The 46,373-nt window shown below is 60.1% G+C and carries 39 protein-coding genes (1 of these 39 only partly in view); 21 read left to right on the top strand and 18 right to left on the bottom strand.

The genetic code is table 11. The features are described 5' to 3' along the window. A protein-coding gene (pssA, locus tag AC0KVQ_RS04335) for a CDP-diacylglycerol--serine O-phosphatidyltransferase (RefSeq protein ID WP_473419900.1) crosses the window boundary here: on the top strand, positions 1-1,190 show its 3' portion. 238 nt of this gene lie to the left of the window's left edge; the window shows 1,190 of its 1,428 coding nt (coding positions 239-1,428); the start codon falls outside the window, past its left edge; it ends in the stop codon at positions 1,188-1,190. Positions 1,191-1,382: 192 nt separating this feature from the next. Here pssA and AC0KVQ_RS04340 read toward each other — a convergent pair whose 3' ends face one another. Together AC0KVQ_RS04340 and pta are read right to left on the bottom strand one after the other, a co-directional pair. Further along, on the bottom strand, positions 1,383-2,534 hold the full coding sequence (locus tag AC0KVQ_RS04340) for an MFS transporter (protein WP_473419901.1): 1,152 nt from the start codon (positions 2,532-2,534) through the stop codon (positions 1,383-1,385). Between the two features lie 421 nt (positions 2,535-2,955). After that, a complete protein-coding gene (gene pta / locus AC0KVQ_RS04345; RefSeq protein WP_473419902.1) occupies positions 2,956-5,007 on the bottom strand; it encodes a phosphate acetyltransferase in 2,052 nt (683 codons plus the stop codon). A gap of 488 nt (positions 5,008-5,495) precedes the next feature. Here pta and AC0KVQ_RS04350 point away from each other — a divergent pair, with 488 nt between their 5' ends. From AC0KVQ_RS04350 to AC0KVQ_RS04360, 3 genes are all read left to right on the top strand, one after another. Continuing rightward, positions 5,496-6,386: a DMT family transporter gene (locus AC0KVQ_RS04350; RefSeq protein WP_473419903.1), complete on the top strand. Its 891-nt coding sequence runs from the start codon at positions 5,496-5,498 to the stop codon at positions 6,384-6,386. Between the two features lie 12 nt (positions 6,387-6,398). Continuing rightward, positions 6,399-7,187 (top strand): HesA/MoeB/ThiF family protein, encoded by a 789-nt coding sequence (locus AC0KVQ_RS04355; RefSeq protein ID WP_473419904.1) that lies wholly within the window; start codon positions 6,399-6,401, stop codon positions 7,185-7,187. 94 nt (positions 7,188-7,281) lie between these two features. Further along, a complete protein-coding gene (locus tag AC0KVQ_RS04360; protein WP_473419905.1) occupies positions 7,282-8,193 on the top strand; it encodes a dihydrodipicolinate synthase family protein in 912 nt (303 codons plus the stop codon). A 394-nt stretch (positions 8,194-8,587) separates the two neighbouring features. On the opposite strand, the gene AC0KVQ_RS04365 is transcribed toward AC0KVQ_RS04360, so the two are convergent. Then, positions 8,588-10,741: a TonB-dependent siderophore receptor gene (locus AC0KVQ_RS04365; protein WP_473419906.1), complete on the bottom strand. Its 2,154-nt coding sequence runs from the start codon at positions 10,739-10,741 to the stop codon at positions 8,588-8,590. A 291-nt stretch (positions 10,742-11,032) separates the two neighbouring features. Between AC0KVQ_RS04365 and AC0KVQ_RS04370 the strand changes: the two genes are divergently transcribed. From AC0KVQ_RS04370 to AC0KVQ_RS04405, 8 genes are all read left to right on the top strand, one after another. Further along, complete coding sequence (locus AC0KVQ_RS04370) at positions 11,033-12,238, top strand: PepSY-associated TM helix domain-containing protein (protein ID WP_473419907.1); 1,206 nt, start codon at positions 11,033-11,035, stop codon at positions 12,236-12,238. Next, positions 12,235-12,774 (top strand): hypothetical protein, encoded by a 540-nt coding sequence (locus AC0KVQ_RS04375; RefSeq protein ID WP_473419908.1) that lies wholly within the window; start codon positions 12,235-12,237, stop codon positions 12,772-12,774. The genes AC0KVQ_RS04370 and AC0KVQ_RS04375 overlap by 4 nt, the downstream gene beginning before the upstream one ends. Continuing rightward, positions 12,771-13,076 carry a hypothetical protein gene (locus tag AC0KVQ_RS04380; RefSeq protein ID WP_473419909.1) on the top strand — a complete coding sequence of 102 codons (306 nt, stop codon included), beginning with the start codon at positions 12,771-12,773 and terminating at the stop codon, positions 13,074-13,076. Before AC0KVQ_RS04375 ends, AC0KVQ_RS04380 begins: the two co-directional genes overlap by 4 nt. Then, entirely contained in the window at positions 13,076-13,663 is a 588-nt protein-coding gene (locus AC0KVQ_RS04385; RefSeq protein WP_473419910.1) for a DUF6162 family protein, read from the top strand. Before AC0KVQ_RS04380 ends, AC0KVQ_RS04385 begins: the two co-directional genes overlap by 1 nt. 206 nt (positions 13,664-13,869) lie before the next feature. Further along, positions 13,870-14,811, top strand: coding sequence for a metal ABC transporter solute-binding protein, Zn/Mn family (locus AC0KVQ_RS04390; protein ID WP_473419911.1), 942 nt, complete (start codon positions 13,870-13,872; stop codon positions 14,809-14,811). After that, positions 14,808-15,587: a metal ABC transporter ATP-binding protein gene (locus tag AC0KVQ_RS04395; RefSeq protein WP_473419912.1), complete on the top strand. Its 780-nt coding sequence runs from the start codon at positions 14,808-14,810 to the stop codon at positions 15,585-15,587. Before AC0KVQ_RS04390 ends, AC0KVQ_RS04395 begins: the two co-directional genes overlap by 4 nt. Then, positions 15,584-16,489 (top strand): metal ABC transporter permease, encoded by a 906-nt coding sequence (locus tag AC0KVQ_RS04400; RefSeq protein WP_473419913.1) that lies wholly within the window; start codon positions 15,584-15,586, stop codon positions 16,487-16,489. Before AC0KVQ_RS04395 ends, AC0KVQ_RS04400 begins: the two co-directional genes overlap by 4 nt. After that, positions 16,486-17,319: a metal ABC transporter substrate-binding protein gene (locus tag AC0KVQ_RS04405; protein WP_473419914.1), complete on the top strand. Its 834-nt coding sequence runs from the start codon at positions 16,486-16,488 to the stop codon at positions 17,317-17,319. Before AC0KVQ_RS04400 ends, AC0KVQ_RS04405 begins: the two co-directional genes overlap by 4 nt. Positions 17,320-17,376: 57 nt before the next feature. On the opposite strand, the gene AC0KVQ_RS04410 is transcribed toward AC0KVQ_RS04405, so the two are convergent. The 10 genes from AC0KVQ_RS04410 to gatC form a co-directional block, all read right to left on the bottom strand. Beyond that, complete coding sequence (locus AC0KVQ_RS04410) at positions 17,377-17,871, bottom strand: GNAT family N-acetyltransferase (protein WP_473419915.1); 495 nt, start codon at positions 17,869-17,871, stop codon at positions 17,377-17,379. 2 nt (positions 17,872-17,873) lie between these two features. Further along, entirely contained in the window at positions 17,874-18,509 is a 636-nt protein-coding gene (locus AC0KVQ_RS04415) for a glutathione S-transferase family protein (protein ID WP_473419916.1), read from the bottom strand. 693 nt (positions 18,510-19,202) lie between these two features. Continuing rightward, positions 19,203-21,398, bottom strand: coding sequence for a TonB-dependent receptor (locus AC0KVQ_RS04420; protein WP_473419917.1), 2,196 nt, complete (start codon positions 21,396-21,398; stop codon positions 19,203-19,205). Between the two features lie 84 nt (positions 21,399-21,482). Then, positions 21,483-21,908, bottom strand: coding sequence for an ExbD/TolR family protein (locus tag AC0KVQ_RS04425; protein ID WP_473419918.1), 426 nt, complete (start codon positions 21,906-21,908; stop codon positions 21,483-21,485). A gap of 1 nt (position 21,909) precedes the next feature. Continuing rightward, positions 21,910-22,707, bottom strand: a complete 798-nt coding sequence (locus AC0KVQ_RS04430) for a MotA/TolQ/ExbB proton channel family protein (RefSeq protein ID WP_473419919.1) — start codon at positions 22,705-22,707, stop codon at positions 21,910-21,912. 1 nt (position 22,708) lies between these two features. Further along, a complete protein-coding gene (locus AC0KVQ_RS04435) occupies positions 22,709-23,413 on the bottom strand; it encodes an energy transducer TonB (RefSeq protein WP_473419920.1) in 705 nt (234 codons plus the stop codon). Positions 23,414-23,805: 392 nt separating this feature from the next. Beyond that, positions 23,806-25,248 (bottom strand): Asp-tRNA(Asn)/Glu-tRNA(Gln) amidotransferase subunit GatB, encoded by a 1,443-nt coding sequence (gatB, locus tag AC0KVQ_RS04440; RefSeq protein WP_473419921.1) that lies wholly within the window; start codon positions 25,246-25,248, stop codon positions 23,806-23,808. Between the two features lie 151 nt (positions 25,249-25,399). After that, positions 25,400-26,017 (bottom strand): homoserine/homoserine lactone efflux protein, encoded by a 618-nt coding sequence (rhtB, locus tag AC0KVQ_RS04445; RefSeq protein WP_473419922.1) that lies wholly within the window; start codon positions 26,015-26,017, stop codon positions 25,400-25,402. A 3-nt stretch (positions 26,018-26,020) separates the two neighbouring features. Then, the gene (gene gatA, locus AC0KVQ_RS04450; protein ID WP_473419923.1) at positions 26,021-27,472 is read right to left on the bottom strand and encodes an Asp-tRNA(Asn)/Glu-tRNA(Gln) amidotransferase subunit GatA; all 1,452 of its coding nucleotides are present in this window, start codon (positions 27,470-27,472) and stop codon (positions 26,021-26,023) included. Positions 27,473-27,516: 44 nt separating this feature from the next. Beyond that, positions 27,517-27,804 (bottom strand): Asp-tRNA(Asn)/Glu-tRNA(Gln) amidotransferase subunit GatC, encoded by a 288-nt coding sequence (gatC, locus tag AC0KVQ_RS04455; protein WP_473419924.1) that lies wholly within the window; start codon positions 27,802-27,804, stop codon positions 27,517-27,519. A gap of 160 nt (positions 27,805-27,964) precedes the next feature. Between gatC and AC0KVQ_RS04460 the strand changes: the two genes are divergently transcribed. From AC0KVQ_RS04460 to AC0KVQ_RS04485, 6 genes are all read left to right on the top strand, one after another. Then, on the top strand, positions 27,965-29,008 hold the full coding sequence (locus AC0KVQ_RS04460) for a rod shape-determining protein (protein WP_473419925.1): 1,044 nt from the start codon (positions 27,965-27,967) through the stop codon (positions 29,006-29,008). Positions 29,009-29,083: 75 nt separating this feature from the next. Next, complete coding sequence (mreC, locus tag AC0KVQ_RS04465; protein ID WP_473419926.1) at positions 29,084-29,974, top strand: rod shape-determining protein MreC; 891 nt, start codon at positions 29,084-29,086, stop codon at positions 29,972-29,974. After that, positions 29,974-30,480, top strand: coding sequence for a rod shape-determining protein MreD (gene mreD / locus AC0KVQ_RS04470; protein WP_473419927.1), 507 nt, complete (start codon positions 29,974-29,976; stop codon positions 30,478-30,480). Before mreC ends, mreD begins: the two co-directional genes overlap by 1 nt. Next, entirely contained in the window at positions 30,477-32,444 is a 1,968-nt protein-coding gene (mrdA, locus tag AC0KVQ_RS04475) for a penicillin-binding protein 2 (protein WP_473419928.1), read from the top strand. Before mreD ends, mrdA begins: the two co-directional genes overlap by 4 nt. Then, entirely contained in the window at positions 32,425-33,546 is a 1,122-nt protein-coding gene (gene rodA / locus AC0KVQ_RS04480) for a rod shape-determining protein RodA (RefSeq protein ID WP_473419929.1), read from the top strand. The genes mrdA and rodA overlap by 20 nt, the downstream gene beginning before the upstream one ends. Positions 33,547-33,550: 4 nt before the next feature. Then, entirely contained in the window at positions 33,551-34,567 is a 1,017-nt protein-coding gene (locus AC0KVQ_RS04485) for a septal ring lytic transglycosylase RlpA family protein (protein ID WP_473419930.1), read from the top strand. A 21-nt stretch (positions 34,568-34,588) separates the two neighbouring features. Here AC0KVQ_RS04485 and lplT read toward each other — a convergent pair whose 3' ends face one another. Together lplT and aas are read right to left on the bottom strand one after the other, a co-directional pair. Further along, entirely contained in the window at positions 34,589-35,812 is a 1,224-nt protein-coding gene (lplT, locus tag AC0KVQ_RS04490) for a lysophospholipid transporter LplT (protein WP_473419931.1), read from the bottom strand. Between the two features lies 1 nt (position 35,813). After that, on the bottom strand, positions 35,814-37,976 hold the full coding sequence (aas, locus tag AC0KVQ_RS04495; protein ID WP_473419932.1) for a bifunctional acyl-ACP--phospholipid O-acyltransferase/long-chain-fatty-acid--ACP ligase: 2,163 nt from the start codon (positions 37,974-37,976) through the stop codon (positions 35,814-35,816). A 180-nt stretch (positions 37,977-38,156) separates the two neighbouring features. On the opposite strand from aas, the gene AC0KVQ_RS04500 reads away from it, so the two are divergent. After that, on the top strand, positions 38,157-38,708 hold the full coding sequence (locus AC0KVQ_RS04500) for a TRAP transporter small permease subunit (protein ID WP_473419933.1): 552 nt from the start codon (positions 38,157-38,159) through the stop codon (positions 38,706-38,708). Further along, positions 38,705-40,102, top strand: a complete 1,398-nt coding sequence (locus AC0KVQ_RS04505; protein ID WP_473419934.1) for a TRAP transporter large permease — start codon at positions 38,705-38,707, stop codon at positions 40,100-40,102. Before AC0KVQ_RS04500 ends, AC0KVQ_RS04505 begins: the two co-directional genes overlap by 4 nt. 234 nt (positions 40,103-40,336) lie before the next feature. Here the strand turns inward: AC0KVQ_RS04505 and AC0KVQ_RS04510 are convergent, their stop codons facing one another. After that, on the bottom strand, positions 40,337-41,419 hold the full coding sequence (locus tag AC0KVQ_RS04510) for a TRAP transporter substrate-binding protein (RefSeq protein WP_473419935.1): 1,083 nt from the start codon (positions 41,417-41,419) through the stop codon (positions 40,337-40,339). Between the two features lie 218 nt (positions 41,420-41,637). Between AC0KVQ_RS04510 and AC0KVQ_RS04515 the strand changes: the two genes are divergently transcribed. Next, entirely contained in the window at positions 41,638-44,460 is a 2,823-nt protein-coding gene (locus AC0KVQ_RS04515; protein WP_473419936.1) for an EAL domain-containing protein, read from the top strand. Positions 44,461-44,486: 26 nt separating this feature from the next. Here AC0KVQ_RS04515 and AC0KVQ_RS04520 read toward each other — a convergent pair whose 3' ends face one another. Both AC0KVQ_RS04520 and AC0KVQ_RS04525 read right to left on the bottom strand, forming a co-directional pair. Beyond that, entirely contained in the window at positions 44,487-45,641 is a 1,155-nt protein-coding gene (locus AC0KVQ_RS04520) for a PQQ-dependent sugar dehydrogenase (RefSeq protein ID WP_473419937.1), read from the bottom strand. Positions 45,642-45,761: 120 nt separating this feature from the next. Continuing rightward, on the bottom strand, positions 45,762-46,220 hold the full coding sequence (locus AC0KVQ_RS04525) for a DMT family transporter (RefSeq protein WP_473419938.1): 459 nt from the start codon (positions 46,218-46,220) through the stop codon (positions 45,762-45,764). Positions 46,221-46,373: the final 153 nt, after the last annotated feature.

Here is a 46,373-nt window from a genome sequence, read left to right on the forward strand (position 1 = left end):
ACTTGCAGGACGACACTGCAGGTCGTGAAGTCATGGATGCGCTCTATGCAGCCAAGGTCCGTTGCCCGGAGCTTGATATTGCCGTGTTCGTCGATTGGCATCGCGCCCAGCGCGGACTGATCGGCAAAGTACGTAGTGCCGGCAATGCCGCCATGTATTGCGAATACGCGGAAAAGTACGGCGATGGCGTGCAGATCTACGGCGTGCCAGTGAAAAGCCGTGAAATTTTCGGTGTGCTGCATCTGAAGGGCTTCGTGATCGATGATACCGTGATCTACAGCGGCGCCAGCCTGAACGATGTTTACCTGGCGCGCCATGGCCGCTACCGGCTGGATCGCTATCATTTCATCCACAGCGCCCCACTGGCCGACTGCCTGAGCGAATTCATGCTGCAGCAATTGCGCACGCATGCCGGCGTCAACCTGCTGCAATCGCCGGCCCGGCCCGCCACGCAGGATATCCAGCCGGAAATCCGCCAGTTGCGCCAGCAATTGCAGGAGGCGCAGTACCGTGTGCCGGAACAACTGATCGCCCCGCAAGCCATCGGGGTGACGCCTATCCTCGGTTTCGGGCGCAGCGACAATCTGCTCAATGACACGATCCTGGCCTTGTTGCAGAGCACCCGCCGGCAGCTGACCATTCTTACGCCTTATTTCAACCTGCCGCGCCAGGTTCGTTCGGTGTTGCGGCAATTGTTGCGCAATGGCTGCGAGATCACGCTGATTGTCGGCGACAAGACCGCCAACGATTTCTATATTCCGCCGGATGAGCCGTTCAAGACCATCGGCCTGTTGCCGTATCTGTATGAAAACAACTTGCGCCGCCTCGCCCGGACGCACGCGCGTGAAATTGATCAGGGACAGCTCAATATCCTGCTGTGGCGCCATGGCAGCAACAGCTTCCACCTCAAGGGGCTGTGGATCGATGACGACAAAGCGCTGCTGACTGGCAGCAACATCAACCCGCGCGCCTGGTCGCTTGATCTGGAAAATGGCTTGCTGCTGCATGATCCGCAGCGCCTGCTGTGCGCCCAGCACGAAGCCGAGCTGGATGCCATTCGCCAGCATACCAAGCGTCTGGCCCACTACTCCGAACTGGAAACTCCGGGCGATTACCCGCCTGCCGTGCAGAAGATGCTCAGGCGCATCAAGCGGGTACAGTTGGATCGCCTGCTCAATCGTCTGCTCTAAGAACTAGTTCACGATCTGTAGCGAGAAGCCGTCAGCGGGGTGAAGAGCAGCGCAAAAACCGGAATGTACAGGGAGTACATGAGGACGCCTCGCAGAAAGCACCTTTTCGGTGTTTTGAGTAGCGCATGAGCCCCGATCACGGCTTCGCAGCAAGATCGTAAACAAGTTCTGAGAACAGGTTCTGAACACCTGTCAGGCGGGTGGAATCTCGCGTAGTGCCCGCTGCGCCAGGCAGCCGATCAGGGCGATGTTCAGCGCCACCAGCACCAGTGCCCATCTGAGTGAACTGGCCTGGGCCAGACTGCCAATCAGGACCGGGCCGAGCAACAATCCGATGTAGGCCAGCCGCGCCACCTTGGCAATCCCGACAGCCGGTGCCACCCCCGGAATGCGTGCGGCTGCGACAAACAGCACCGGAATCAGGTTGGCGGCCCCCAGTCCGACCAGCGTGAATCCGATCAGGGCCGTGCCGGGCCAGATCAGTGCCAGCAACAGTCCGGACAGCGAAAGTGCGGCGCTGCCGCGCAACAGCGTGACGCCGCCATGGCGGGCGCGCAGCCAGTCGCCACCGAAGCGCCCGGCAGCCATGCCGCCGGAAAAGGCCGCATAGGCCAGACTGCTGCTGGCCGCATCCATCTGCGCGGTATCGCGCGCATAGATCACGCTCCAGTCATACATGGCGCCCTCGGCGATCAGCCCCAGCAAGGCCAGCCAGCCCAGCATGCGCACCAGCCGGGATGCGGAAACGTGCGCGTCGGCCTCCTGCTCGTGGCTGGCGGCATGATCCGGCAGCAAATAAAAGAAAGCCGCAACGCCACTCATCATGACTAACGCCGCCAACAGCAGGACGTGTTCCAGCGCACTCAGCCCGGCCGCCAGCAGGGCTGCGCCGAAAGATGCCCCCAGCATGCCGCCCAGACTGAACATGCCATGCAACGACGACATGATCGGTTTGCCAAGTGCTGTTTCGACGGTCACGGCCTGTGCGTTCATGGCGACATCAAACGCGGCATTGGTCACGCCAAACAGCAGCAAGATGCCGAGCAAAAACGGGAAGGTCGGTACCAGTAGAATCAGCGCCAATGTCAGTCCCAGACCGATTGCGCCATACAGGGCGGCGCGATGGCTGCCACTGCGCTGGATCCAGCGTCCCAAGGTCGGCATGGCGACGATGGCGCCGCCTGCTACCGCGAACATGGCCAGCGACAGCCAGCCTTCGCTCAGGGAAAACTGGCGTTGCAGGGTAGGGATATGGATGCCCCAGGTGGCATAGGTGGCGCCACTGAGAAAAAACAGCAGCATGGTAGCCAGACGGGCGCGACGGGGAGCAGATTCGATGGGCATCGGGCGATGATCTCACTGGATTGCGGCGGATGCCATATCCACTGTTGGGTTGTGCACGCACCCATGGAGTGGTGGGTGGGTAAAACGACAGCATGGTGCTGCTCGCCTGGTTTGGCCGGGAATTCACCCCGGCGGGTGAGTTACTTTCTTTGCTTCTGCAAAGAAAGTAACCAAAGAAAGCAGCCCCCGGGCGGTCGGCGCTCCGCGCTACCCTGCGTCGGTCGCGAGTCCGGGTCTCGCTCCACTCCTCGGCGCCCTTGAAGGGGGTAGAGGTGTACTTGCATGCCGAATTGAGTGATGGTTCCTGCCTGATTATGCATGAATGTGTATTGCGTGCCGCAGCCACAGGTTTGGATTTGAGGTGAACACAAAAAACAAGGGCCGCCCTGGCGGGCGGCCCTTGCTGGACAGGTACTGTCGCTTACTTGCCGGCGGTCATGGCATCGGCCTGGATCGCGGTCAGCGCGATGGTGAAGACGATATCGTCAACCAGTGCGCCGCGCGACAAGTCGTTTACCGGCTTCCTGAGACCCTGCAGCATCGGGCCAACGGAAACCACGTTGGCGCTGCGCTGTACGGCCTTGTAGGTGGTATTGCCGGTGTTCAGATCCGGGAATACGAACACGGTAGCCTGGCCTGCCACGTTGGAGCCCGGTGCCTTGGAACGGGCAACGTCCATCACCGAAGCAGCGTCGTACTGCAGCGGGCCGTCGAGTGCCAGTTCCGGAGCCTTTTCCTTGGCGATGCGGGTGGCTTCGACCACTTTTTCCACATCGGCGCCGGTGCCGGATTTGCCGGTCGAGTAGCTGATCATGGCGACCTTCGGCTCGACGCCGAATGCCTTGGCGGAATCGGCCGATTGCAGCGCGATTTCGGCCAGTTCGGTGGCGTTCGGATCGGGGTTGATCGCGCAGTCGCCGTAGACCAGAACCTGGTCCGGCATCAGCATGAAGAATACCGACGACACGATCGAGCTGCCCGGTGCAGTCTTGATCAGTTGCAGGGCAGGGCGCACGGTGCTGGCGGTGGTGTGCACGGCGCCGGAAACCAGGCCATCCACATCATCGACGGCCAGCATCATGGTGCCGAGCACCACGGTATCCTGCAGCTGGTCGCGTGCCTGGCCCGGGGTCAGACCCTTGCTCTTGCGCAGTTCAACCATCGGGGCAACGTACTGTTCGCGGATATCGTCCGGATCAACGATTTCCAGGCTGGCCGGCAGCTTCACGCCTTGGGCGGCAGCCACGGCTTCGATCGCGTCGCGCTTGCCCAGCAGTACGCAGCGGGCAATCTTCTTTTCTTCGCAGATCACGGCGGCCTTGATGGTACGCGGCTCGTCGCCTTCCGGCAGGACGATGCGCTTGTTGGCGGCGCGCGCTTTCTGGATCAGCTGGAAGCGGAAGGCTGGCGGGCTCATGCGCTTGGTCGGCGGCACCTTCACGGCGGTCATGATGGTGTCGGTATTGAGCTGTTCGGCCACGCTATCGAGTACCGAATTCATGCGCGCATCATCGTCGGCGGCAACGGCGGACGGCAGGCGGCTGATCTTGGTGGCGGTGGCAAAGGTATCACCCTTGGTGCGCATGATCGGCAGATCGCTCTTGAATGCGCGCGGGGCGAATTCCACCAGCTTGTCGCTGATGAAGCTGTCGTGCGTCAGCAGCAGGCCTGCCAGTTGCACATCGTTGCTGGCTGCCAGTGCGGTAGCCAGGATCACATCGTCGCGATCGCCGGCGGTGATGATCAGCGAGCCCGGCTTGAGGCGATCGATCATTTCTGTGGCGGAACGGGCTGCTACGACCACGTCGCTGACGCGGCGCTTGGCGATATCACCTTGTACCAGGATTTCGGCCTTGAGGTGGCGGGCGATATCGAGCGTGCGCGGAGCCAGCAGCGAAGGATTGAAGGCAATCACGCCCCATAGCGGGGTAGTGCCGAGTTCCTTCTGTGCAGCAGCGGCATCGAAGTTGGCTTGTGCCTTGTTGAAGATCACACCGGCCACGCTGCGGCCCGAGCTCTTGTACTGGCTGGCCATCAGGTTGGCTTCGGCAGCGGCACCTTCGTCGGTGGCATTGGCCACCAGAATGACTTCGGCCTGCAGCGAGCGGGCAATATCATTGTTGAGGTTGCTGGCAAACGACTGACCCGGTTCGCTGTGCAGACCTTCGATGATCAGAACATCCTTGTCCTGGGCGGCGCTCATGCACAGGCTGACCACGTCTTCCAGCAGTTCGTCGTTCTGGTTGGCCGAAACACGCTGCACTACTTGTTCGATGGGCAGGGGGTTCGGGCTGTCGATCTTGCAGATCACGCGGGCGAAGTGCGGCGAGCGTTCGATATGGGTTTCATCCTGCGGCACGGGCTTGACGAAGCCGACGCGCAGACCCTGACGCTGCAGGGCAACAACGACACCCAGCGCAACGGAGGTCAGGCCTACGTTCTGGCGGGTGGGAGCAAGAAAGAAAGTTTGCATGGTTCGATCTATCCGGGTTGTGGCGGCCAACGGGCGCCAGGTTGGTTTTCCCAAGGTACGGGCTCAGGGTTTTCCTGTAGTGCCCGATCGCCTGTTACAGACCGCGCGATGATAATGGGTTGTCACCAACCATGCCTGACGGTTTGAGCATGGTTTGATTTAACTCCGATATGGCGTGGGTCCGGGGCGGTAATTTTTCCTATCCGCCCGTATCGGTGGGCGCGATGCCGCGATTTTAGCAGGTGGATAACAGCTTTAAAGCGGGAATTGTTGCGCTGCAAGATTGGTGGCATCTCACATGGACAATCGCGAGAAAACCTGAGTTGCCGGGCTGGCCGCAGGCGTTGGAATCATGGCGGATGTTTGCTGCACCCCTCGGTGGAGGAGCGGTAGCGTACGGACCATGAGCTGACTATGAACAGGCACGGAAAAAAGTGTATTGTCTTGGGCTGAGCGCCAAGCGCCGCTCGTCTGACCGAGAAATCACCGTGCAAAAGAAACAGCTCTATGGCCACCTGCTGGCCTTTTCCGCCATTTTCATCTGGGGTACCACGCTGGCTTCGACCAAGGTACTGCTGCGCCATTTCTCCCCGGAAGAAATCATCGTCTACCGTTTTGCACTCGCCTATGGCTTGCTGCTGCTGCTGTGCCGCGACAAGATCGGCTGGGCGGGCTGGCGGGATGAATTGCTGTTCTGCGGGCTGGGCGTAACCGGGGTCACGCTGTATTTCTGGACCGAAAACGCTGCCTTGAAATATACCCTGTCAGCCAATGTCGGCATGATCGTGTCGGCCATCCCGATCCTGACGGCGATGCTGGCGCATTACACCACGCACGACGAGAAATTCCGACCGAACCTGCTGCTGGGATTCGTGGTGGCCATGGCCGGTATCGGGTTGATCATCTACAACGGCCAGCGCCTGCAATTGAATCCGCTTGGCGATATTCTGGCACTGGGCTCCGCGCTGTTCTTCACGCTCTATAACATCCTGATCCGCAAGGCACCCAGTGGCTATGGCCGGATCGTGATGGTGCGCAAGACCTTTTTCTGGGGCTGGATCGCGTCCTTCCCGATCTGGCTGTTGACCGGGGGCGAGCTGGCGCCACTGGCCGATTTCAGTTTTGATGCCGTGGCCAATCTGGTTTACCTGGCCACTTTTGCCTCGGTGCTGGGCTACGGCATGTGGAACAAGGCGATCGAGATCATCGGTGCCGTGCGTACTTCCAATTACATCTACCTGATGCCGCTGTTTACCATGATTGCCGCCGTGCTGGTGCTCGATGAGCGCATCACGCCGCTGATGCTGGCCGGCGGTGCGCTGATCCTGCTCGGCGTGTATGTGAACGAGCATCGCAGCTTCCGTCCTGTTTCCGCGTAACGAGGCCAATCCATGGATTTCTGCTCTACCCGTGCCGCAAGCCTTGAGCTGAATGACGAGCGTCTGCTGCGCTACAGCCGCCATATCCTGCTCGACGAGATTGGCGTGGAAGGCCAGCAAAAACTGCTGGATGCGCATGTACTGGTGATCGGCGCCGGCGGACTGGGTTCACCGGTTTCGCTCTATCTGGCCGCCAGCGGCATTGGCACGCTGACGATTGTTGATGACGATACGGTCGATTTCACCAACCTGCAGCGCCAGATCGTGCATACCGCCGCACGTGTCGGCCAGAACAAGGCCGAATCGGCTGCCGAAACGCTGCATGGCCTCAATCCGGATACGCGCGTGATTCCTGTCACCCGGCGCGCGCAGGGCGACGAACTGGAAGCGCTGGTGGCTGCGGCCGACGTGGTGGTGGATTGCTGCGACAACTTTGCCACGCGCCATGCCGTGAACCGCGCCTGCGTGAAGTTCGGCAAGCCGCTGGTTTCCGGTGCGGCGACGCGTTTTGATGGCCAGCTCACCGTGTTCGATCCGCGCCAGCCCGGTAATCCGTGTTACCACTGCCTGTTTGGTGAAGACGGCGAAGCGGGCGACGGGCCTTGCGCCACCTTTGGCGTGTTCGCGCCGCTGGTTGGCATCATCGGCAGCATGCAGGCTTCTGAGGTGCTCAAGCTGATCATCGGGCTGGGCGAATCGCCGGTAGGCCGCCTGTTATTGCTGGATGCGCGCACGCTGCGCTGGCGCGAGATGCGCTATGGCCAGGACTCGGCCTGTGTTGTTTGCGGTCAGGCCAGCTGACATTTGTGCTTGTCGCTGCCCGTGCAAAGCAGTAGGCTTTTGAAAAATATATTTTCCGGCTCAGCCGGTATTTTTCTCCAGAAGAGGATGCAGCATGGCACAACCCAAATTCCGCGGCATTGTCCCGCCCGTTCCTACCATTTTCGATGCCAACGGCCAGTTCGACCGTGCCGGTCAGGGCAAGATGATCGATTTCCTGATCGCCAACGGTGCCGACGTGCTGCTGTTCAACGGCAGCGCCGGCGAATTCAGCCAGATGTCCGAAGCCGTGCGCCTGGAAGTGGCCGAGTTCTGCGTGAAATACGTGAACAAGCGCATCCCGGCGATCGTCGGCAGCGCCGCGCCCGGCACTGGTGAAACCATCCGTTTCACCCAGCATGCCAAGGATATCGGCGCCGACGGCGTGATCATCATCAACCCGTACTACTGCGCCCTGAGCGAAGAAGCGATCTACCAGCACTACAAGGCAGTGACCGCTGCGGTGGATATCCCCATCATCCTCTACAACTTCCCGCGCTTTACCGGCATTGATCTTTCTGTCGACCTGATCAAGCGTCTTGCGCTGGATTTCCCCAACATCGTCGGCGTGAAGGATACCGTCGATACCGTGCGCCACACGCGCGACCTGATCGCCGCTATCAAACCGCTGCGCCCGGATTTCGCCATCTTCGCCGGCTTCGACGAATACATGCTCGAAACCCTGATCATGGGGGGCGACGGATGTTTCCCCTCCGGCATGAACTTCGCCCCGCACCTGGCCACCGGCCTGATGAAAGCAGTGGCGCAGGGCGACAACGCCAGCATCGTCGAACTGCAACGCCAGATCTGCCTGATCCCGCCGATGTTCGGCCTGGAAACGCCGTTCTACAGCGTACTGAAAGAAGCCGTGCAACTGGCTGGCGTCGGCATCGAAAGCACCCACGCCCTGCCACCGGCCTTGCCGCTGAGTGATGACAAGAAAGCCAAGGTGCGCGAGACTTTGAAGCAGATTGGCGTGATCAAGTAATTCTGCTTTTCGCATGACAAGGCCCTCGTCGATGACGAGGGCCTCATTGTTTGATGCGCCCCGGATTTCGCTTCGCCGCATCCAGGCGATGTACTGGCACGCCAAATCCATTGCTCAATGATCTGCAAGAACACCCTGACCCCCTTTCAGGCTGCCGAGGAGTGGAGCGAGACCCGGGCTCGCGACCGACGCAGGGTAGCGCGGAGCGCCGCCCGCCCGGGGGCTGCTTTCTTTGGTTCCTTTCTTTGCAGAAGCAAAGAAAGGAACTCACCCGCCGGGGTGAACTCCCGGCAAACCCAAATACCGCGCCGTCAGGCGCTAAGCTATCCCGATAGCCAATGATCATCGATGTCGGAATGAATTCCGACCTACGGCAAGGATGGCGACTGGGTAATCAATACTTCCAGTTCAACGAAACCGTGAAGTTACGCGGCGCCCCATAGTAAGCCTGCGTCCAGTACAGGCTGTTCAGGTACTTCTCATTGGTCACGTTGTTAACATTCAGCGACGTACTCAGGTGCTTGTTGATGTCATAGCGCGCCATCAGGTTGAGCAGGGCATAGGCATCCTGGCGGATCACCACATTGTTTTCCCTGGTGCTCATATCGCTCTTCCAGATCACGCTGGCGCCAAGCTTCAGTTGCTCCATGCCCGGCACGCGCCAGGTGGTGGATGCCTGGATCAGGCGTCGCGGCACGTAGGTGCGCGCGTTGTTGCCATCCTTGTCCTTGATCGACAGCACGGTATAACCCACGCTGGCCTGCAGGTTGGGCGTGATCTCGCCGCTGGCTTCCAGTTCGATCCCGCGCGAAGTGGTGTCGATGCCCTGGTAGACCGCCGTGGTGCCGACATAGCCATCCGATTCGGCCAGGTTGTCCTGGTAGATCTTGAAGGCGGAAATGTTCGTGTTCAGTTTCTTGTCGAGCCATTCGTTCTTCAGGCCCACTTCATAGCTCTTGCCGGTGACCGGGTCCAGGCGTTGCAGGCTGCGGTTGAGCTTGCTCTGTGGATCGAAGATCTCGGCGTAGCTGGCATAGGCCGTGGCGTTGGGGGTGAAGCTGTAGGTGATGCCGGCATACGGGGTGATCTTGCTGTCCGAGCGCACACTGCTCACGCCGTAGCTGCTGCCGGTGGTATCGAGTTTGGTGGCGGCCGCGCCCAGCAGCAGTTTCACGTCGTCGGTCAGGCTGTAGTGCGTGGCGGCATACAGGCTCTTGCGCGTATCGGTGAACTGGGCGCCGCTGACGCTGGCGTCGAAGCTCGGTTCGGCATAGCTGCCGTCCCAGCTTGCCAGATCGCGGAGTGCCGTGCCGATACCCTGGCCATAGTGCGAAATGCTGTCGAGGTTGGAACGCGCGAACTGCGCGCCCACTGCAAGCTGGTGCTTGCGCCCGAACAGGGTGTATTTGCCGTTGAGCGAAGCATCGACCGTGTTCTGGATGTTCTTGTCATCGAACAAGGATGGGTAGCTGTAGAGCCCCAGCCCGGTGGTGGCATCGGGCGTGCCGTAGACGTAGAACAGCTTGTCGTGGCTTTCCTGTTCGCGATGGGTGTAGGTGGCCTTGGCCTGCCAATCCTCATTGAACTGGTGGCTGAGCTCGGCAAACAGTTGCGTGTCGGTGTTGTTCCATTTGGCCCAGTCGGCAGCGGTGCTGGTCGAAACATCGTAGTCGGTCTGGTTGCCGTTGCTGTCATACAACGGTAGCGCGCCCCACATGCCACCGTCGGTTTTCTTTTGCTGGCGACTGACGCCGATCGCGGCGGTGGTGTTGTCGGTCAGGTCGGCCTCGACAATGCCGTAGAGCGAAGTCTTGTCATACGAGAGGCGATCCAGATAGGAATCGCCCTTCTCGCCGGCGGCCACAAAGCGGCCGCGCACGCTTCCCGCTTCGTTGAGCGGGCCGGAGACATCAGCCTCCAGCCGTTTCTTGTTCCACGATCCCACACTTAAGCCCGCCGATGCCTGGAAATCGGTGGTCGGGCGCTTGCGCACGAAGTTGACGGTGGCCGAAGGGTTGCCGGTAGCCGAAATCAATCCGTTGGCGCCCTTGATCACCTCGACCCGGTCATACGGAGAAATATCGATATCGCCGTACTGGTTGCCGTAGATAAACGGCACGCCCACGCCATCGATCTGGAAATTGGTGATATCAAAGCCGCGCGCGGAATAGTAGGTGCGGTCGGTTTCCACGCGCTCGACGTTGATGCCGGTGACGGTATCGAGCAGATCGTTGACGCTATTGAGCTGGAAATCCTCGATCTTGGCGCGGGTGACGACCGAGACTGCCTGCGGCGTTTCCTTGAGCGGAATATCAAGCTTGGTGGCTGCCGTGCTGCGTTTGACGGCGTAGGAGCGGCTTTGCTCGGACGGCGGCTCCACGGCGGCTTCGGCCGTGACTTGCACGGTGGCCAGCGTGACTTCGTTCTGGGCAGGTGCAACCGTTTGCGCCCAGGCATTGCAGGAAACCAGCAGGGCAATGGCCAGGGTCAACGGCGAGGGCTTGAAGTGCCGGAAAGTATCGGGTTGATGCATTTTTGCTTGAGACATCAAAGAGTTCCTTGTGGATTGTTGATCGCCAACCGCGTGCAGGATGACGAACAGGGCATCTATTTGCTTTATCATGTTAATGATAACTGTTATCATTTGCAAAGTTTAAGGCAGGATTCTACTGGTTCCATGTACTGGGTCAGTGTGAGTTCGAGGTGATTTTTGGCATTAAATGGCGGTTTTTCTGATATTCACCTGCATTGCTGTGCAATGGTGGTGATTTTGATAATTATTATTGTTTGATATGGATCAAACTTTTTGGCTCATGATAATCATGCAAGGGAGAAACAAGTGAAGGGCAAACCTTCCCGCGCCAAATTCTGGTTTTTGCTGCACAGCTGGCTGGCGATGCCGATCTGGGCGTTTGTGTTCTTTGTGTGCCTGACCGGCACGCTGGCTACGGTCAGTCAGGAAATCAACTGGCTGGTTGATCCGGCCTTTCGGGCCAACAAGCCATCTGCTGAGGCACAAGCGATCGGCTTCGATGGTGCGCTGGCGGCCCTGCACAAGTCTGATCCTGCTGCCGATGTGCAATGGATGATGCAGACCGAGGATTACTTTGCGATCCAGGCGCGCGTGACCTACCCGGATGCTTCCTCGGCCACGCTGTACGTCAATCCTTATAGCGGCGCGATCCAGGGCAAGGCGCCGGAGATGTCGCTGCGTGGCTTCTTGCGGGCACTGCATGGCTGGTTGCTGATTCCGTTCAAGGGCGGAACCAGCATCGGCTGGTATCTGGTTTCCGCCTTGTCGATCCCGCTGCTGGGTTCCCTGATTACCGGGCTGATCGTCTACAAGAAATTCTGGCGCGGTTTCTTCAAGTTCCGCATCCGCTTCTCGCAGGGGGCGCGCGTGGCATGGGGCGATTTCCATCGCCTGGCGGGCGTTTGGTCGCTCTGGTTCATTGGCGTGATCGCCATCACCGCACTCTGGCTCTTGATCCAGGCCGTGATGTGGACCGCGCGGGTGTCGATTTCCACGGCCGGACCGCCGGTGATGGTGGCGCGCGAAGAAGTGCCGATCGTACAGCCGGGCCAGCCGGTTCCGCGCATTGCCCTGAGTGAGGCCATGCAGGTCAGCCGCGAACACATGCCGGCCGGTTTCACGCCCAAGTATGTGGGCATTCCTTCCAATGCCTACAGCCATGTGCGGGTGTGGGGACGCAGCGGTAGCTGGCCGCTGTTGTACGAGTGGACCAGCGTGAATCCGTATACCGGCAATGTGGAAGACAGCCGCAAGTTGTCTGATCGCTCGAAGCTGGAGCTGGTGACCGAATCGATGCGGCCCTTGCATGCCGGCGATTTCGGCGGCTTGTGGGTGAAACTGATCTGGGCTTTCTTCGGCTTGCTGCTGAGCATGATGGTGCTCTCGGGCATGCTGATCTGGACCAAGCGCACCGCGCAGGCCACGGCAGCCCTGCGCAAGAAACGTGCACAACTCGCCGGAACCCCAGATGAACTGGCGGATGAACTGGCTGTGCAGGAGGGCGGGCAATGAGTGCACACGCGATGGTAAATGCAGGACCCTGGCGGCAGCGCTGGCTGCGCTGGCGCTTTCACCTGTGCGTGCTGGTGCTGCTGGTGCCGGTATTTTTCTTTACGTCTTCCATGAACGAAGAGCGACTGGATAGCGGTTTGCGCGGGCTGGGCATGCGTGAATTGCCCGAGCAATCCGTTGGTCCGTGGCGTGTGCGTCTGGCTGAAAAAACGCTGATGGCGCCCACCGCTGATGGTGAAGCCGGCCATACCAAACCGTTCGTGGCGGCGTTCTGCCAGGCGTGTATTCCCGAGATTCGTGCGGCCTACCTGCGTATCGGCAAGCCGCGCAATGTACGTTCGGCCGGCGCGCTGTTCTACGGCAGTCTGTACCGCTCGGAGGTCTATCTGGTGGTGCCGCCCACGCTCAGATCGGCTGATCAGATCTGGCTGACGGCGGAAGGCTGGGATGGCAGCGTGCATCAGACCTCATGGCCGATCGAAACGGCTTCGCCGACGCTTTACACCTGGCTCAAGCAACAAGGAAAAATCGAGTGACCAAAAAAATTCTGATGATGGTGCTGCTGGCCTGCGCCACCCAAGCCTATGCCCACAACCCGGTCTGCCGTTGCAGCAAGGCCGGTTCTGACAGCATTCGGTGCGTGGGCGGTTTTTCCGATGGCAGCGCGGCGCCGGGCGTGAAACTCGATGTGATCGGGTATGACGAAAAGATATTGCTGGCCAGCAAGCTGGGCGCGGATTCCTCGCTCACCTTCAAAAAGCCGAAGGGCGAGTTCTACATCCTGTTCGATGCCGGTCCTGGGCATGTGGTCGAGATCGATCACACGGCGGTGCAGTAATGCAGCAAACCATCAAACCCGCTGGCGCCGGACACGAAACCCTGCTGGTGCTGGCCTTGTGTGCGGCCATCGTGATCGGTGCCGGTGGCGTGATCGCATTGCGCCAACCGCCCGTGCAGCATGCCGTGGCCGATACCCATGTGCTGGATGCCCGGCGTGATCTGAATGCGGCCGAGCAGGGCGTGTTTGCCGATCTGCGCGTGGCATTCGACGAGATCGCCATGCAGGCTGAGGGTGAAAAGTGGCCGACCGTGGCGGCATTGGCCGAGAGTGGCCTGCCGCCGTTCGTGGCTGATGTCTCGGCTCTGCGGCGCGGCGGGCATGGCTGGCAGCAAATCCGCTCGGGTGAAATCACGGCCTATGCCGGCATGAGCGCTGACAGCAAGGTGGCGGGGTCTTTGCTGCTGCGCCTGCCTGTGGCCGATGGCCATCCGCATGGTGGCGAAGCCAGCGAGCCGGATATCTGGCTGGCGCGTGCCAATACCTTGCCGATTTCGCTGGATGACGCGGCACTGACCGCAGCCGGCTGGCAACGCGTTGCCGTGCAGTTCGATGCCGGCGTTACCCGCCAGACAACGCATCCCTGACCTTCTGGTGCATTGCTGTAGGTCGGAATTTTCCCTCTCCCCAACCCTCGCCCGCTTGCGGGAGATGGAGAAAAACGGTGGCCTGGCCAAGAGTCACCCCTCGCCCGCTTGCGGGGGCTGGGGGGAGGGAGATGCGCCGTGGTGTGCCTGCGCCGGGCTGGAAAGATGAAATTTAATCGGGTCGTATCCATAGCGAGAATATGAGCATGAAATTTTTTGATCGTTTTACCCGTCCGTTGGCACACAGACTGGCCCTGCTGGGTGCCGCCATCCTGCTGGCCGCCCCGCTGGTGCAGGCCAAGCCGCTGCGCATCGGCGTGACGCTGCATCCGTATTACAGCTACGTGGCCAATATCGTCGGCAAAGCTGCCGAAGTGGTGCCGGTGATTCCGGCCGGTTTCAATCCGCATGCCTACGAACCACGCGCCGAGGACATCAAGCGCATCGGCACGCTGGATGTGTTGGTGATGAACGGGGTCGGCCATGATGACTTTGCCGATCGCATGGTGGCCGCGAGCGAAAAGCCCAGGCTGCCCGTCATCGAAGCCAATGCCAATGTGCCGCTGCTTGCCGCGACCGGCACGGCGGCGCGTGGTGGTGGGCAGGGGCCATCGGGCAAGGTGGTGAATCCGCATACCTTCCTGTCGATCACCACGGCGATTGCGCAGGTGAACACCATCGCGCGCGAGCTGGGCAAGCTGGATCCGGCCAATGCGACGACCTACACCGCCAATGCGCGCACTTACGTGCAGCGCCTGCGCAAGCTGCGCGCCGATGCGCTGGCCAAACTGGCGGCGGCACCGGGCGCGGATTTTCGCGTGGCCACCATTCACGGTGCCTATGATTACCTGCTGCGCGAATTCGGCCTGGAAGTCACCGCCGTGGTCGAGCCCGCGCATGGCATCGAACCCAGCCCGAGCCAGCTCAAGGCCACCATCGACCAGTTGAAGAAGCTCGATGTGCAGGTATTGTTCTCGGAGATGAATTTCCCCTCGACCTATGTCGATACCATCCGGCGCGAAACCGGCGTGCGCCTGTATTCGCTCTCGCACATTTCCTACGGTGAATACAGCGCCGGCAAGTTCGAGGAAGACATGCGCCACAACCTCGATACCGTGGTACGCGCCATTCAGGAAGCCAAGCCATGAGCCTGCCGCGCGGACCACAACTGCAATTCGACAAGGTAAGCCTCACGCTCGGGCGCACCGATATCCTGCGCGAAGTATCGCTCAATGTGGCGGCCGGCAGCGTGCATGCGCTGGTCGGCCCGAACGGCGGCGGCAAGACTTCGCTGGTGCGCACCTTGCTGGGCCAGACGCCGCATTCAGGCTCGCTGACGCTGCACTGGCCGGGAGCAGAGCCGGGCGTGATCGCCTACGTGCCGCAGGCGCTGGATTTCGACCGTGGCCTGCCCATGACCGTGGATGACGTGATGGCAGCCATGACGCAGCGCCGCCCGGCCTTCTTCGGTCTCTCGCCCCGGTGCAGCCGCGAAATCGGCGATGCGCTGGCGCGCGTGGGCCTGCAGGATAAGCGCAAGCGCCGCATGGGTGCGCTTTCCGGGGGCGAGCGCCAGCGCGTGTTGCTGGCACAAGCCCTGATTCCGCAACCCGATCTGGTGGTGCTGGATGAGCCGATGTCGGCACTCGACGAACCGGGCGCGCGGATATTTGCCGATCTGCTGGCCGGCTGGCGTGCCAGCGGCACCACCGTGTTCTGGATCGAGCACGATCTCGATGCCGTGTCGCGCTTGGCCGACCGGGTCACGGGGCTGGCCCGCCAGGTATTGTTCGATGGCCAGCCTGCAGAGATGCTGGTGCCGGAACGTCTGCTGGGGTTGTTCTCCAGCCATGGCAGCACAGTGCCGGCAGCCGGCAGTGCCAGGCATGTTGCACTGGCCGAGCTGGCAGGGGAGGCCGTATGAACGCACTCTGGGATGGCCTGCGCGAGGTGCTGCAAGGCATGGCTGGCGCGGGCTGGTTGCCGGCTTCGCTCACCTACGGTTTCGTGGTCAATGCCGTGATCGCCGGGCTGATGATCGGCCCGGTCCTGGGTGGGCTGGGCACGCTGGTGGTGGTCAAGCGCTTTGCGTTTTTCTCGGAAGCCGTTGGCCATGCCGCGCTGACCGGCGTGGCGATCGGCATCCTGCTGGGCGAGCCCTATACCGGCCCGTACGGCAGCCTGTTCGGTTATTGCCTGCTGTTTGGCATCGGCCTCAATTTCCTGCGCAACCGCACCGGGCTCGCGCCCGATACGCTGATCGGCGTGTTCCTGTCGGTGTCGCTGGCGCTGGGGGCGAGCCTGCTGCTGATCCTCTCCGGCCGGGTGAACGTGCATATCCTGGAAAACGTGCTGTTCGGCTCGGTGCTGACGGTGAATAACGCCGATTTGTCGGTGCTATGGATCGTGGCCGTGCTGGTGTCTGCGCTGGCCTTGCCGTTCTACAACCGCCTGATGCTGGCCAGTTTCAATCCGCAACTGGCGGCGGTGCGTGGCGTGGCGGTGAAGGTGCTCGATTACCTGTTCGTGGTGCTGGTCACCATCGTGACCGTGGCAGCCGTAAAGGTTATCGGCGCGATCCTGGTCGGCGCACTGCTGGTGATCCCGGCAGCGGCTGCGCGCCTGGTCAGCCATTCGCTCAAGGGCTTTTTCTGTGTGTCGGTCGCAATCGCCACGCTGGCGACGCAGGCCGGCATCCTGCTGCCGGTGCAGTTCGATCTGCCGGTGCCCTCGGGCGCGGCGATCATTCTGGCCGCCGGCATCTGTTTTCTGCTGGCCGCGCTTGCGCGCAGCGTGGTGCCGGCTTTCAAGGGAGGTGTGGCATGAGGTTTTTCAGAAATTGGCTTGCGCTATTGGCGCTGTTGGTCGCTTGGCCGGCCCACGCGGTTACCGTGCTGGCCGGTCATCCGGTGCTGTTCGCGCTGGCACAGGATCTGGCCGGCGAGAAAATCAGCGTGGTGCGTGCCGCACCCGAGAACATTCCGCCCACCCGGCTGAATGCCTACCTGACCACGCGCGGCGAGGCCGCATTCAAGGCCGCTGCGCAAAGCACCGATGCCGTGCTGACGCTGCGCTCGGTCTGGCCGGAAGATCCGCTCTATCCGCTGGCGCGGCGCAGCAATATCCGCGTGGTGGAAATCGATGCCGCCAACCCGGTCGATGGCGCCTTGCCCGGTATCGCATTGCATGCGGATAAACCCGCTACCGTCAGTTATCCCTGGCTCGATCCGGTCAGCCTAGGGCGCATGGCCGATATTCTGGGTAACGAGCTGGGCAGGCTGGCGCCAGAAGCCAAGCCTGCCATTGCCGGCAAGCTGGCCGCATTCAAGCGCCGGCTGATCACGCTCTCCACCCGGAATGAAATGGCTCTGACGAAAGCTGCCAATGTCAGCGTGGCCAGCCTCTCGCCCAAGTTCGATTATCTGGCCAGCGGTTTGAATCTGGACCCGGTGATGGTGGATGTGGAACACCTGGCAAAAAGCCTGGATGAGTTGAAGCCGGCCCTGTTGCTGGCGGATGGCGAACCGGAGGAATCTGTAGTGCAGGCTGCCCGCGCAGCCGGGGTGAAGGTCTTGGCCTTGTCTGCAACAGGGCGCGATCCGGTGGCGGAGCTGGAGCAGTTGAGCAGGGCGGTGGTGGAGGCGTTGAGCCACTAGTTTTCTATCCCAGGCAGCCGGGTTTATGCGCCATCAGGCGCTAATCAGGTTCCAGCTTCACTTCGCCAGTGAACGCTGCCAGAACCCCACATCCACATAACGCCCGAACTTGAACCCTGTACCGGGAAAGTGGCCGACCTTGGCAAATCCGAGTTTTTCATGCAGCGCCACGCTGGCCTCGTTCGGCAGGGCTAGGCAACCGATCACCTCGCGGTAATCCCGCGCACGGATCGCTTCGATCAACGCGGTGTACAGCACTTTGCCATGGCCCTTGCCGGTGGCGCTGGCATCGAAATAGACCGAGGTTTCCACTGTACCGTCGTAGGCCTTGCGCTCGCGGAATTTGCCGTAATAGGCATAACCGACGATCCGGCCGGTGTCGTCCTCCATCACCAGCCAGTCGAAGGCTTGCTGGATCTTGGCGATGCGCCCGGCGATTTCCTCGGGCGTGACCGGATCGTATTCGAACGTGATGACCGTATCGCGGATGTACGGGTTGTAAATGTCGGCAATGGCCTTGGCATCGGCCTGGGTGGCGGGGCGAATCTGCATGGTTATTTCTTGGGTTGGGTCCACGGTTCAACTTTGGCTGCAGCAATCCATTCCTGCATGGCCGGCAAGGCCAGTATGGTATCTACATAGGCCTGCGCGGCGCCAGACAGGGGAATCCCATAGGTGACAAAGCGCGTGGCGACCGGCGCATAGAAGGCATCGGCCCAGCTGAAGTTGCCGAACAGGAATGGGCCACCGCTGCCAAAGCGATCGCGGCATTCGGTCCAGATCGCGATGATGCGATCAATTTCCGCTTGTGCTTCCGGTGTGATCTCGGCTTGCAGGCGTGCGCGGATATCCATGTTCAGCATATTGCGCAGGTTGGCAAACCCGCCGTGCATTTCGGCGCAGACCGAGCGTGCCATGGCGCGGGCTTCGATGGTTTTGGGCCAGAGTTGTTTTTCCGGATATTTTTCCGCGAGATATTCGGCGATGGCGAGCGAATCCCAGATGCGCAGGGTGCCGTCGGCCAGCAGCGGTACCTTGCCGCTGGGCGAGTAGACCAGCCGTTTGCTGCGGGCATTTTCCTCATACAGCGGCAGCAGGATTTCTTCGAATTCGATACCGGCGACCTTGAGGCCCAGCCAGGGGCGCAAGGACCAGGAGGAGTAGTTCTTGTTGCCGATGACGAGTTGCATGCGGAGAGCTCCTTGTTGGGTGCGGGATGGGGTACTTTACCGGATTGGTACTGGTGGCGTCATGCGAGTGCTGCAGGGGACGGGATGGTCTGGATTGCGCGGAGCATGGTGGGTAGGTTTTATGCGCCATTCGGCGCGTTGATTCAGGTGCCGGTTCCGCCCGGCTTGGCGTGATACTTTCTTTGCTTCTGCTGTAGGTCGGGATTCATCCCGACTCTCCTGCTGTCGGGTTAAAACCCGACCTACAATACTCCTCGGCGGCCTTGAAGGGGGGTGGGGTGTTCTTGCCAACGTTTGCGTGCTTGATGTGTTATGCAGAATCACCCCTCCCCTTCGCCGCCACGATCTTCGAGAAGCGCAAGGGAACCCGAAGGGCGTGGCAGCGGGGGCGCCTTCTTTTGGTTTCTTTTCTTGGCGAAGCAAGAAAAGAAACTCGGCCGCCGGGACGAACTCCCGGCCAACCCAAGCATCGATGGCAAGCTGTGGGCCGAGTTTCGATGCGGTTTTTCAGGATGAATCCCGAATGAAACGAAAGTATCACGCCAAGCCGGGCGGAACCGGCACCTAAAACAATGCGCTGCAGGCGCATAAAACCCGCCCTCTCCCCGACCCTCTCCCGCAAGCGGGCGAGGGAGCAGTTGGTACTCGGGTTACACCTTGCATGCAAGGCTAACCCTCACTATCAGGCCCAGCTCAGAAATCCACGGTCGCCGTCAGGCTATAGGTGCGTGCATTGCCCGCCACCAGATAGCCATACCCCGGATAACCGCCGACCGAAGCCCAGTAGTTCTTGTCGAACACGTTATCCACACGGGCGCGCAGTGTCACCATCTGGCCGCCGATCTCGGTGATGTAGCGTGCGCCGATATCAAAGCGTGTCCAGCCCGGTACTTTCAGCGTGTTGGCGGCGTTGGCATAGCTGGAGCCGGTGCTGACCATGCGCACATCGGCACTCACGCCGCTCAGGCCCGGAATATCCCATTCCACGCCGAGATTGCCCTGCGCGGACGGTACGCCGATCACTTTCTTGCCATCGGTGGCGCCGCCCTTGGTGTTGCGCTGTTCAGCATCGAGCAGCGTCAGGCCGCCGAGCACGCGCAGGCCGCGCATGGCTTCGCCCCAGACCGAAATTTCCAGGCCGCGATGGCGGTCTTCGCCATAGGTGCCATAGATATTGGTGACCGAATCGAGATAGCCGCTGGGTTTGCTGGTGGTGAACAGTGCAATGCTGGTGCCCAGATTGCCGGCATCGTACTTGGCGCCGATTTCCTTTTGCTTGGAGACATACGGCGCCAGGACTTCGCCGGCATTCAGTGCCGTGCTGCCGGCAGTACCGCCGCTGGCGAGCGATTCGATGTAGTTGGCATACAGCGACAGGTTCTTCAACGGCTTGAATACGATGCCTGCGGCCGGGGTGAGCTTGTTCTTGTCGTATTCGGAAGTCTGTGCACCCGTGTTGTAGTTGTAGCCGCGGGTATGGATGTTCTGGTGGCGTGCACCCAGCGTGAGCAGCAGGCGGTCATCCAGCACGGAAAGCGTATCGGAGAGGGCAAAGCTGGTGAATTGCTCCTTGCGCGTCAGCCCCGGCGATTCCAGTATGCCGCCATAGAAGCCAATGGTGGTCGGGTAAGTCACCGGGCTGAAGTTGTAGATATTGGTGGCCAGTGCGCCAGAAGTGCTCCATTGATACGAATTCTTGGCCTTGAGCTGGTAGGTTGAACCGGTGGCCGCCAGCGAGTGCTTGATTGCGCCGGTTTCGAACTTGCCCCGCACGCCGGCTTCGCCACTGATCACACTGTCATGGCGGCGGTTGTCGGCGCGATAGGTGGTGGCGGCACCAGTTGTCGCGTTGGTGACGGTCGGGTTGGCCAGTGAATTGTCTTCATCGGTTTCGCGGGCGCCCAAAGCCGCCCAGGCCGTGACGTTGTCGCTCAGGTCCACTTCGCCGCGGAAGGCGCCAAAGGTGTCGCGTTCTTTCGAGTAGCTCCACGGCTGGGCGTAGTTGCTGCGGCTGTCTGGTGCGGCCGGTACGCTGGTGACGCTGCTGCCCAGCGTGACATTGGGGCGGGGCGATTCGAGCGAGAATTCCTGGTGACCGACATCGGCAGAAAGCCGCACATGGTCACCGCGCCAGTCATAGCCGATCGAAACCAGATTCACGTCCTGCTTCTCGTTATCCACGGCGGTATCGCCGCTGCGGCGTACCGCATTCAGGCGCACGCCGTGCGCCTTGTCCTCGCCGAAGCGGCGGGCCAGATCGGCTGCGGTATATATCTGGCCGCCGCTGCTCACGCCTGCGGTAACACGGTTCAGGTCTTCCTGCGGCGCGCGCTTGGGCAAGAGGTTGACCGAGCCGCCGATTGCGCCACCGGCCGGCGCCGCGCCATTCAGGAAGGCATTGGCGCCGCGCAGCACTTCCACGCGCTCGAACAGTTCGGCCGAGACATACTGTCGTGGCAGCAGGCCGTACAGGCCGTTGTAGGCGACTTCATCGGAGGCCAGCAGGAAACCGCGGATAAAGTAGGATTCCTGGAAGTTGCCAAACCCGCGCGCAACACGCACGCCCGGGTCGTTCTGCAGCACGTCGCCCACGCTGTGCGCATGGCGATCCTGGATCAGCTCGTTGGTATAGCTGGTGGCGCTGAAAGGCGTATCCATCAGGCTTTGCGTACCGAGAAAGCCGATGCGCGCGCCGGTGGCAACCTGGCCGCCGGCATAAGCCGGGCTCAGGCCTTCGGCCGAGGCATCGGCGCTGGCGGTGACCGTGACGATGGCCAGTGTCTTTTCGGTGGTTTCGGTACTGGTTTGGGCCATTGCGGTGCTGGCAAACGAAGCCAGTGCCATATGAATGGCCAGTGCGAGCGGCCAGCGGGTAATGCGTTCCGGCATGGGAAATCCTTTATGACATGCGAAATTTGAGCAAAAGGATCCCCTGCGCACCGGTTTGGGCGCGCGGAGATCATGTCAGGGGAATCAGGGTTTGGAGGTGTTGGGGTCGGTGACGAAGCCGATGCGGGTCAGTCCCTGGCTGGCGGCGGTCGACATGACCTGCGCCACTTTTTCATACGGCGTGGTGCGGTCCGCGCCGATATGCAGTTCGGGTTGCGGTTGCTGCAGGGCAGCCTCGGAGAGCTTGGCGCCGAGCTGATCGGCCTCGATCCTTTCGCCATTCCAGAAGATCTGGTTGCTGGCATCGATATTGAGCTGGATGCTGTCCTGCTTGCTGGTGTTGGCCTCTGAGCTGGCCTTGGGCAGGTCGACCTTCACGGCATGCGTGAGCAGCGGTGCGGTGACCATGAAAATGATCAGCAGCACCAGCATCACGTCGATCAGCGGCACCATGTTGATCTCGGCCAGGGGTTCGCCTTCGTCGCCACTCTCGAAACTTGCAAACGCCATGTCAGTGCTCCTGCGCCAGTATCATGCCGGCTTCGTGGCGGCCGGCGCGTACCAGTTCCAGAACCCGTTCGCTCGATTCACGCGCATCGGTGCGCATCGGCGAAGATTTCACGCCGGTCGAGAGGAAGGCGAACACATCGTGGGCAAACGCGTTCAGCCGGCTCAGCGTGTTGCGGTTGATGCGGGCAAAGGCGTTGTAGGCAATAGCAGCAGGAATCGCAACGGCCAGGCCGATGGCAGTCATGATCAGCGCCTCGCCCACCGGGCCGGCCACCTTGTCGAGCGTGCCCTGGCCGGAGATGCCGATGGCAATCAGTGCGTGGTAGATGCCCCAGACGGTACCGAACAGGCCAATGAACGGCGCGGCAGAAGCCACGGTAGCCAGAAATGCCTGCCCGAATTCCAGATGCGCGCGGTCTTCATCGATGGCGCGTTTCAGGGCGCGGGTCAGCAGATCGTCGGGCGAGCCGGTGTCTACCAGGCTGAGCGAGCCTTTGCCCTGGCCGGTGCGATAGCGGTTGACCTGCTCGATCGCGGTGAAGCCATGATGGACCAGATGCGAGAAGGGTTCGATTGCCCCCTTTTCGCGAATGCGTGAAGCTACTGCCTCCAGATTGGGTGCATCCCAGAAATCACTGAGAAAAGCGCGGCTGCGCTGGTTCATGCGCCAGGCGCGAATCCCCTTGCTTGCGATCAGGTACCAAGTACCCACGGAGGCCAGTGCCATCAGACCGAGCACGAAAAGCGCCACGCCATCGGCATTGGCCAGGAAATGGGCAAAGCCCATCGGGTTTTCCATATCAACCTCTCAAATTGAACACAATGGGAACAACCACCCAGGCGGCCACGGCTTCATCGCCGCGCCGCGCGGGCACAAATTTCCAGCGCTGCACGGCATCGAGCGCTGACTGGTCCAGGCGGCTGGAACCGCTGCTGGTACGGATTTCGAGTTTGCTGGGCAAGCCGTTGCTTTCCACGAACACGCGCAGCATGACGCGGCCTTCTTCGCCCAGACGGCGGGAAATGGCCGGGTAGGTGGGCGCGGGGTTCTGCAGGTAGCCGGCATCGAAACGTGCCTGAACAAACGGTGCTGCATCCGACGTGTTTTTGCTGCCAGCATGCGCTGCGCCCGATTCGGTCGCAGCAGGGGCCGGCGTCGACGGTGCGGGTGGTGCAAGGGCTGGGGCTTCCACTGCTGCTGGGGCCATACTGACGGGCATGGCCGCAAGAACCGGTGCCGGCTTCGGTGGTGCAGGTTTCGGGCGCGGCTGGGGTGTGATCTTCGGTTGTGGCTTGGGCGGTTCTGGTGCAGCCATCGGCATGGCCTGCGGGGCAATCATGCGCACCGACAGTACGCTGGGTGTACTCTTCTGCAATTGTGATGGTGCCATCAGCAGCGCAAGAACGCCTACGTGCGCCAGAACGACAATGGCGATGGTTTTGGCCGACAACGGTTGATTGGCGTATGCGCGGCTCGGTCCGGCAGATAGGGCAAGTAAAGGCATGCTGAGATGTGTTTAAACAAGAATCATTATCATAACTAATCGAAACAATCTGTTTGCTGATGTGAATCAAGGATCAGATCGCATGAGGAAATACCGGTTACTGACAATTTCAATTGTAATGATAATTATTATCAATTGCAATTTATTGTGAGGAGATTTCTGAGAACTTGTTCACGCTTTGTGGCGAGAAGCCGTCAGCGGGATGAAGCGCAGTGCAAAAGCCGGAACATACAGGAAGTACATGAGGACGAAGCACTACAGGAGTTTTTTGAGCGGCACATGAGCCCCGACCACGGTTTCGGATCGTGAACAGGCTCTGAGGAGGAATTAAAACACAACGGGTGCCAGAGGCACCCGTTGGAAGTTGGAACAGATCAACCCGGAACGAATTTTCAGCCCAGCTTCTTTCTGAGCAGTTCGTTGATGACAGCCGGGGGGGCCTTGCCCTTGGCAGCCTTCATGCACTGGCCAACCAGAGCGTTGAAGGCTTTTTCCTTGCCGGACTTGTATTCGGCCACCATGGCTTCATTGGCAGCCAGTACGCTATCGATCAGAGCCTCGATCGCGCCGGTATCGGTTTCCTGCTTGAGGCCATGTTCTGCGATCAGCTCATCGGCGGTCTTGGCGGATTCCCACATCCATTTCAGCACGTCCTTGGCAGACTTGTTGTTGATGGTGTTGTCGGAAATGCGCTTGATCAGCAAGGCCAGTCGTTCCGGCTGAATCGGGCAATCGGCAATGGTCTTTTCTTCCCGGTTCAGTTGCGCCGAGATTTCACCCATGATCCAGTTGCTGGCCAGCTTGGCCTCTGCGCCGGCTGCCACTGTGGCTTCATAGTAGGTGGCTGTGTTCTGGCTGGCGGTCAGGGTGATGGCATCATAGGCGGGCAGGCCGTACTGGCTTTCAAAGCGGCTGCGCATCGCGGCAGGCAGTTCCGGCATTTCGCCCTTTACGCGTTCGATCCAGTCTTCACCGATGAATAGCGGAGGCAGGTCTGGATCGGGGAAGTAGCGGTAATCGTGCGCGTCTTCCTTGCTGCGCATCATGCGGGTTTCACCGGTATCCGGGTCGAACAGCACGGTGGCCTGGTGAATCTTGTGGCCATCTTCGATCTGGCCGATCTGCCACTGAACTTCGTAGTTGATCGCTTGTTCCAGGAACTTGAAGCTGTTCAGGTTCTTGATTTCGCGCCGGGTGCCGAATTCCTTTTGCCCCATCGGGCGGACCGAGACATTGGCATCGCAGCGGAAAGAGCCTTCCTGCATGTTGCCATCGCAAATGCCGATCCAGGTCACGATGCCGTGCAGGGCCTTGGCATAGGCCACCGCTTCTGCGGCTGAACGCATGTCGGGTTCGGATACGATTTCGAGCAGCGGTGTGCCGGCGCGATTCAGGTCGATGCCGGTCATGCCATGGAAATCTTCATGCAGCGATTTGCCCGCATCTTCTTCCAGGTGGGCGCGGGTCAGGCGCACCGTCTTTTCATAGGCGTCGCCCTTGGCCGGCTCGACGCGGATGGTGATATCACCATGCTCGACTACCGGCAATTCGAACTGACTGATCTGGTAGCCCTTGGGCAGATCCGGGTAGAAATAATTCTTGCGCGCGAATACCGACTTGCGATTGATGTCGGCACCAATGGCCAAGCCAAAACGGATGGCTTTTTCCACTGCGGCCTTGTTCATCACAGGCAAGGCGCCAGGCAGGGCAATATCGACCACCGCGGTTTGCGTATTGGGCGCGGCGCCAAAGGCCGTGCTCGCGGCAGAGAAAATCTTCGATTGGGTGGAGAGCTGGGCGTGGACTTCCAGCCCGATCACAACTTCCCATTGCATGGTTTTATCTCTTTAAAGCTGGGAGTGGGGAGTGGGGAATGGGGTGTTACCCCACCCGCGCCGCCGGTACTCCACATGGTTTGCCAATGACAGATTTATTCCGGAGCGGGGCTGAGTTTCTACTCTCAACTCCCCACTCCCAAATCCCTAATTATCGCTTGAACCCGGCCAGCAGCAATCCGGCCCCCACAAACAATCCGCCAAAAGCCAGGTTCAGCTTGCGGATATGTGCCGGATCGCGCAGTGCGGAAAGCACGCGCGCAGCCAGCAGCGTGTAGCCACTCATGACCACGGCGTCGGTAAAGAACAGCGTGCCGGTGCAGATGGCGTATTGCACGAATTGCGGGCCGTGCGGATCAATGAACTGCGGCAGCACTGCCAGCATGAAAATGATGCCTTTCGGATTGCTGGCGTTGACCAGAAAGCCCTGCATGAACAACTGGTGTGGCGATCGTGCATTTTCCATGCTCATTTCCATCGGTTTGGCTTCAGCGCGCCATTGCTGGATGCCAAGCCAGACCAGATAGGCCACACCGAACCACTTGATCAGGTTGAATGCCAGGATCGAGGTGGCCAGTACCGCGCCCAGGCCCATGGCCACGATCACCACCAGCAGCAGAATTCCGGCCTGCAGGCCCAGAATGTTCCACACGCTCTTGCGGTAACCGTAGCGCATGCCGGCGCTCATGCAGGAAATGGCACCGGCACCGGGCGACAGGCTGATGAGCCAGGATGCGGCAAAGAAGGCGAGCCAGGTATGCAGTTGCATGGTTTACAGTGCCGGCGCGCGGGTATGCCAGTCGGTGGCCAGCTGGAACTGGTGCGCCACATTCAGCATTTTTGCTTCGCTGAAATAGTTGCCGATAATCTGCAGGCCAACCGGGCGATTGTTGCTGCCAAATCCCACCGGCACGCTCATGCCGGGCAGGCCAGCGAGGTTCACGCCCAGCGTGTAGATATCTTCCAGGTACATCGCTACCGGATCACTGTTTTTCTCGCCCAGATTCCAGGCGGTAGTCGGTGCCACCGGGCCCATGATCACATCGCACTGGGCGAAGGCTTTCTGGAAATCCTCAGCGATGATGCGGCGGATCTTCTGGGCCTGCAGGTAATAGGCGTCGTAGTAGCCATGGCTCAACACATAGGTGCCGGTCAGAATGCGGCGCTTCACTTCCCAGCCAAACCCTTCGGCACGCGATTTCTCGTACATGTCGGCCAGGCCGTCGTACTCGGCGGCACGATGGCCATAGCGTACGCCATCGAAGCGCGACAGGTTCGAAGAGGCTTCGGCTGGTGCGATCACGTAGTAGGAGGGAATCGCCAGCCGGGTATTGGGCAGGCTGATCTCGACCACTTCCGCGCCAAGTTTCCTGTATTCGGCAATCGCGGCTTCGATCGCTGCGGCGACATCGGCAGCCAGACCTTCAGCAAAATATTCGCGGGGCAGGCCGATTTTCAGGCCGGTCAGCGGCTGTGCCAGATCGCGTGCGTAGTCTTCCTGGCCGCGCTGCAGGCTGGTGGAATCGCGCTCGTCAAAGCCGGCCATCACGTTCAGCAGCAAGGCACAATCTTCGGCGGTTTGGGCAATCGGGCCGCCCTGATCCAGCGATGAAGCATACGCCACCATGCCGAAACGGCTGACCACGCCGTAGGTCGGCTTGATGCCGGTCACGCCGCAAAAAGCGGCTGGCTGGCGGATCGAACCGCCGGTATCGGTGGCGGTGGCTGCGGGTGCTAGGCGTGCTGCCACGGCGGCGGCGGAACCGCCCGAGCTGCCGCCAGGCACTGCGCCCAGGTCCCACGGGTTCTTGACCGCGCCATAAGCGCTATTTTCATTGGACGAGCCCATGGCGAACTCGTCCATATTGGCGCGACCCAGCGTGACCAGCCCGGCCTTTTTGCACTGTTCGACCACATGGGCGTCGTAGGGCGAGATGAAGTTGTCGAGCATCTTCGAGCCACAAGATGTCTTCCAGCCCTGCTGGCAGAAAATATCCTTGTGGGCGAGTGGCACGCCGGTCAGCAGGCCAGCGCTGCCCGAAGCGCGCAGGGCATCGGCAGCCTGTGCTTCGGCCAGGGTTTTGTTGCGGTCAACGGTAATAAACGCGTTCAGCTGCGGGTTCAGTGCATCGATACGGTTCAGGTATTCCGTGGCCAGTTCAACCGCTGAAACCTGTTTGGCAGCCAGGCTGGCTGCCAGCGCTTTGAGAGTGGCATTCAACATACGATTGGCAGGGCAGGGCAGGGTATGCCGCCACCCTTTCTCCCTTATTCAATAACTTTGGGTACCAGATACAGGCCGGCTTCCACGGAAGGTGCCACGGCCTGGAAATCGGCGCGGCGGTCGGGGACGGTGGCAACATCTTCGCGCAGTCGCAGCATCACATCCTGGGCATGCGCCATCGGTGCGATACCGGTGGTGTCGACCGCGCGCATTTCTTCGATCAAACCGAAAATACGGTTCAGTTGTTGCTGTGTTGCGGCAAGTTCGTCGTTGGTCACGGCAATGCGTGCCAGCTTGGCAATACGCCGTACGTCGTCAATAGACAGAGACATGGCTGGTTTTTCCTGTTGATTCTTCAATTTAGCCAAGCCGATAGGGTATCATAGCGGGCTTGTTTATCCCAATCGCGCGCATGGCGCCGAACCTTATCCCGAATTCCCGGTCGTAGCAGCCTGTTGCGGCCTTGAACCGAATATTTGTGCGAGATTTTTCATGTTTGGATTCCTTTCCGGTTATTTTGCCAACGATATTGCTATCGACCTGGGCACTGCCAATACGCTGATCTACATGCAAGGCAAGGGCATTGTGCTGGATGAGCCATCGGTGGTGGCCCTGCATCAGCAAGGTGGCCCCAACGGCAAGAAAACCATCCTGGCCGTTGGCACGGAAGCCAAGAAGATGCTGGGACGTACGCCCGGCAGCATCAATGCGATCCGGCCGATGAAAGATGGTGTGATCGCCGATTTCACCATTACCGAGCAGATGCTCAAGCAGTTCATCAAGAAGGTGAACCCTTCGCGCCTGTTTTCCAGCCCTCCGCGCATCGTGATCTGCGTGCCGTGCGGCTCGACCCAGGTTGAACGCCGTGCCATTCGTGAATCGGCCCTGGGCGCTGGCGCCAACAAAGTGGCGCTGATCGAGGAGCCGATGGCAGCTGCAATTGGTGCCGGTTTGCCGGTGGAAGAGGCAACGGGTTCCATGGTGGTCGATATCGGTGGCGGCACCACCGAGGTGGGCGTGATCTCGCTGGGCGGTATTGTTTATGCCAGTTCGGTGCGCGTGGGTGGCGACAAGTTCGATGAATCGATCATCAACTACATCCGCCGTAACTACGGCATGCTGATCGGTGAAACCACCGCCGAAGAAATCAAGAAGTGCATCGGTTCGGCCTTCCCGGGTACCGAAGTGCGTGAAATGGAAGTCAAGGGCCGTAACCTGGCTGAAGGTATTCCGCGCGCATTCACCATTTCTTCCAACGAAATTCTTGAGGCGCTGACCGAGCCGCTCAACCAGATCGTCTCGGCCGTGAAACAGGCGCTGGAGCAGACACCGCCGGAACTGGGCGCCGACATCGCTGAAAAAGGCATGGTACTGACCGGTGGCGGTGCCTTGCTGCGCGACCTGGATCGTCTGCTGATGGAAGAAACCGGCCTGCCGGTGATCGTGGCCGATGATCCGCTGACCTGCGTGGTGCGTGGATCGGGCAAGGCGCTGGAAAAGCTGGATACCGTCGGTACCATTTTCGCAAACGACTGATTTGGAATCTGAAGCGGTGTGGCGGGGAGCGAATCGATTGGCTCCCCGTTTTCCGCTTCCCATGCTCCCGCTGATATGCAATCCACCCAGCCCACCTTTTTCAAGCAGGGGCCCAAGCCGCTTACCCGCCTGCTGATTTTCTCGCTGCTGTCGCTTGCCCTGATGGTGGGTGATGCCCATTACCAGATGCTGGGACGGGTGCGCGAGCATGTTTCTGTCGTGCTTTACCCGCTGCAGTGGTTGGCCACCGCGCCGTTTACCCTGGTGCGCGAAGCCGGCCAGTTCTTCACCCGTCAAACCGAATTGCTTGCTGAAAACAAGCGCCTGAACGATGCGCAGCTCACGGCCGCCATGCAGGCGATGCGCCTGAAACAGCTGGAAATCGAGAATGCGCGCCTGGTCGAGCTGAATGAGGCACGGCGCGGTCTGCCGCAGGCCAGTCAGTTGGCCGAGGTGTTGTATAACGGCCGTGATCCGTTTTCCGCGCGTCTGATCATCAATCGCGGCGAACGTCAGGGCGTGCAGGATGGCCGCATCGTGGCCGATGCTTCCGGCCTGGTCGGGCAGATCGTGCGGGTACAACCTCAAACCAGCGAGGTGCGCCTGCTGACTGATCGCGGCCACCTCGTGCCGATCGTGGTCGAGCGCAATCAGCTGCGGGCGGTCGTGTATGGCATGGGGCGCAACCTGCCGCTGGAAGTGCGCAACCTCTCGCCCAATGTCGATATCGTGGAAGGCGACAAGCTGCTGACATCCGGCATTGGCGGTTTGTACCCTGCCGGCTTGCCGGTGGCGCGGGTGGTACAGGTCGATCGCCAGGGCGCCTATGCCCGTATCGTTTGCGAACCGGTTTCCGGGATCGAACAGCACCGGTTCGTGCTGGTGCTCGATGCCGTGCCGGCGTTGCCGCCGTACCCGGCTCAGGCCTCCGTGCCTGTCGCCAAATCAGTGCGAAAGGGTTCCTGATGCCGGTTTCCCGCCAGATTCTGCGTCCGATCAGCATCGGATTGATACTTTTCACTTTTTTGGTCGCCTTGCTGCTCAATCTGCTGCCATGGCAGATGGCACAGTCCGATTTCGTGCCGGATTTTGTGGCGCTGTTCCTGATTTACTGGGCACTGAATCAACCGCGTCGTGTCGGCATAGGCACAGCTTTTCTGCTGGGCATCCTGATGGATGTGGGCGATGGCGCGATATTGGGGCAGCATGCGCTGGCCTACGTGCTGATCACTTTTCTTACCCTGTGGCGGCAGCGTCAGATTGCCGTGGCACCGTTCTGGCAGCAGGCATTGTGGGCGCTGTTGTTGCTGCTGCTCTCGCAGCTGCTGATGCAGTTGGTGCGTTCGGTGCTCGGCGCTACGGTTGCCGGCTGGAGTTATTTTGTCGGACCGTTGTTGACGGCCTTGCTGTGGACCCCGTTGTCGAACCTGATGCTGCTGCATCAACGCCGTGACGTGCGCGACGAGTTATGAGAAAGCTGTTTCGCTCGTACGGCAGTTCAGCCAGCATCATTTCGCGCGCCGCTGGCAGTGTGCTCAACAATACGCAGCAGATGCGCTATGCCTTCCTGCTGCGCGTTGCTGTGGCACTGCTGTTTATCGTGGTGGCATTTGGTCTGCTGTTCACGCGTTTTTTCTGGTTGCAGGTGGTCAAGCATGACGAATACCGCACCCAGGCCGAACAGAACCGCATCTCGCTGGTGCCGGTGCAGCCGCCGCGTGGTCTAATCCTGGATCGCAATGGCGTGGTGCTGGCGCACAATTTCGCTGCGTATACCCTGGAAATCACGCCGTCCAAGACCCAAGGACTGGAAGACACAATCAATCGTCTGGCCGAACTTGTCGATATCCAGCCGCGTGACAGGCGCCGCTTCAAGAAACTGCTTGATGAAACCCGTGATTTTGAATCGTTGCCTATCCGCATCCGTTTGTCGGATGAGGAGGTAGCGCGTTTTGCCGCGCACAGCTACAAGTTCCCGGGCGTTGAAATCAAGGCGCGCCTGATCCGCCAGTACCCGCAGGGTGAAGTGGGGTCGCATCTGATCGGCTATATCGGCCGGATCAACGATGCCGACCTGAAAGACATCACCGATGGCGGGCAATTGCCCAATTATCGCGGTGCCGACCACATCGGCAAGATCGGCCTGGAACAGCACTACGAGCATGTGCTGCGCGGCATGACCGGTTTCGAAGAGGTGGAAATCGATTCCGGCGGGCGGGCGGTGCGCACCTTGAAACGTACCCCGCCCAAGGCTGGCGCCAATCTGATCCTGTCGGTCGATATCGAATTGCAGAAGGTGGCCGAAGCTGCGTTTGGCGACAACAAGGGTTCGCTGGTGGCGATTGATCCGACGACCGGTGGCATCCTGGCGTTTGTTTCCAAGCCAGGGTTTGATCCCAACCTGTTCGTCGATGGTATCGATCCGCAAAACTGGAATGAACTGAATACTTCGCCGGATAAACCGTTGCTCAACCGGGCTTTGCGTGGCGAGTATCCGCCCGGTTCCACCTTCAAGCCGTTCATGGCGCTTGCGGCGCTGGAGGGCGGTTTCCGCAGCGCTTCATATGTTTATGCCGATCCGGGGTTCTACACGCTGGCCGGGCATACCTTCCGCGATGACAAGCCCGGTGGGCATGGTCTGGTCGACATGTACAAATCGATTGTCGAATCATGCGATACCTATTACTACACGCTGGCCAACCAGATGGGCATCGACAATATCGCCAAGTTCATGGCGACGGTGGGCTTGGGCGAGAAGACCGGTATCGATCTGGAAAACGAGCGTAGTGGCGTGTTGCCTTCACCCGAGTGGAAGCGCAGCCGCTTCAAGGAACCGGCCCAGCAGAAATGGTTTGCCGGTGAAACGATTTCCATCGGTATCGGTCAGGGTTACAACTCGTATACCCCGTTGCAGCTGGCACACGCCACTTCCACGCTGGCCAATCGCGGCGTCATGTTCAAGCCGCACCTGGTGCAGTTTGTCGAAAATGCCAAGAGTGGTGCACGTACCCGCATCGAGCCGCAGCCGGTCAAGACACTGCCGTGGAAGGCTGCCAATATCGACACCATTCACCGTGCCATGGTCGGCGTAAACAAGGAAGGTACGGGTGCCCGGGCCTTTGCCGGAGCCGGTTATGTCTCGGCCGGCAAGACTGGCACGGCGCAGGTGTTCAGCCTGCGTGGCGCCAAATACGTTGAAGGCGCGGTCAAGAAGCATCTGCGCGATCACGCCTGGTTCACCGCCTTTGCCCCGGCCGAAGCGCCAAAGATTGCTCTGGCCGTGCTGGTTGAAAACGGCGGCTTCGGTGCCCAATCTGCGGCGCCGATTGCACGCCAGGTGCTCGATTACTACCTGTTGGGCAAAAAGCCCAATGCGCCGGCGGCGGAGATTGCACCCACGTCGGCAGGTGATGAGGATGGGCATGCCCATGATTAAGTACTGGTTTGGGCGCTTGCTGCGCAATCTTGATCCGTGGCTGCTGCTGTTCATGCTGCTGGTATTTGCCTATTCGGTGCTGGTGCTCTATAGCGCCTCGAACCGCGATCTCGACCGGGTGTTCAACAAATTTGCCCACCTTGCGGTGGCCTGCAGCGTGATGTGGGTGATCGCCTCGATTCCGCAACAGACACTGATGCGGCTGGCCTTGCCGGTTTACGTGCTGGGGGTGGCGTTATTGCTGGGGGTGGCACTGTTTGGCGAAATCAGTAAAGGCGCGCGGCGCTGGCTGGATATCGGCATCCGCATCCAGCCATCCGAATTGATGAAAATCGGCTTGCCGATGATGCTGGCCTGGTATTTCCATCTGCACGAAGCCAGCCTGCGCTGGAAGAACTTTCTGGTGGCAGCCCTGCTGATGGGGGTGCCGGTCGCCCTGATCCTGCGCCAGCCGGATCTCGGTACCGCCTTGATGGTGGCAGCGGCCGGGTTCTATGTACTGTATTTTGCCGGCCTTTCCTGGAAGCTGATCGCGGCCATGGCCCTGGTCGGGGCTGCGCTGGTTTATGCCGTGCTGGATTGGGATATCTGCAACAACATCCTGCATGAGTACCAGTGCCAGCGCATTGCCACCATGCTTGACCCGAGTGAGGATCCGCTCGGTGCCGGTTATCACATCATCCAGGGAACGGTTGCGATCGGCTCGGGCGGGCTGCTGGGGCGCGGCTGGCTCAACGGCACGCAAACACATCTGGATTTCATTCCCGAGCGCACCACCGACTTCATCTTTGCCGTGCTGGGCGAGGAGTTCGGTCTGTTGGGCAATGGCATCCTGCTGTGCCTGTACCTGCTGGTGATCGGCCGCGGCCTGATGATTGCCAGCAAATCCTCCACCCTGTTTGGACGATTGCTGGCCGGGTCGATAGCCATGACTTTCTTTACCTATGCCGCAGTCAACATGGGCATGGTGTCCGGCGTGTTGCCGGTGGTCGGTGTGCCCTTGCCGCTGTTTTCCTATGGGGGCACGGCCATGGTGTCATTGCTGGCCGGATTCGGTATCCTGATGAGCATCAACAAGGATCGTACCCTGATCAAGGAGTAGACCCATGCAGATGGATCGCAGCACTGGGACAAGACTGGCCTGCCTGGCGGGTCTGCTTGCATTGGCAGGATGCAGTACCGCACCTCGCAGTCCATCGCCCTCTGTGTCCGTGCCGCCTGTAACGGCTGCACCGCAACCGGGCAAGCCTTCACCCTACGCCTGCAATTATTCCCCGCTGGTGCAATCGCGCGGCGGTTTCTACAAGGATGATGGCCCGCTGGAGTTGCCGGCCGGGCTGGATCAGGTGCTGGAACCCTTGCCACGGACCGAACCCCTGCACCGCTGGGCCAACAATCCCTATAGCGTATTGGGCCTGAGTTTTACCCCGATCACGCAAATCGGCGTACTGAAAGAGCAGGGCATTGCATCGTGGTATGGCCGCAAGTTTCATGGCCAGAAGACTTCCAGCGGCGAAGTCTATGATATGTTCCAGATGACAGCAGCGCACCCGACCCTACCGATCCCGAGCTACGCCCGGGTGACCAGCCTGAAAAACGGTCGCAGTGTGGTCGTACGCATCAATGACCGCGGCCCGTTCCTCAAGGGGCGTGTGATCGATCTTTCCTTTCTGGCCGCCTGCCGTCTCGATTACGCCATGCAGGGCAGTACTGAAGTGGAAGTGGTCAGCCTGCTGCCTGGTGCGCAGGAACCTGCTGCTGTCAGCGTTGCCGTCGCTGAACCTGCCAATGTAGAAGTGCAAACCCTCGCCCTGCCGGCTGCGGTGCAGGGAAATGCCCTGCCGCCTACCCAACCCGCAGCAGCCGTGGGCGAGACCATTGCGGCCGCGCCTGGCGGTTTCTTCCTGCAGTTTGGGGCGTTTGGGACGCGCAGCAATGCCGAGAATTTCCGCGCGCATCTGATGCGCGAGCTCGATGAAACACGCGCAGCCAGGTTGCTGATCGAGCCCGCGGGTGCCGTGTACCGAGTGCGTCTGGGGCCATTTGCCGATCGCGCACTGGCGCTGGCCGAGGCCGAACAGCTGCTTGGCCAGAGAAATCTGACTGCGGTCGTGGTGCGTTGACGCCGGGCTGGTCCCCTTGTTTCAGCTGCCCTGACGCGGCCGCAGCAGAAACAGCAGCGTCATCGCCACCAGCAGCAACAGGCCGAAACCGGCTACGGTCTGATTGGGGTTGAACAGCTTGCCGGCAATCCCGTACAGGCTGGCCATCACGAACATCAGCAGGTTTTCGCAGAAATTTTGTACGGCAATCGCATGTCCGGCTCCGACCGAATGGTGGCCGCGTTCCTGCAGGATGGCATTGAGCGGTACCACGAAAAAGCCACCTGCCGCACCCATGACCACCAACACGGCAGCGGCACTGATGAAATCGCCCATGCCGGCCAGTGCCAGCACTGGCATGCCCAGAATCAGCCCGCCCAGCAGGGCGCGCCCGACCGTTTGCAGCGATACCAGCTTTGCCGCCAGCACGGCGCCGATGACGATGCCGATCGATACTGCGCCCATCAGGTTGGCGGGTGTCTGGGCATCGTGCTGGCCGAGTGCGAACGGCACCCAGGCAAACAGCAGCAGGCGCAGCGTAGCCCCGCTGCCCCAGAACAGGCTGGTACCCAGCAGGGACAACCTTGCCCATGGATCGCGGAACAGTGTGGTCAATGCCTGCAGGAAATCGCGCATCAGCCGGGCCGGATGCAGATGCTCAAGCGGATGCTCTGGCGGCAGTTTGGGTATCAGCAGTGTAAGCAGCGTTGCTGCGGTGTAACAGGCGGCAATCACCCATAGCGCGGTATTCAGGGAATGATCGGCCAGCCAGCCGCCTGCCAGCACACCGAGCAGGATGGCGACGATGGTCGAGCCTTCCATGGCGCCGTTGGCCTTGACCAGCAGTGCCGGTCCGCACAGTTGGGTCAGGATGCCATACTTGGCGGGCGAGTAGATGGCCGCGCCGACGCCGGCCAGTGCATAGGCCAGCAGCGGCAGCCAGGCGGGCGGGGCAGCCAGCAGCAACGTGCCAGTCATCGCCAGTCCGGCAACGACCTTGATGCTATTGGCGATCAGCATGACCCGGCCTTTGGGCAGGCTGTCGGCAAACGGGCCGAGCACAGCCGCCAGCACGATATAAGGCAGCACAAAGCTTGCCTGCAGCCAGGGCACCCACTCGTCCGTCCCGCTCAGTTTTTTGACCAGCAGGATGGCGGCAATCAGCAGGGCATTGTCGGCCAAGGCAGACAGGAACTGCGCGGCCAGCACCGCCAGCAAGGCGGGCGTGAACAGACGGTCTTCGCGTTCCTTGATCACGGGCTGCATGTCAGGCCTCTCCAGTCGTGGCTGCCGGTTGGCTTGCCCAGCTTTTGAGCGTGACGTAATCGACCTTGCCCGAACCCAGCAATGGCAGAGCCGGCACCACGCGGATATCGCGCGGCACGGCCAGCATCGGCAACTTGTGCTGGCGGGCGGTTTCCTGCAGGCGTTCGAGCGTCAGGTTTTTGCCCGTCGTGAACAGGATCAGTGCTTCGCCCTTCATTTCATCGATGCGGCTGCTGGCGGCATGCTGGCCGCTGGCATCGGTGAGCTGGGCCAGTTTTTCCACCACTTCCAGCGAAATCATCTCGCCCGCGATCTTGGCAAAGCGCTTGAGCCGGCCCTTGATCGTGATGAAGCCGTCTTCGCCGATCGTCACGATATCGCCCGTGCAGTACCAGCCCTCGCCACGCGCCGAGAGCGTGCGCTCCAGCACACCGGGGCGCTCGACACGCAGATAGCCCAGCATGACGTTGGGGCCGCGCACGTGCAGGATGCCGCCTTCGGCGACACCGGAAACCGGCTCCAGCCAGTAATCGATGCCCGGCATGAACTGGCCGACCGTGCCGCTGCGATAGGCCATGGGCGTATTGACTGCCAGTACCGGCGCCGTTTCGGTCGTGCCGTAGCCTTCCAGGATGCGGATGCCGAATTTCTCGAACCAGAGTTCGCGTACTGCCGGCGACAGTCGCTCGGCCCCGGCCACGACATAGTGCAGGCGGTAAAAATCGTAAGGGTGCGCGTGCTTGGCATAATTGCCCAGGAACGTGCTGGTGCCGAACAGGATGGTGCAATCGCGATCGTAGGCCACTTCGGGAATCACACGGTAATGCAGCGGCGAGGGGTAGAGAAACAGCCGTGTGCCGGTCAGCAGCGGCAACAGTCCACCGGCCGTCAGGCCAAAAGAGTGGAACAGCGGCAGCGCGCTCAGGAATTTGTCGCTTGCCGTAAATGCGATCACCGAGCGGATCTGCGCCAGATTCGACAGCAGGTTGTGATGGCTGAGCACGACACCCTTGGGTGTGCCTTCCGAACCGGAGGTGAACAGGGTTACCGCTTCATCCTGCGGGTCGGCTTGCGGCAGCATCCATCGCGGGGCCAGCAGCGCCGCCAGCAGCCACAACTTGTCCAAGGGGGTGAACTGGCTGCGCAAGTCCTCCAGATAGACCACGCGCCTGGTCGCACCCAGTCCGGCGATGGCATCCTGCAGATGGGCCGCTTCTGCGAAGGCGCGCGAGGTGATGACCACGCGCACTTCGGCGGCAATGCAGGCCGATTCCATGCCGGACAGGCCGGCGGTGTAGTTGAGCATGGCCGGCACGCGGCGCACAGCGGTAATCCCGAGTATCAATGCCAGCGTGGGCACGACATTGGGCAGCAGCAAGCCGATGCGCGCGCCTTCTGGCGCCAGGCGTGAGCTGAGCCGGCCCAGCGCCAGCACCATTTTCAGGATCTCGCCGTAGGAATGCTCGACCCGGCGCATGTCCTCGGCCAGGCGATAGCTGCGTCCCCACACGGCAATGGCGTCGAGCAGGGCTTCAAACAGCGTGCCGATCGGGCAGGAAGCGAACAGCATGTGCTGCATGATCTTGCGCAAGGCTTCGCCGGCCTGGTGGCGCCGCTCATGCGCCGTGCCATGATGCGCAACCTCGATTTTTTCCAGCGGCATCACGATCAGTCGCACCTTGGGCAGGAAGTGGCGCGGATACTGGCTGCCCATGCGGCTGAAATAGCTGAGTCGCGGGCCTTCCAGCCGGATCGGCAGGATGGCGGCGCCGGTATGCGCCGCGATGAAGGCCGGACCGTCGTAGACCTTCATGAGCGAACCGGTGACCGTGATACGCCCTTCCGGAAAGATCACTACCGGTCGCCCGCTTTCGACCACCTTCACCACATGCTTGATGGCCATCGGGCTGATCGGGTCGACCGCAAGGTAATCGACAAACTTCAGCAGATGCCGGAAAAAACCATGCTCGGCCACCCAGGTGTGAACCACGAACACGGGCCTGCCCGGCAGGAACAGGGCCAGCAGCATGCCATCCAGAAATGATTCGTGATTGGCAACGATCAGGAGCCGTTCCGGCAGTTTGGCGGGCCAGTCGCCGCGCACCTCAACCCGGAACAGGATTTTCAGCGCAAGGCGAGCAATCGACATCAACAGCATTTTCATGGTCCGTGGGTTCCGCTTCGAATATCCGAGGCATTCTATGTGCAGCGCACATCCCTTACAAACAAGATCTGCTTGCCGGCCGGAATTGGCGTGGGTATTGCCACTGCGTCAATAGGGTGTTTCCGGTATCATTCGGCACTCAAAATAATTATTGAATCTGACATGACAAAGGGGGGTAACGTGCGAGCACTTTTGGCATTTGCCAGGGGCGTCGACCGGTTGAGTGGCTGGATCGGGCATCTGATTTACTGGCTGATTCTGGCGCTGGTGCTGATCAGCAGCAGCAATGCAGTGGTGCGCAAGACGCTGGATATCAGCTCCAATGCATTTCTGGAAATCCAGTGGTATCTGTTCTCCGCCGTTTTCCTGCTGGGTGCCGGTTATACCCTGTCCCGCAACGCTCATGTGCGGGTCGACGTGCTGTCTGCACGCCTTTCCGAACGCGCACGTGCCTGGATCGATATCTTTGGCACGCTGATCTTTCTGCTGCCGATGACCGGCCTGGTGCTGTACATGGCATGGCCGTTTTTCATGACGTCCTGGCTCGAGGGCGAAATGTCATCCGATGCCGGTGGCCTGGTGCGCTGGCCGGTAAAACTGCTGCTGCCGATCGGATTCGCCTTGCTGTTGCTGCAGGGGCTGGCCGAAATCTGCAAACGCATGGCCTTTCTCAATGGCCTGATCAGTGATCCGTTTGATCATGACGTGGTCGCCGCGGAGGATCAGCCATGATGATCGAACTGATGGCGCCGCTCATGTTCTGCGGTCTGGTCCTGTTCCTGTTGCTTGGCTATCCGGTGGCATTTGCGCTCGGCGCCAATGGCTTGATGTTCGGCATGATCGGTATCGGCATGGATCTGCTCAAGCCAGAATTGCTGCAGGCCTTGCCTGAGCGCATCTTCGGCATCATGCGTAACGATATGCTGCTGGCGATTCCGTTCTTTACCTTCATGGGCATTTTGCTGGAAAAGAGCGGCATGGCCGAAGACCTGCTCGATACCATCGGTCAATTGTTCGGCAAGGTGCGCGGTGGCATTGCCTACGCCGTGATTCTGGTGGGCGCCTTGCTGGCGGCCACGACCGGGGTCGTCGCGGCTTCCGTGATCGCCATGGGTCTGATCTCGCTGCCGATCATGCTGCGCTACGGTTATTCCAAATCGCTGGCGTGCGGCACGATTTGCGCGGCCGGTACACTCGCCCAGATCATTCCGCCCTCGCTGGTGCTGATCGTGATGGGCGACGTGATCGGTGTGCCGATCAGCGACATGTACAAGGGTGCGTTGTTGCCCTCGGCCATGCTGGTAGCTTTGTTCGTGCTTGCGATCTTTCTGGTCAGCATTGTCAAACCTTCGGCTGTGCCGGCAATCCCGGAGGAGGCCCGGCGCGAGCACGGCACGGCGTTGTACCTGCATGCACTCAAGACATTGGTGCCGCCGCTTGCGCTGATTTTCCTGGTGCTGGGGACGATTTTCCTTGGCATCGCCACGCCGACCGAAGGCGGTGCCATGGGGGCGACTGGTGCGCTGGTGCTGGCATTTCTGCGCCGTCGGCTGGATCGGCACCTGCTGAAGCAGGCGCTGGATGATACGACTCGACTGACTACGTTTGTGGTGTTCGTACTGATCGGGTCGACGATCTTTGCGCTGGTATTCCGTGCGGTGGATGGCGATCTGTGGGTGGAGGGACTGTTCAAGCTGGTGCCCGGTGGCGTGTGGGGCTACCTGCTGGTGGTGAATCTGCTGGTATTCATTCTCGGCTGCTTCATCGATTTCTTTGAGATCGTCTATATCCTGATCCCGCTGCTGGTGCCGGTGGCACACAAGCTGGGAATCGACATGGTCTGGTTCGGTGTCATGGTGTCGATGACCATGCAGACTTCCTTCCTGACGCCGCCATTCGGCTTTTCGCTGTTCTATCTGCGCAGCGTGGCACCGGAATCGGTCACGACCCGCGATATCTACCGGGGAATTGTGCCTTTCATCATCCTGCAAATAGTGATGGTTGCCGTCTTGATGCTGTTCCCGCAGGTGGTGCTGCACGATGATGCAGCATTGGCGGGTCAGGCGGGTTCCGAGGCGGGCATGAAGTCGGAAGATGTTTCCAATCTGCTTGATCAGATTGAATAAGGGCAACCAGCCGGGTTAAAACCCGACCCCAAGGAATCATATTCAACTTAAGTGATTTTGGCCGTTTACCCTCTCCCCAACCCTCTCCCGCACGCGGTAGAGGGAGCACGATCGGTGATTTGGCCAATACTCCCCTCGCTCGCTTGCGGGAGAGGGGTTGGGGGAGAGGGCTAATCGATGCGTAAGTGAGCGGCATCAGCCCTTGGGGCCGGGCTTCAAACGGTGCAACAAGCATTAACGGCCGATAGTTGCTTCCTGCATGGCCGATTCAGCCAGACGGAACCAGCTGTTTTCCTGATCGCGGAATTTCTTCCATTCCACATAGATGCGCTTGAATTTCGGATTTTTGGCCGCTTCTTCCTCGTACATGGCGAACGCGGCCTTTTGTGCGGCATCCATCACATCCTTCGGATAGCGTTTTACCTTCACCCCCTGCTTCAGGATTTTCGCCAGCGCTTCCGGGCTCTTGGCATCGTAATCGGCCTGCATGGTTACGTTGGCTTCCGCGGCGGCGACTTCAATCGCAGTCTGATAGGACTTGGGCAGTTTGTTCCATTCGTTATGGTTTACGTAGATCGACAGCATGGCCGACGGCTCCCAGAAACCGGGGTAGTAATAAAACTTGGCCACTTTGGAGAAGCCGAGCTTTTCATCATCATACGGGCCGACCCACTCGGTTGCATCAATGGTGCCTTTTTCCAGCGCCGGATAGATATCGGCACCGGCGAGTGATTGCGGCACGGCACCCAGCTTGGCCATGATCTCGCCGCCCATGCCCGGAATGCGCAGCTTCTTGCCCTTCAGGTCAGCCAGCGACTTGATTTCCATGCGGTACCAGCCACCCATCTGGGTGCCGGTATTACCGGCCGGGAAATTGATGATGTTGTAATCCTTGAAGAATTCACGCATCAGCTTCAAGCCGCCACCACTGTAGAGCCAGGCATTCTGCTGGCGTGCGGTCAGGCCGAACGGCATGGCGGTATCAAAGGCAAAGGCCTTGTTCTTGCCGGTATAGTAGTAGCTGGCAGTCTGGCCGATTTCCACTGTATTGTTCTGCACGGCATCGAGTACCTGCAGGCCGGGAACGATTTCGCCGGCTGCGAATACCCGGATCTGGAATTTGCCATCGGTAAGATCGGATACGCGCTTGGTAAAGTTTTCCGCGCTGCCGTACAGGATGTCCAGATTCTTGGGGAAGCTCGAAGCCAGGCGCCATTTGATGGTGGGGGTTTCGTTGGCCAGGGCCGATGTGGCGAACAGACAGGTGGTCAGCGCAAACATGCTGGCGTGATTTTTCAGCAAGGCAAGGCGGGTCATGCGAGTTCCTTTGGGCTGGTTGTAAAGAAAGTGACGAAGTTATTACGCATACGCCAGGAAAAAGCAAGCTTGTTGTTGTCGACAAACACGTCGGATTGGCCGGAAGGTTTGCGCGGCCGGCGGCTTAAGGCACAATGCAGCGCGGTAGCAGCTATAAAGACTGGGTAATCATGAACCCGGCACTATAAAACTTGTCCCGGATTGGGAAGCCAACATCCATGCTGAGAATGCCGTTTTTGCAGTCGCTGCGTACGCGCCTGATCGTGGCCAGTATCCTGGTACAGAGTGCGGTGCTGGTTGCGCTGCTGTTCAATACCACGCGTATCTGGAACGACATGGCATTGCGTTCCACCGAAATACGCATCACCGAACTCTCGCGTTTGCTCAGCGCTGCATTTGCCGCGCCGCTGCTGAACGGCGACTGGGCACGCGCGGCGGATCTGCTCGACAGCATCCGAACTCCCGCAGGCATTGATTACCTGGTATTGCAGGAGCCCGGCGGGCGCATCATTGCCGCGCGCGGTTGGGATATTGCCCGGCCCTTGCCCGAACCGGATGATCTTGAAGGCAGCCATCGCATTGGTTCCCTGATCAACACCATTGCCCCGGTCACGCTCGGGGGCGATGTGCTGGCTACCCTGCATTTCGGTGTCTCGACCGATATCATGCACGCGGGCATCAGCAGGCTGATCTGGCAGAATTCGCTGACCTTGCTGCTTGGCCTGGGCGTGTCGGTATTGCTGATGCTGATCGTCGGTATCTGGTTGACGCGGCACCTGTATCGCCTGATCGAGTCAGCCGAGCGTACGCTGGCCGGGGACTATGAAGAACTGCCGGTGCCGGCCAGTTCGGATGAAGTGGCGCGTCTTGCCGAGCGTTTCAACGAGATGGTGCGCTCGATCAAGGAGCGGGTGCAGGCTTTGTCGCGCAGTGAAGAGAAGTTTCACATCATTGCCGATTACTCCTACGGAGCCGAGCTTTGGCTGAATCCGGAAGGACGACTGGTGTGGGTCAATGCCTCGATCACGCGACTGACCGGATATTCCGTCAATGAGTGCATGTTGCTGACTGATTTCCCGCTGGTACTGGCGATGGCGGAAGACCGTGATCGTCTGGCCGAAGCGATTGAAACAGCTCTGACGCACCGCACCAGCACGCAGGATTTCGAGTTTCGCGCCCAGCGCCGCGATGGTTCGGCATTCTGGGCCGCTGCTGCCTGGCAACCACTGTTCGACAAGCACGGCAACTATCTGGGCTTGCGTGCCAGCCTGCGCGACAACTCGGAATTGAAAGATGATCGCCTGGCCCTGCGCAAGGCTGTGGTGGAATTGCGCCAGATGCAGGCGCTCGGACAAAGCTACCTCACCCGCGCCGAATCCGAGCGGGCACGTCTGACTGCGCTGTTGAATGCCATGAAATTCGGTGTGCTGTTTGTCGACAGTGAAAATCGCGTGGTCTTCCATAACCCGGCTTTCTGCGATCTGTGGGGAATCTCGCGCGCATTGTCGCTGGCCGGACGTCCGGTTGGACAGGTGTTGCAGCAGGCGGACAACCGGCCGGAGCGTACCCAGGCAATCATTCCGCGCATGGAAGAAACCGCCATGCTGGAAGGTCGCTCCGATTACGGCGAGATCGTGATGAGCGACAGTCGCATCATCAATCAGTACTGCTACGGCGTGACCGATGCGCAGGGTGCCGTCAACGGACACATGTGGATCTATGAAGACGTGACGCAGCAGCGCCAACTGGCCGAACACATGATCAGTCTGGCCGAGCGCGATGCCCTGACCGGTCTTTATAACCGGCACCGGTTCCAGCAGGAGCTGGAGCGCATGGTGTCGGATTGCAGCCGGCGCCAGAACACCATGGCGCTGTTGTTCTTCGATCTGGATGAATTCAAGCATGTGAACGATACATTCGGGCATGGCGTGGGGGATTTGCTGCTGCAGTCGATTGCACGTGAAGTCGGCAAGCAGGTGCGCCGCCATGAAGTGCTGGCGCGCCTGGGGGGGGACGAATTTTCCGTACTGGTGCCCGATTGCAATGAGTTCGAGGTCAGCCGGCTGGCCGAGCGTATTGTGGCCACGATTGGCGCGATCGAATTCGAGACCAATGGCCAGGTCTTGCATCCTTCCACCAGCGTGGGTGTGGCCATTTATCCCCTGCACGCCACCAATGCCCAGGAACTGGTGGCGCATGCCGATTCGGCCATGTACCAGGCCAAGGCGGCTGGCAAATCCACCTGGCGTGTCTATCGGCCGGATTCCGACCTTTCACGCGAAACGCTCACCCGCCTGTCCTGGAAGGATCGTATTGTCGAAGCGCTGGCCTGTGATGGCTTCGAGCTGCACTTCCAGGGCATCTATCACACGCATGATCGCAGCCTGGCTCATCTTGAAGCACTTATCCGCATGAAGGACCCGCACAATGGATCAGGGGTGATCATGCCGGGCCAGTTCATTTCGCATGCCGAAACCACGGGCAAGATCATCGATATCGATCGCTGGGTGTTGCGAAACGTGATCGAACTCTTGGGCCGGCGCAGCGACATTCCATCGATTGCGCTGAATATTTCCGGCCGCTCGTTTGACGAGCCGGATCTGCCGGACTATATCAGCCGCCTGCTGGCGACCCATCGCGTGGCGCCCGAGCGCCTGCTGGTCGAGTTGACCGAAACCGCGGCGGTATCGGACATGCGCGATGCCCAGCGCTTTATCGATGCCTTGCGCGCAACCGGCTGCACCGTCTGCCTGGACGATTTCGGAACCGGTTTTGCCTCGTTTGCCTATCTGAAACAACTGAAGGCCGATGTACTGAAAATCGATGGACTTTTCATTCGCGACCTGCCCACCGATCACGACAGTCAGGTGTTCGTGCGCGGCATGGTGGCGATGGCGCGCGACATGGGCAAGGTGACGATTGCCGAGTTCGTGGAAAACCAGCAGATCTTCGACATGCTGGTGGAAATCGGCATCGATCAGGTTCAGGGGTATTACCTCGACAAACCGATGCGTGACCATCCCAGCTTGCAACTTAATTAGGTCGGGTTTCAACCCGACATGATGCTTTATCTCTCAGCCGCGCTGACCCGCAAAATCTCCCCGTCGCGCTCATCGGTCAGCAGGTAGAGCCAGCCATCCGGCCCGACCCGCACATCGCGCAGGCGTTTGCCGATGTTGGTCAGCAATTTTTCATGGCCAGTAATGCGATTGCCGTCCAGCGTCAGACGTACCAGCATCTGGTCCTTCAGCGCTGTTACAAACAGGCTGCCCTGCCATTGCGGGATGCGTTGCCCGGTATAAAAGGTCATATTGCCGGGTGCGATGCTCGGATCCCAATAGCAGGCCGGTTGCTCAATGCCGGATTTGCTGCTGCCTTCGCCGATCTTGCCACCGCCGTAGTGTCGACCGTAGCTGATGATCGGCCAGCCATAATTCTTGCCGGCTCGCGCGATGTTGATTTCGTCGCCACCCATGGCACCATGCTCGCTGACCCACAATTGCCCGGTCTGCGGATGCAGCGCTGCGCCTTGCGGGTTGCGGTGACCCAGACTCCAGATTTGCGGCAGCACGCCAGAAGTTTTGGCGAAGGGATTGTCAGGTGGAATGTTGCCATCACTGCGGATGCGTACGACCTTGCCCAGATGCGCGGCGCCATCTTGTGCCGGGTCGAATTTCTGACGTTCGCCCAAGGTAACAAACAGCAGGCTATCCCGGCCAAACACCAGACGGGAACCGTAATGGCCGTTGCCGCTAGTCTTGGGCGATTGCCGGAAAATCACCGTACCATCGTGCAGGGAGAGGTTGGCCAGATCGAGTCTGGCGCGAAATACGGCCGTACCGGAGGTATTGCCAGAGCCCGATTCGGCATAACTCAGGTAGATGCGCTGGTTGGCGGCGAAATCCGGATCAAGCGCGATATCGAGCAAACCGCCCTGGTCTTGGGCGTGTACTGCAGGGACGCCTCCAAACGGTTTGGATACGCTACCGTTGCTATCGGCCAGTCGCAACTGCCCGCTGCGCTCGGTAACCAGCATCCTGCCGTCGGGCAGGAATGCGAGTCCCCACGGATTGTTCAGCCCCTTCACCACGCTGCGTGCCTGCAGCACCGGCGAAGGTGTGGCAACCACCATGGCATCGCAGCGCATGCTGGTCGATTCGTCGGCCCAAATAACAGTGCTGCTCAATGCCAGAAATAGCGTGGAACATAAAAACGGCTTCATGGCGAAGGCTCCCAGGGGGTATGCACGTCAGACCTGGTGCTTGGGTTGCAGTTCCAAAAGCAATCTGCAGGATTGAAATCCGGTTTGTCGCAGGTCCGATTGAAACCCTGTTCACCTATATCAACGCAAACGATCGCCAAAATTGACCAGCAATACCCCGGCTACGACCATGGCTGCACCGATCATGCGTGGCATGGACAACTCGCGCATCGGCAAGCCCAGCCAGCCAAAACGGTCGAACAGCAGCGAAGCCAGAATTTGGCCGCAGATGATCAGTGCCAGCATCACAACCACACCCAGGCGCGGTGCAAGCAGCGTGGTGCCGAACACGAATAGGGCGCCCATCATTCCCCCGGTCAGATGCCACCAGTTCACCTGCGACAAACCGGCCAGATCACTCCATTTTTGTTGGGTCAGCAAGGCGGCCAGCGCCAGGGCGAAGGTGCCCACTGCAAAGGAAACCAATGCCGCGAGCGTGGTGCTGCCGCCGATCAACGCTTTCAGCTGGTTATTGATTGCAGATTGCAACGGCACGACCAAGCCGATGGTCAGGGCCAGCAGAAGATAGAACGGATACATGCAGATTCTCCCGAATGAAAAACGGCACGGTTTGCCCGTGCCGCCTGGATGTTTTACCGGAGCAATTCACAATTATGCCTTGTGATACACCTCGGCCCCCTTCTGCACGAACTCGATCGACTTGGCTTCCATGCCTTTCTTGAGCGCATCTTC

Source organism: Formivibrio sp. oc-25 (assembly GCF_055810895.1).

Excerpts from the sequence above, each read along its gene's own strand:
- AC0KVQ_RS04340 (WP_473419901.1), bottom strand. The coding sequence starts at position 2,534 with ATGCCCATCGAATCTGCTCCCCGTCGCGCCCGTCTGGCTACCATGCTG.
- pta (WP_473419902.1), bottom strand. The coding sequence starts at position 5,007 with ATGCAAACTTTCTTTCTTGCTCCCACCCGCCAGAACGTAGGCCTGACC.
- AC0KVQ_RS04355 (WP_473419904.1), top strand. The coding sequence starts at position 6,399 with ATGGATTTCTGCTCTACCCGTGCCGCAAGCCTTGAGCTGAATGACGAG.
- AC0KVQ_RS04360 (WP_473419905.1), top strand. The coding sequence starts at position 7,282 with ATGGCACAACCCAAATTCCGCGGCATTGTCCCGCCCGTTCCTACCATT.
- AC0KVQ_RS04365 (WP_473419906.1), bottom strand. The coding sequence starts at position 10,741 with ATGTCTCAAGCAAAAATGCATCAACCCGATACTTTCCGGCACTTCAAG.
- AC0KVQ_RS04375 (WP_473419908.1), top strand. The coding sequence starts at position 12,235 with ATGAGTGCACACGCGATGGTAAATGCAGGACCCTGGCGGCAGCGCTGG.
- AC0KVQ_RS04385 (WP_473419910.1), top strand. The coding sequence starts at position 13,076 with ATGCAGCAAACCATCAAACCCGCTGGCGCCGGACACGAAACCCTGCTG.
- AC0KVQ_RS04390 (WP_473419911.1), top strand. The coding sequence starts at position 13,870 with ATGAAATTTTTTGATCGTTTTACCCGTCCGTTGGCACACAGACTGGCC.
- AC0KVQ_RS04395 (WP_473419912.1), top strand. The coding sequence starts at position 14,808 with ATGAGCCTGCCGCGCGGACCACAACTGCAATTCGACAAGGTAAGCCTC.
- AC0KVQ_RS04400 (WP_473419913.1), top strand. The coding sequence starts at position 15,584 with ATGAACGCACTCTGGGATGGCCTGCGCGAGGTGCTGCAAGGCATGGCT.
- AC0KVQ_RS04405 (WP_473419914.1), top strand. The coding sequence starts at position 16,486 with ATGAGGTTTTTCAGAAATTGGCTTGCGCTATTGGCGCTGTTGGTCGCT.
- AC0KVQ_RS04410 (WP_473419915.1), bottom strand. The coding sequence starts at position 17,871 with ATGCAGATTCGCCCCGCCACCCAGGCCGATGCCAAGGCCATTGCCGAC.
- AC0KVQ_RS04415 (WP_473419916.1), bottom strand. The coding sequence starts at position 18,509 with ATGCAACTCGTCATCGGCAACAAGAACTACTCCTCCTGGTCCTTGCGC.
- AC0KVQ_RS04420 (WP_473419917.1), bottom strand. The coding sequence starts at position 21,398 with ATGCCGGAACGCATTACCCGCTGGCCGCTCGCACTGGCCATTCATATG.
- AC0KVQ_RS04425 (WP_473419918.1), bottom strand. The coding sequence starts at position 21,908 with ATGGCGTTTGCAAGTTTCGAGAGTGGCGACGAAGGCGAACCCCTGGCC.
- AC0KVQ_RS04430 (WP_473419919.1), bottom strand. The coding sequence starts at position 22,707 with ATGGAAAACCCGATGGGCTTTGCCCATTTCCTGGCCAATGCCGATGGC.
- AC0KVQ_RS04435 (WP_473419920.1), bottom strand. The coding sequence starts at position 23,413 with ATGCCTTTACTTGCCCTATCTGCCGGACCGAGCCGCGCATACGCCAAT.
- gatB (WP_473419921.1), bottom strand. The coding sequence starts at position 25,248 with ATGCAATGGGAAGTTGTGATCGGGCTGGAAGTCCACGCCCAGCTCTCC.
- rhtB (WP_473419922.1), bottom strand. The coding sequence starts at position 26,017 with ATGCAACTGCATACCTGGCTCGCCTTCTTTGCCGCATCCTGGCTCATC.
- gatA (WP_473419923.1), bottom strand. The coding sequence starts at position 27,472 with ATGTTGAATGCCACTCTCAAAGCGCTGGCAGCCAGCCTGGCTGCCAAA.
- gatC (WP_473419924.1), bottom strand. The coding sequence starts at position 27,804 with ATGTCTCTGTCTATTGACGACGTACGGCGTATTGCCAAGCTGGCACGC.
- AC0KVQ_RS04460 (WP_473419925.1), top strand. The coding sequence starts at position 27,965 with ATGTTTGGATTCCTTTCCGGTTATTTTGCCAACGATATTGCTATCGAC.
- mreC (WP_473419926.1), top strand. The coding sequence starts at position 29,084 with ATGCAATCCACCCAGCCCACCTTTTTCAAGCAGGGGCCCAAGCCGCTT.
- mreD (WP_473419927.1), top strand. The coding sequence starts at position 29,974 with ATGCCGGTTTCCCGCCAGATTCTGCGTCCGATCAGCATCGGATTGATA.
- mrdA (WP_473419928.1), top strand. The coding sequence starts at position 30,477 with ATGAGAAAGCTGTTTCGCTCGTACGGCAGTTCAGCCAGCATCATTTCG.
- rodA (WP_473419929.1), top strand. The coding sequence starts at position 32,425 with ATGGGCATGCCCATGATTAAGTACTGGTTTGGGCGCTTGCTGCGCAAT.
- AC0KVQ_RS04485 (WP_473419930.1), top strand. The coding sequence starts at position 33,551 with ATGCAGATGGATCGCAGCACTGGGACAAGACTGGCCTGCCTGGCGGGT.
- lplT (WP_473419931.1), bottom strand. The coding sequence starts at position 35,812 with ATGCAGCCCGTGATCAAGGAACGCGAAGACCGTCTGTTCACGCCCGCC.
- aas (WP_473419932.1), bottom strand. The coding sequence starts at position 37,976 with ATGAAAATGCTGTTGATGTCGATTGCTCGCCTTGCGCTGAAAATCCTG.
- AC0KVQ_RS04505 (WP_473419934.1), top strand. The coding sequence starts at position 38,705 with ATGATGATCGAACTGATGGCGCCGCTCATGTTCTGCGGTCTGGTCCTG.
- AC0KVQ_RS04510 (WP_473419935.1), bottom strand. The coding sequence starts at position 41,419 with ATGACCCGCCTTGCCTTGCTGAAAAATCACGCCAGCATGTTTGCGCTG.
- AC0KVQ_RS04515 (WP_473419936.1), top strand. The coding sequence starts at position 41,638 with ATGCTGAGAATGCCGTTTTTGCAGTCGCTGCGTACGCGCCTGATCGTG.
- AC0KVQ_RS04520 (WP_473419937.1), bottom strand. The coding sequence starts at position 45,641 with ATGAAGCCGTTTTTATGTTCCACGCTATTTCTGGCATTGAGCAGCACT.
- AC0KVQ_RS04525 (WP_473419938.1), bottom strand. The coding sequence starts at position 46,220 with ATGTATCCGTTCTATCTTCTGCTGGCCCTGACCATCGGCTTGGTCGTG.